General features: G+C 35.6%; 62 protein-coding genes (2 of these 62 cut by a window edge). 50 read left to right on the top strand and 12 right to left on the bottom strand.

Features of this window, described 5'->3' with window-relative positions; translation table 11 throughout:
- The 3 genes from NYQ66_RS20420 to NYQ66_RS20410 form a co-directional block, all read left to right on the top strand.
- Positions 1-549, top strand: the final stretch of a protein-coding gene (locus tag NYQ66_RS20420; protein WP_259872220.1) for a dihydrolipoamide acetyltransferase family protein. The gene continues 741 nt to the left of window position 1, outside the view; only the last 549 of its 1,290 coding nucleotides appear in the window; its start codon lies off the left edge, out of view; the stop codon is at positions 547-549.
- A gap of 3 nt (positions 550-552) precedes the next feature.
- Positions 553-1,962, top strand: a complete 1,410-nt coding sequence (gene lpdA, locus NYQ66_RS20415; RefSeq protein WP_259872219.1) for a dihydrolipoyl dehydrogenase — start codon at positions 553-555, stop codon at positions 1,960-1,962.
- A gap of 563 nt (positions 1,963-2,525) precedes the next feature.
- A complete protein-coding gene (locus NYQ66_RS20410; protein ID WP_259872216.1) occupies positions 2,526-3,458 on the top strand; it encodes a polysaccharide deacetylase family protein in 933 nt (310 codons plus the stop codon).
- Between the two features lie 35 nt (positions 3,459-3,493).
- On the opposite strand, the gene NYQ66_RS20405 is transcribed toward NYQ66_RS20410, so the two are convergent.
- On the bottom strand, positions 3,494-4,966 hold the full coding sequence (locus NYQ66_RS20405; RefSeq protein WP_259872214.1) for an aminotransferase class I/II-fold pyridoxal phosphate-dependent enzyme: 1,473 nt from the start codon (positions 4,964-4,966) through the stop codon (positions 3,494-3,496).
- Between the two features lie 211 nt (positions 4,967-5,177).
- Here NYQ66_RS20405 and NYQ66_RS20400 point away from each other — a divergent pair, with 211 nt between their 5' ends.
- Positions 5,178-5,447, top strand: a complete 270-nt coding sequence (locus NYQ66_RS20400; RefSeq protein WP_259872212.1) for a UPF0223 family protein — start codon at positions 5,178-5,180, stop codon at positions 5,445-5,447.
- Positions 5,448-5,489: 42 nt separating this feature from the next.
- Here the strand turns inward: NYQ66_RS20400 and NYQ66_RS20395 are convergent, their stop codons facing one another.
- Complete coding sequence (locus NYQ66_RS20395) at positions 5,490-6,110, bottom strand: YktB family protein (RefSeq protein WP_259872210.1); 621 nt, start codon at positions 6,108-6,110, stop codon at positions 5,490-5,492.
- Positions 6,111-6,275: 165 nt separating this feature from the next.
- Here NYQ66_RS20395 and NYQ66_RS20390 point away from each other — a divergent pair, with 165 nt between their 5' ends.
- Complete coding sequence (locus NYQ66_RS20390) at positions 6,276-7,073, top strand: inositol monophosphatase family protein (protein ID WP_259872207.1); 798 nt, start codon at positions 6,276-6,278, stop codon at positions 7,071-7,073.
- A 34-nt stretch (positions 7,074-7,107) separates the two neighbouring features.
- Here the strand turns inward: NYQ66_RS20390 and NYQ66_RS20385 are convergent, their stop codons facing one another.
- Entirely contained in the window at positions 7,108-7,305 is a 198-nt protein-coding gene (locus NYQ66_RS20385; RefSeq protein ID WP_259872206.1) for a YlaF family protein, read from the bottom strand.
- Between the two features lie 183 nt (positions 7,306-7,488).
- On the opposite strand from NYQ66_RS20385, the gene NYQ66_RS20380 reads away from it, so the two are divergent.
- A complete protein-coding gene (locus NYQ66_RS20380) occupies positions 7,489-7,866 on the top strand; it encodes a YlaH-like family protein (protein WP_259872205.1) in 378 nt (125 codons plus the stop codon).
- A 38-nt stretch (positions 7,867-7,904) separates the two neighbouring features.
- Here NYQ66_RS20380 and NYQ66_RS20375 read toward each other — a convergent pair whose 3' ends face one another.
- A complete protein-coding gene (locus tag NYQ66_RS20375) occupies positions 7,905-8,108 on the bottom strand; it encodes a YlaI family protein (RefSeq protein WP_259872204.1) in 204 nt (67 codons plus the stop codon).
- A gap of 136 nt (positions 8,109-8,244) precedes the next feature.
- Here NYQ66_RS20375 and NYQ66_RS20370 point away from each other — a divergent pair, with 136 nt between their 5' ends.
- Positions 8,245-8,493, top strand: coding sequence for a hypothetical protein (locus NYQ66_RS20370; RefSeq protein ID WP_259872203.1), 249 nt, complete (start codon positions 8,245-8,247; stop codon positions 8,491-8,493).
- A gap of 35 nt (positions 8,494-8,528) precedes the next feature.
- On the opposite strand, the gene NYQ66_RS20365 is transcribed toward NYQ66_RS20370, so the two are convergent.
- Together NYQ66_RS20365 and NYQ66_RS20360 are read right to left on the bottom strand one after the other, a co-directional pair.
- Complete coding sequence (locus NYQ66_RS20365) at positions 8,529-9,131, bottom strand: YhcN/YlaJ family sporulation lipoprotein (RefSeq protein ID WP_259872202.1); 603 nt, start codon at positions 9,129-9,131, stop codon at positions 8,529-8,531.
- Between the two features lie 118 nt (positions 9,132-9,249).
- A complete protein-coding gene (locus tag NYQ66_RS20360; protein ID WP_259872200.1) occupies positions 9,250-9,741 on the bottom strand; it encodes a hypothetical protein in 492 nt (163 codons plus the stop codon).
- Positions 9,742-9,966: 225 nt separating this feature from the next.
- Here NYQ66_RS20360 and NYQ66_RS20355 point away from each other — a divergent pair, with 225 nt between their 5' ends.
- Positions 9,967-10,248: a YlaN family protein gene (locus tag NYQ66_RS20355; protein WP_259872198.1), complete on the top strand. Its 282-nt coding sequence runs from the start codon at positions 9,967-9,969 to the stop codon at positions 10,246-10,248.
- Positions 10,249-10,402: 154 nt separating this feature from the next.
- Positions 10,403-11,584, top strand: coding sequence for a putative lipid II flippase FtsW (gene ftsW, locus NYQ66_RS20350; protein ID WP_259872196.1), 1,182 nt, complete (start codon positions 10,403-10,405; stop codon positions 11,582-11,584).
- Between the two features lie 60 nt (positions 11,585-11,644).
- Here ftsW and NYQ66_RS20345 read toward each other — a convergent pair whose 3' ends face one another.
- The gene (locus NYQ66_RS20345) at positions 11,645-12,583 is read right to left on the bottom strand and encodes a COX15/CtaA family protein (protein ID WP_272479970.1); all 939 of its coding nucleotides are present in this window, start codon (positions 12,581-12,583) and stop codon (positions 11,645-11,647) included.
- Between the two features lie 588 nt (positions 12,584-13,171).
- On the opposite strand from NYQ66_RS20345, the gene cyoE reads away from it, so the two are divergent.
- From cyoE to NYQ66_RS20305, 8 genes are all read left to right on the top strand, one after another.
- Entirely contained in the window at positions 13,172-14,107 is a 936-nt protein-coding gene (gene cyoE, locus NYQ66_RS20340; RefSeq protein ID WP_259872193.1) for a heme o synthase, read from the top strand.
- Between the two features lie 66 nt (positions 14,108-14,173).
- Positions 14,174-15,223 carry a cytochrome c oxidase subunit II gene (gene coxB / locus NYQ66_RS20335; RefSeq protein ID WP_259872192.1) on the top strand — a complete coding sequence of 350 codons (1,050 nt, stop codon included), beginning with the start codon at positions 14,174-14,176 and terminating at the stop codon, positions 15,221-15,223.
- Positions 15,224-15,269: 46 nt separating this feature from the next.
- The gene (gene ctaD, locus NYQ66_RS20330) at positions 15,270-17,126 is read left to right on the top strand and encodes a cytochrome c oxidase subunit I (RefSeq protein WP_259872191.1); all 1,857 of its coding nucleotides are present in this window, start codon (positions 15,270-15,272) and stop codon (positions 17,124-17,126) included.
- Positions 17,126-17,749 (top strand): cytochrome (ubi)quinol oxidase subunit III, encoded by a 624-nt coding sequence (locus tag NYQ66_RS20325; protein WP_259872190.1) that lies wholly within the window; start codon positions 17,126-17,128, stop codon positions 17,747-17,749. The genes ctaD and NYQ66_RS20325 overlap by 1 nt, the downstream gene beginning before the upstream one ends.
- Positions 17,750-17,752: 3 nt before the next feature.
- Positions 17,753-18,076 carry a cytochrome c oxidase subunit IVB gene (gene ctaF / locus NYQ66_RS20320; protein WP_259872189.1) on the top strand — a complete coding sequence of 108 codons (324 nt, stop codon included), beginning with the start codon at positions 17,753-17,755 and terminating at the stop codon, positions 18,074-18,076.
- 138 nt (positions 18,077-18,214) lie between these two features.
- Positions 18,215-19,102 (top strand): cytochrome c oxidase assembly factor CtaG, encoded by an 888-nt coding sequence (ctaG, locus tag NYQ66_RS20315; protein WP_259872188.1) that lies wholly within the window; start codon positions 18,215-18,217, stop codon positions 19,100-19,102.
- A 45-nt stretch (positions 19,103-19,147) separates the two neighbouring features.
- Complete coding sequence (locus tag NYQ66_RS20310; RefSeq protein ID WP_259872187.1) at positions 19,148-19,609, top strand: DUF420 domain-containing protein; 462 nt, start codon at positions 19,148-19,150, stop codon at positions 19,607-19,609.
- A gap of 140 nt (positions 19,610-19,749) precedes the next feature.
- On the top strand, positions 19,750-20,262 hold the full coding sequence (locus NYQ66_RS20305) for a GNAT family N-acetyltransferase (RefSeq protein WP_259872184.1): 513 nt from the start codon (positions 19,750-19,752) through the stop codon (positions 20,260-20,262).
- A gap of 30 nt (positions 20,263-20,292) precedes the next feature.
- On the opposite strand, the gene ytvI is transcribed toward NYQ66_RS20305, so the two are convergent.
- Both ytvI and NYQ66_RS20295 read right to left on the bottom strand, forming a co-directional pair.
- Complete coding sequence (ytvI, locus tag NYQ66_RS20300; RefSeq protein ID WP_259872182.1) at positions 20,293-21,351, bottom strand: sporulation integral membrane protein YtvI; 1,059 nt, start codon at positions 21,349-21,351, stop codon at positions 20,293-20,295.
- 308 nt (positions 21,352-21,659) lie between these two features.
- Positions 21,660-22,025 carry a YugN-like family protein gene (locus NYQ66_RS20295; RefSeq protein WP_259872180.1) on the bottom strand — a complete coding sequence of 122 codons (366 nt, stop codon included), beginning with the start codon at positions 22,023-22,025 and terminating at the stop codon, positions 21,660-21,662.
- 217 nt (positions 22,026-22,242) lie between these two features.
- Here NYQ66_RS20295 and NYQ66_RS20290 point away from each other — a divergent pair, with 217 nt between their 5' ends.
- The 6 genes from NYQ66_RS20290 to NYQ66_RS20265 all read left to right on the top strand — a co-directional run bounded on the left by NYQ66_RS20290 (position 22,243) and on the right by NYQ66_RS20265 (position 25,786).
- Positions 22,243-22,671 (top strand): CBS domain-containing protein, encoded by a 429-nt coding sequence (locus tag NYQ66_RS20290; RefSeq protein ID WP_259872177.1) that lies wholly within the window; start codon positions 22,243-22,245, stop codon positions 22,669-22,671.
- Between the two features lie 333 nt (positions 22,672-23,004).
- Positions 23,005-24,069 (top strand): CAP domain-containing protein, encoded by a 1,065-nt coding sequence (locus NYQ66_RS20285; RefSeq protein WP_259872174.1) that lies wholly within the window; start codon positions 23,005-23,007, stop codon positions 24,067-24,069.
- Between the two features lie 110 nt (positions 24,070-24,179).
- Positions 24,180-24,608 carry a YlbD family protein gene (gene ylbD, locus NYQ66_RS20280; RefSeq protein WP_259872173.1) on the top strand — a complete coding sequence of 143 codons (429 nt, stop codon included), beginning with the start codon at positions 24,180-24,182 and terminating at the stop codon, positions 24,606-24,608.
- Between the two features lie 12 nt (positions 24,609-24,620).
- Entirely contained in the window at positions 24,621-24,854 is a 234-nt protein-coding gene (locus NYQ66_RS20275) for a YlbE-like family protein (protein ID WP_259872172.1), read from the top strand.
- 60 nt (positions 24,855-24,914) lie between these two features.
- Positions 24,915-25,355, top strand: a complete 441-nt coding sequence (locus NYQ66_RS20270) for a YlbF family regulator (RefSeq protein WP_259872171.1) — start codon at positions 24,915-24,917, stop codon at positions 25,353-25,355.
- A 155-nt stretch (positions 25,356-25,510) separates the two neighbouring features.
- A complete protein-coding gene (locus NYQ66_RS20265) occupies positions 25,511-25,786 on the top strand; it encodes a YlbG family protein (protein ID WP_259872170.1) in 276 nt (91 codons plus the stop codon).
- Positions 25,787-25,817: 31 nt separating this feature from the next.
- On the opposite strand, the gene NYQ66_RS20260 is transcribed toward NYQ66_RS20265, so the two are convergent.
- Positions 25,818-26,207: a DUF7147 family protein gene (locus tag NYQ66_RS20260; RefSeq protein ID WP_259872168.1), complete on the bottom strand. Its 390-nt coding sequence runs from the start codon at positions 26,205-26,207 to the stop codon at positions 25,818-25,820.
- An 833-nt stretch (positions 26,208-27,040) separates the two neighbouring features.
- Between NYQ66_RS20260 and rsmD the strand changes: the two genes are divergently transcribed.
- Together rsmD and coaD are read left to right on the top strand one after the other, a co-directional pair.
- Positions 27,041-27,601 (top strand): 16S rRNA (guanine(966)-N(2))-methyltransferase RsmD, encoded by a 561-nt coding sequence (gene rsmD, locus NYQ66_RS20255; protein ID WP_259872167.1) that lies wholly within the window; start codon positions 27,041-27,043, stop codon positions 27,599-27,601.
- On the top strand, positions 27,601-28,092 hold the full coding sequence (gene coaD / locus NYQ66_RS20250) for a pantetheine-phosphate adenylyltransferase (protein WP_259872165.1): 492 nt from the start codon (positions 27,601-27,603) through the stop codon (positions 28,090-28,092). The genes rsmD and coaD overlap by 1 nt, the downstream gene beginning before the upstream one ends.
- A gap of 121 nt (positions 28,093-28,213) precedes the next feature.
- On the opposite strand, the gene ylbJ is transcribed toward coaD, so the two are convergent.
- Positions 28,214-29,431 (bottom strand): sporulation integral membrane protein YlbJ, encoded by a 1,218-nt coding sequence (ylbJ, locus tag NYQ66_RS20245; protein WP_259872163.1) that lies wholly within the window; start codon positions 29,429-29,431, stop codon positions 28,214-28,216.
- Positions 29,432-29,700: 269 nt separating this feature from the next.
- Here ylbJ and NYQ66_RS20240 point away from each other — a divergent pair, with 269 nt between their 5' ends.
- Positions 29,701-30,495 carry a patatin-like phospholipase family protein gene (locus NYQ66_RS20240; RefSeq protein ID WP_259872162.1) on the top strand — a complete coding sequence of 265 codons (795 nt, stop codon included), beginning with the start codon at positions 29,701-29,703 and terminating at the stop codon, positions 30,493-30,495.
- A complete protein-coding gene (locus tag NYQ66_RS20235; RefSeq protein ID WP_259872161.1) occupies positions 30,485-31,507 on the top strand; it encodes a SepM family pheromone-processing serine protease in 1,023 nt (340 codons plus the stop codon). The genes NYQ66_RS20240 and NYQ66_RS20235 overlap by 11 nt, the downstream gene beginning before the upstream one ends.
- Before the next feature lie 44 nt (positions 31,508-31,551).
- Here the strand turns inward: NYQ66_RS20235 and NYQ66_RS20230 are convergent, their stop codons facing one another.
- On the bottom strand, positions 31,552-32,766 hold the full coding sequence (locus NYQ66_RS20230; RefSeq protein ID WP_259872160.1) for a nucleotidyltransferase: 1,215 nt from the start codon (positions 32,764-32,766) through the stop codon (positions 31,552-31,554).
- Positions 32,767-33,295: 529 nt separating this feature from the next.
- Here NYQ66_RS20230 and NYQ66_RS20225 point away from each other — a divergent pair.
- From NYQ66_RS20225 to spoIIGA, 23 genes are all read left to right on the top strand, one after another.
- Complete coding sequence (locus NYQ66_RS20225) at positions 33,296-33,826, top strand: YceD family protein (protein WP_259872159.1); 531 nt, start codon at positions 33,296-33,298, stop codon at positions 33,824-33,826.
- 132 nt (positions 33,827-33,958) lie between these two features.
- Entirely contained in the window at positions 33,959-34,132 is a 174-nt protein-coding gene (gene rpmF / locus NYQ66_RS20220) for a 50S ribosomal protein L32 (protein ID WP_259872157.1), read from the top strand.
- Positions 34,133-34,388: 256 nt separating this feature from the next.
- Positions 34,389-34,880 (top strand): RsfA family transcriptional regulator, encoded by a 492-nt coding sequence (locus NYQ66_RS20215; RefSeq protein ID WP_259872156.1) that lies wholly within the window; start codon positions 34,389-34,391, stop codon positions 34,878-34,880.
- 188 nt (positions 34,881-35,068) lie between these two features.
- Positions 35,069-35,947, top strand: coding sequence for a 2-dehydropantoate 2-reductase (locus NYQ66_RS20210; protein ID WP_259872155.1), 879 nt, complete (start codon positions 35,069-35,071; stop codon positions 35,945-35,947).
- Between the two features lie 2 nt (positions 35,948-35,949).
- A complete protein-coding gene (locus NYQ66_RS20205; RefSeq protein ID WP_259872154.1) occupies positions 35,950-36,333 on the top strand; it encodes a DUF3397 domain-containing protein in 384 nt (127 codons plus the stop codon).
- A gap of 137 nt (positions 36,334-36,470) precedes the next feature.
- Positions 36,471-38,096: a bacillithiol biosynthesis cysteine-adding enzyme BshC gene (gene bshC, locus NYQ66_RS20200; RefSeq protein ID WP_259872153.1), complete on the top strand. Its 1,626-nt coding sequence runs from the start codon at positions 36,471-36,473 to the stop codon at positions 38,094-38,096.
- A gap of 226 nt (positions 38,097-38,322) precedes the next feature.
- The gene (gene mraZ / locus NYQ66_RS20195) at positions 38,323-38,754 is read left to right on the top strand and encodes a division/cell wall cluster transcriptional repressor MraZ (protein WP_259872152.1); all 432 of its coding nucleotides are present in this window, start codon (positions 38,323-38,325) and stop codon (positions 38,752-38,754) included.
- Positions 38,755-38,791: 37 nt separating this feature from the next.
- Complete coding sequence (gene rsmH / locus NYQ66_RS20190; RefSeq protein WP_259872151.1) at positions 38,792-39,772, top strand: 16S rRNA (cytosine(1402)-N(4))-methyltransferase RsmH; 981 nt, start codon at positions 38,792-38,794, stop codon at positions 39,770-39,772.
- Entirely contained in the window at positions 39,769-40,155 is a 387-nt protein-coding gene (gene ftsL, locus NYQ66_RS20185) for a cell division protein FtsL (RefSeq protein WP_259872150.1), read from the top strand. The genes rsmH and ftsL overlap by 4 nt, the downstream gene beginning before the upstream one ends.
- 16 nt (positions 40,156-40,171) lie before the next feature.
- The gene (locus NYQ66_RS20180; protein WP_311202042.1) at positions 40,172-42,442 is read left to right on the top strand and encodes a penicillin-binding transpeptidase domain-containing protein; all 2,271 of its coding nucleotides are present in this window, start codon (positions 40,172-40,174) and stop codon (positions 42,440-42,442) included.
- A gap of 87 nt (positions 42,443-42,529) precedes the next feature.
- Complete coding sequence (locus NYQ66_RS20175) at positions 42,530-44,497, top strand: stage V sporulation protein D (RefSeq protein WP_259872149.1); 1,968 nt, start codon at positions 42,530-42,532, stop codon at positions 44,495-44,497.
- Positions 44,498-44,621: 124 nt separating this feature from the next.
- A complete protein-coding gene (locus tag NYQ66_RS20170) occupies positions 44,622-46,091 on the top strand; it encodes a UDP-N-acetylmuramoyl-L-alanyl-D-glutamate--2,6-diaminopimelate ligase (RefSeq protein WP_259872148.1) in 1,470 nt (489 codons plus the stop codon).
- Positions 46,092-46,157: 66 nt separating this feature from the next.
- Positions 46,158-47,516 carry a UDP-N-acetylmuramoyl-tripeptide--D-alanyl-D-alanine ligase gene (locus tag NYQ66_RS20165; RefSeq protein WP_259872147.1) on the top strand — a complete coding sequence of 453 codons (1,359 nt, stop codon included), beginning with the start codon at positions 46,158-46,160 and terminating at the stop codon, positions 47,514-47,516.
- A 74-nt stretch (positions 47,517-47,590) separates the two neighbouring features.
- On the top strand, positions 47,591-48,550 hold the full coding sequence (gene mraY / locus NYQ66_RS20160; RefSeq protein ID WP_259872245.1) for a phospho-N-acetylmuramoyl-pentapeptide-transferase: 960 nt from the start codon (positions 47,591-47,593) through the stop codon (positions 48,548-48,550).
- Positions 48,547-49,896, top strand: a complete 1,350-nt coding sequence (murD, locus tag NYQ66_RS20155) for a UDP-N-acetylmuramoyl-L-alanine--D-glutamate ligase (protein WP_259872146.1) — start codon at positions 48,547-48,549, stop codon at positions 49,894-49,896. The genes mraY and murD overlap by 4 nt, the downstream gene beginning before the upstream one ends.
- A 256-nt stretch (positions 49,897-50,152) precedes the next feature.
- Entirely contained in the window at positions 50,153-51,247 is a 1,095-nt protein-coding gene (gene spoVE, locus NYQ66_RS20150) for a stage V sporulation protein E (RefSeq protein WP_259872244.1), read from the top strand.
- Between the two features lie 499 nt (positions 51,248-51,746).
- Positions 51,747-52,547 carry a cell division protein FtsQ/DivIB gene (locus NYQ66_RS20145; protein ID WP_259872145.1) on the top strand — a complete coding sequence of 267 codons (801 nt, stop codon included), beginning with the start codon at positions 51,747-51,749 and terminating at the stop codon, positions 52,545-52,547.
- Positions 52,531-53,223, top strand: a complete 693-nt coding sequence (locus tag NYQ66_RS20140; RefSeq protein ID WP_259872143.1) for a DUF881 domain-containing protein — start codon at positions 52,531-52,533, stop codon at positions 53,221-53,223. The genes NYQ66_RS20145 and NYQ66_RS20140 overlap by 17 nt, the downstream gene beginning before the upstream one ends.
- Positions 53,224-53,241: 18 nt before the next feature.
- Complete coding sequence (locus tag NYQ66_RS20135; RefSeq protein WP_259872140.1) at positions 53,242-53,961, top strand: DUF881 domain-containing protein; 720 nt, start codon at positions 53,242-53,244, stop codon at positions 53,959-53,961.
- Positions 53,961-54,317 carry a small basic family protein gene (locus NYQ66_RS20130; protein ID WP_259872138.1) on the top strand — a complete coding sequence of 119 codons (357 nt, stop codon included), beginning with the start codon at positions 53,961-53,963 and terminating at the stop codon, positions 54,315-54,317. Before NYQ66_RS20135 ends, NYQ66_RS20130 begins: the two co-directional genes overlap by 1 nt.
- A gap of 201 nt (positions 54,318-54,518) precedes the next feature.
- Positions 54,519-55,805: a cell division protein FtsA gene (ftsA, locus tag NYQ66_RS20125; RefSeq protein ID WP_259872136.1), complete on the top strand. Its 1,287-nt coding sequence runs from the start codon at positions 54,519-54,521 to the stop codon at positions 55,803-55,805.
- Between the two features lie 214 nt (positions 55,806-56,019).
- A complete protein-coding gene (ftsZ, locus tag NYQ66_RS20120; RefSeq protein WP_259872134.1) occupies positions 56,020-57,147 on the top strand; it encodes a cell division protein FtsZ in 1,128 nt (375 codons plus the stop codon).
- 432 nt (positions 57,148-57,579) lie between these two features.
- Positions 57,580-57,671: the 5' portion of a sigma-E processing peptidase SpoIIGA gene (spoIIGA, locus tag NYQ66_RS20115; RefSeq protein ID WP_259872132.1), read on the top strand. It continues 829 nt past the right edge of the window; 92 of the gene's 921 nt are visible here — the first part of the coding sequence; the start codon lies at positions 57,580-57,582; its stop codon lies beyond the right edge, outside the window.

Genomic DNA, 57,671 nt, shown 5'->3' with positions numbered 1-57,671 from the left:
GCTGAACAAGATATTAAATTAACGTATTTACCATACGTTGTTAAAGCATTAGTTTCTGCTTTAAGAAACTATCCAATCCTAAATGCATCTATTGATGACAATACGGATGAAATTGTTCAAAAACATTATTACAACATTGGTATAGCTGCAGATACAGAAAAAGGATTACTCGTACCAGTTGTGAAAAACGCTGATGCGAAATCTATCTTTGCTATATCTCAAGAAATTAACGAATTAGCTGGTAAAGCAAGAGAAGGAAAACTTGCTCCTGATGAAATGAAAGGTGCTTCAAGCACAATTTCAAACATCGGTTCAGCAGGTGGTCAATGGTTTACTCCAGTATTAAACTACCCAGAAGCCGCAATCTTAGGAATTGGACGTATTGGTGAGAAACCTGTTGTCCGTGACGGTGAAATTGTCATAGCGCCAGTATTATCATTATCTTTAAGCTTTGACCACCGTATCGTTGATGGTGCAACTGCACAGTTAGCTTTAAATCAAATAAAGAGATTGTTGAACGATCCACAATTAATTATGATGGAGGCGTAAAGTATGGTAGTAGGAGATTTTCCAATTGAGTTAGATACGCTAGTCGTTGGGGCTGGACCTGGAGGATATGTTGCAGCTATTCGTGCTGCGCAAACAGGCCAAAAAGTAACGATTGTTGATAAAGGTACACTAGGTGGTGTATGTCTTAATGTCGGATGTATTCCATCTAAGGCCTTAATTCAAGCTGGTCACCGTTACGAACACGCGCACGGCTCTGACATAATGGGGATAAAAGCTGAAGGTGTAACAGTAGATTTCTCTAAAGTTCAAGAGTGGAAAGCTAGTGTTGTAAATAAGTTGACTAGTGGAGTTGAAGGGCTTCTTAAAGGTAATAAAGTGGAAATTGTAAAAGGTGAAGTTTATTTTGTTGACAAAAACACAGCAAAAGTAATGGATGAGAAGAGCTCTCAGACATATACGTTTAAAAATGCTATTATTGCAACTGGTTCTACACCGATTGAAATCCCAACATTCAAATACTCTGATCGTGTATTAGATTCGACTGGTGCTTTAAACCTTAAAGAAATTCCTAAAAAGCTAGTTGTAATTGGTGGCGGTTATGTTGGTACAGAGCTTGGTAGTGCTTATGCTAGCTTCGGAACAGAAGTTACAATTCTGGAAGGTGCAAAAGATATCCTTGGTGGCTTCGAGAAGCAAATGTCCAACCTTGTGAAGAAGAAGCTTAAGAAGAAAAATGCCACAATTGTAACAGAAGCAATGGCTAAAGGTGTGGAAGAGTCAAAAGATGGCGTGAAAGTAACATATGAAGCAAAAGGGAAAGAGGAAACAGTTGAAGCTGATTATGTACTTGTAACTGTTGGTCGCCGTCCTAACACATCTGAAATAGGGCTTGAGCAAGTTGGAATTGAGTTAGACGATAAAGGCCTTGTGAAAATTGATAAGCAATGTCGTACGACTGTAGACAATATTTATGCTATTGGTGATATTGTTCAAGGTCCACCACTTGCACACAAAGCTTCTTATGAAGGTAAGATTGCTGCAGAAGCAATCGCTGGAGAAAAATCTGAAATTGATTATCATGCGATTCCTGCTGTAGTATTCTCCGATCCTGAACTTGCTTCTGTTGGATATACAGAGCAAGAAGCTAAAGATGAGGGTTATGACATCGTTGCGTCTAAATTCCCATTTGCGGCAAATGGTCGTGCGCTTTCTCTTAACGAAAGTGAAGGCTTTGTAAAATTAATAACACGTAAAGAAGACGGTTTACTGATTGGTGCTCAAATCGCAGGCCCGAATGCTAGTGATATGGTTGCGGAGCTTGGTTTAGCTATTGAATCAGGTATGACTGCAGAAGACCTAGCACTTACAATTCATGCTCATCCAACATTAGGTGAGATTACAATGGAAGCAGCTGAAGTTGCTATGGGGACGCCAATTCATATTGTAAAATAATCCAATAAAAACCTATATTTGCTTTTGGGCAAATATAGGTTTTTTTCATTTTTTTCAGTTTTTTCATTTAGTGACGCAGTTGATATAAAATGCGACACAATTATTGCTTATTCTAATGGAGCTATCGCGTTCGAACGCGTCAGAGGATGAACCTTGATTTAATGCGTTCGTAAGAGGTGTATTCGAACGCGTCAGAGAGTGAACCCTGAACTAACGCGTTAGAAAGCAGTGCCTTCCGTAATAGCTAAGTTAACTACGTCGCATTCTATTTAAATAGCGTACTGTATAGCAGCTTAAAATTGTATTCCTAAATTATCTCTTTGGTGCTTCGCATTCCATGAAAACTGTGACATAGCTTAAATGCGGAAGAAAATGAATATTTATGGACTTTGTTCATACCTGCGGTGTTTTGTATTACAATAGTCGTGTTTTCAATAGATGCTATCTAAAAATAGTATAAATGCATTTTCAAAAAATATAATGAAATATAAAATAACTAGTACAACCTCTAGAACAATCGATTATAATAGAGATAACTTAAGAACATCAGGAGGGAATCGAGTTTGAAAAAAATATGGAGTATTTTATTTGTGCTTATGATAGTACTTTTAGCGGGCTGTACGAACGAAGAAGAAAATCAAGGTGAAACGGACCAAGAAGAACAAGAAATGGAGCAGACAGAAGAACCTGAGGTAGATAATACGGAAGAGCAAGAAGAAACGAATAACGATGCAGATGATCAAACAGAATCAGAGGATAGTACGGATGAAAATAAAGAAGCTACAGATGAAGAACAACCTGAACAAGAAGTAGTGCAAGAAGAAGAGACTGTAGAGCCTCAATATGAGTTGAATACAACAAATTGGAGCCTAGAACCAATTGGTGATGCTCCTGAAAATGTAGTATTACTTACAATAGATGATGTTCCGGATAAATATGCATTAGAAATGGCAAAAACATTGGAATCATTAGATGCACCTGCAATCTTTTTTGTGAACGGCCATTTTTTAGAGACAGATGAGCAAAAAGAGATGCTTAAAGAAATACACGAAATGGGATTTCCAATTGGAAATCATACGTACACACATCAAAAGCTTGATGATGTATCAGAAGATAAGCAAAAAGAAGAAATATTATCATTGAGTGAGAAAATTGAGGAAATAATAGGGGAAAAGCCTGTCTTTTTCAGAGCACCTCACGGGGTTAATACAGATTTTGCTAGACAATTGGTCCAAGATGAGGGCATGTTATTAATGAATTGGACCTATGGTTATGATTACTTCACTCCTTATATGGACGCAGAAAAGCTTACAGAAGCTATGGTAACAGGAGAAGGACCAGAAGTAGATGTTCCTTATTCATTATTAAAGCCTGGGGCAAATTTATTAATGCACGATAGGGAATGGACGAATGAAGCATTAGAGGACATCGTTAAGGGACTTCGAGAAAATGGTTACGAAATGCTAGACCCAGCGTTAATAAAAACAACAAAATAAAATAACGGTTGTCCCAACAGGGGCAACCGTTTCTTTTACCTAATTGCTTTAACTTCTTTAATAACATGGATTGTTTGTAGAGATTCATCCTCCAAACCTTGCACTGGTAATCCAGCCTCCATGTTTTGATCTATATAAGCGATATTTTCTTCTGAGATAATCTCACCTGGTATAAAGATAGGGATCCCAGGAGGGTAAATCATGATCGATTCCGCACTAATTCTACCCGCAGCATCACTTAATTGCACTACTTCAGTCTCTGCATAGAAAGCATCTCGCGGTGATAGAGCAAGTAATGGGATGTCTGGAATGGAAACTTGTACTTTCTTCTCTGTAGCCGTTATTCGTGTGTCATTTGCTAACTGTTTAAGTGCATGTACAAGCATTCCTGTTTCTTCCTCTGTGTCACCAGGCGTGACGATACAGAGAATATTATACATATCTGATAGTTCGACTTCAATATTGTAGTTTTCTCTTAACCATACCTCTACATCATAACCAGTCATACCCAATTTTTTAACTGAAATGATCATCTTTGTTGGATCATAATTAAATGTCGCATCACTACCAAGGATTTCAGATCCTACACAATATAAATTTGGTATGTCGTTTATGGCATTTCTCGTTTTTTGAGCTAGTTCGATAGTCCGATTTATAAGTTCTTCGCCTTTTACGGCTAATTGTTTACGTGCAACGTCAAGGGACGCAAGTAAAATATAGGAGGTAGATGTAGTTGTCAACATAGAAAGTACACTTTGGACTCGCTCATGTGATACTAAACCTTCTCTTAAGTTAAGGATAGAACTTTGTGTCATAGATCCACCGAGTTTATGGACACTGGTTGCAGCTAAATCAGCACCAGCTTGCATTGCTGAAATAGGGAGCTGATCATGAAAATGAATGTGAACACCGTGTGCCTCATCAACTAAGACTGGTACATGATAAGCGTGTGCAATTTCAACAATCTTTTTTAAATCGGCAGCCACTCCGAAGTATGTTGGGTTAATAACTAATACGGCTTTTGCATCAGGATGCGCTTGCAATGCTTTTTCAACCACAACAGGTGTAATTCCATGTGAAATTCCTAGATTTTTATCTACTTCCGGATGAATAAATATGGGTGTTGCACCAGAAAAAATGATGGCTGTTGTAACGGATTTATGAATGTTACGTGGCACAATAATTTTGTCTCCTGGCCCACAAACACTTAATACCATTGTCATAATTGCACCACTAGTTCCTTGAACGGAGAAGAAAGTATAGTCTGCACCAAAGGCTTCGGCAGCTAAATCCTGCGCTTCTTTTATCATACCGGTAGGATGATGTAGATCATCTAAAGGTTGTATATTAATTAAGTCAATGGATAGAGCATTATCTCCAATAAAGTTTCTAAAAACGGGATCCATGCCAACACCCTTTTTATGACCAGGGATGTGAAATTGGATCGGCTTTTTCATTGTATGTTGTAATAATCCTGAAAACAATGGTGTTTCGTTTTGTTGTGACATAAATAGGTACACCTCTTAGTAAAAATTGTAGAAAACAAATGAATTATAGCAAAATTAGTTAGATATAGCTAGTTTTAGCCTAAATTGTATCATTCATGTTAAGCTAATAAAAGTTGTTTTAATTTATATTCAGTATTTACAATATCCTTTTGTAAATACTGTTGAAGAAATACAAGATTGATGGTCAAGGAATAGAAAGGAGAATGATACGATGAATTATAGTTACCCGATTGACGAAGCATGGTCAAAGCAAGAGGTGATCGATGTAGTTAATTTTTTTTCAATGGTAGAAAAAGCATATGAAAATGGTGTAAAACAAGGGGATCTTTTAATTGCCTACACTAGGTTTAAACAAATTGTCCCTTCAAAAAGTGAAGAAAAACAGTTATGTAGCAAATTTGAAAAAGGGTCAGGATATTCTTGTTATCATACAGTTAAGAAAGCAAAAGGATTGAGTCAAGGGGATAAAGTTAAAATGTAAAAAAACGAACTAATCGTGTATCAATTAGTCCGTTGCAACTACTTATGCATTCGATGATAATGCTAAATGATACAAAGGTATTAATGTATCAATCGTATTTTTAATGTATTTTAAAAATGCATCTCCATCATGAAGCAAATGATTGTCCCTTTCTAGGTGTCGTCCCACTAGAAACTCTGCTTTCTTTACATCTCTAAACCGCTCTAGATTTGCTACTGATAAATCAGAAATAGGAAGAGACTCTTTTTTTGTATGATCAAGGGATACAACAAAATCACCTGGTAGTTGTTTAATCTCATCAAAGTGCTCCAAGTATTGTTTTGCGATAGTTGTTTTGTTTGGTAGCTCATAAATCAGTGCCAACCATATAAACACATGGTCATCAAATAAACCAACTTGAAAGTGTGGATGTTTCTTATATCCACGTTTATTATTTGCTACTGCTAGCCATGTGTCTTTGGGTGGATTAACGGATCTTCTTGCATGCTTTGCGATATGCAAAAACATTTCGTTACCAAGAGAACCTGAAAGGTGTGTTGTTATTTCTTCACCTATAACTTGAAATTTTGGTTGAATTCTATTTCTTATTGCTTCCATTCTTTCGTCTAAACCGTCAATATTAAATGTGTTGAAGTCCTCGGGCTGAAATCCATCAAATTGCATTAAATCAAACCTCTCTCTATATCAAGTAGTTTATTTGAAAATATTTTATCATAATTGAGAGATGATAGAAAAGAATGGGACTTAGGTTTCACAAGCCAGTCTGGATGCAACGCGCGCTATTTTTTGATAACATGAATAGAAGTCAAGATGATGGAGGAGCTCATTATGGATGAAAAAATAAGGCAAGACATATTTAAGCGTGCAAAGCAATGGATTCATGAAGCAGGTAAACATATTCGTGACGTCATTGATGAACCCTTATACATAGATACAAAATCAAATCCAAATGATTTAGTTACAGATATGGATCGAAATACAGAAAAGTACTTCTTAGAAAAAATTCAACAAACATACCCTGATCACCGAGTGCTTGGTGAAGAAGGTTATGGCGATGATATTCAGTCTTTGGAAGGTACGGTATGGATTATCGATCCGATTGATGGAACGATGAATTTTGTCCATCAGAAAAGAAATTTTGCTATATCCATTGGTATCTTCCATGAAGGGATAGGGGAGATAGGCCTCATCTATAATGTAATGGAAGACCAGCTTTATACTGCGATACGTGGTCAAGGGGCTTTTAAGAATGAAAAGAAGTTACCCCAACTTGCCAATAAAGTATTAGGAGAGTCCATTTTAGTTATTAATAGTGTGTGGGCGTGTCCAAACAAAAAAATTAATCATGAAGGAGTTCAAACATTAATTAAACGTGTAAGAGGGACAAGGTCATACGGATCTGCAGCCCTGGAATTTGCATTTATAGCCGAAGGTATTGTTGATGGTTATCTTACATTACAATTATCACCATGGGATTTCGCTGCAGGTATCGTTTTAATTGAAGAGGTTGGAGGAATAATAACGCAAGCAAATGGAGAGAAGTTAAATCTCCTTTCTAATAATACGGTTCTATGTTCTAATCGTGAAATTAATGACCTAATAAAAGACAACATAGAGCTATTATAAATAAAACAACCAGGACGTAAAGTCCTGGTTGTGTCTACTCCATGTGAAGCTTTCCATTGGCTTGGGCCGATTTTCTTTTCATAGCCAGTCCGTACCCCATTACGATAAACCCAAGAACGAACGAGGCAAATGCTAACCAAAAGCTTCTATAAGCAATGGCGACGCCGACTGCAGCAAAACAGGCGATGACTAGAGTAGCTAACAATAGTTTAGAAAATTGAACTGATTTCATCATGTCACCTCTTACTACTAGTATTTCTGATTTAGAATAAAAAGTAAAGTTTTTTATAACTAGAAACAGAGCAAAATTCTTTCAATAGGAAAGAATCATAGAAGTTTGCACTAGCATAGATAATATACTTTTAGTATGATTGATAAAGAATTGTCTGTTTTTTGAGGAAAAGGGGGAAACGCGTTGGGGAGTCAAATGATTATGGATGTGCCTGATAACTTGTGGCCAGTAGCAAAATTCTTTCTACAAGATTTAGGTAATGAAGTGAACTTTAATGACGAAAATGATGTGACAATTTTAGTAAGAGGTTTTTTCTTCTTATATATTACAATCGTAATTCTAACGATATTGGCTTATAAGTTTGGATTTGCTAAAAAGCTACCGCCGCTAAAGTCAGTCGTTGTGTACATCATTTTAATTATAGGTACATTTTTTATTACACTAATATTCGGCTTAAACTTGCCAGTTGCAGAAAGTTTGGCTGTTATTGCATTTGTTTTAGGAATATACCGGTTTAGATTATATGGAGAGAGAAAGTCGCGAAATATAACAGAAGATTAATCAAAAAAAACTACCCAGTTAAATGGGTAGTTTTTTAATTATATAAGATGATCCTCTTTTTGTTTCTCTTTATACAGTTTAAAATTTCCTGTTTCATGTCTTTGTTTTGTTTTTTCTCCAATTCTTTCATCACAGGTAGTGCATAAATACACATGTATGCGTCTATTGCGTAATCGCTTAGCTTGTGGAGAATTGCTGTCAATATTATCTACAATGTCACATATTGCACACTTAACTCGCATTTCTTTATTTCACCTCTTTGGAAAGCTATGTCTATATTCTATCATATGAAGGAATAAAATACATATAGTTCAAAAAAAGTTTTAATCTAGACTAGTAGGGTATTGTATTATAACAATAAGGAGAAAGGATGATAAAGTGCAAAAAAGAAAAGTTCTTTACACAGTAAGCGCTATTGGAGCAGGAACGATGAGTTTTCTATTATTAAATAAGGACAAACGAAAAAATATAAAAAATAAATATGATCAAATTGTTCATAAGAAAACTAGTATGCCAATTAGAACAGCAGGTGTGCCGGAAGAGGATAATGCGGAAAATGCCAAAATGGTAGCAGAAGGTTCACAGTTTGGTGTACAGTATTACAACCACCATATGAAAAACAGGTAAAACCCCTACACGAGTAGGGGTTTTACTTATTTGTATTAATTATTGTCTTTATGATGATTGGATTGTTCCTCACGAATATCTTCTAGTTGTTGTTCTTCGTCCTCTGGAACGACTTGTTTATTTTGGTCTGGATCAGTAGGTTGGTCTTGATTAATTGGAAATTCAGGCATGTAACGACCAACAATAGCAGCAAGCTCGTCTACAATACCTTGAACTGGATGTCCTTGTTGTACTTTGTTTGCCATGTCTTTTATTCTTTCTGTTCCATCCGCATCCGCAACCACAATGGCAGTTTTACCATAAGGATCATGTTGTAATGCCTCTGTTACGGCATATTTTATTGTGCCTACTCTAGAACGGTCTAAGTCCTTATCTACGTCTATGGCTACAGCGGCATAAGGACCTGCCACAACAGCGTTTGCTTGATTAACATTAGGTACTTCGCTAGCCAAATTAGCTAGATGCTTCGCGATTTCTTGGTTAGATAATTCTTCGTACTCAACAGGATCTGAATTCTTTACATGTATATATTGATTTTCGGTCTCACCCTGATTGGCTAGCTTTTCATCCTCTTGTTGCTGACAACCGAATAGGAAAAGCGTAGATACAAAAAATAAAGCGAGAAATTGCTTACTCATGTAACTCCTCCTTTTTATGTTGTTATTTTTTGTTGTTTGGAGAAGTTTATACACGGAGAAACATTTTTTTGTCATAATAAAAGGACTAATACAAAATTGTTATATTAGTCCAGTGTATTCATTCGATTATTATTTTATTGAAACCTTTAATAGGTGAATCAAAATTTGTACCATCTCTAAAATATAAATGAACTGGCCCAGTTTCTTTTAAAGGCTTACCATCTTTTGCAAAAAGTAACAAGCTATTTTGTAGTTGATCAATCGTTATTGTTACATCCCCCTCGTTTGTTTCGAGGCGAGCGTTTTTTGCATCTGCTGCAATTTCTGCCGTGTTGAGAAAATCTTCAAATGGTATAACATATGTGCTTTTTAAGAGAGTTTCTTTGTCTATTCTAGAAATGCTTTTGTTGACTGGTGGCTTTACACTTTGACGATATACTTCTCGTTGAAAACGGTCAGCAGCTTTCTTCAATTCATCTACTTCTGTTTCTTCTTTTTTAGTAGTGGAAAGAAATGCTTCTTCAAATGGTATTTTTCGGTCATCAAATATCCATACAGTTGGATCAATGGTAAGTGGATATGCTACTTTTCCTTTTAATTGAATGATCACGGTTACATCCCCCTATATTAAATGCTATAAATAAGAATAGCAGACATAGAATTATTTTTCATTAAAGATGAATCACTAGGAAATAATAGCGGGAAAACTAATGGGAATTTATACCAATGATTTTTTAATAAATTATATTGGTTAAATCACTTTCAAATCTTGCTTTTTTATACTATTAACGCTAATATAAATAAAAGAAGTTAGTTTTTGACGGAGGGGATTTTTTTGATACCTGAAGTGGCTGTAAGTAATTCTGAAAGAGCCTACGCCCTTCTAAAGGCTGATGCAGATAAAATACTTCAACTAATTAAAGTGCAGATGGAAAACTTAACAATGCCTCAGTGTCCATTGTATGAAGAAGTTCTTGATACACAAATGTTTGGCTTATCAAGGGAGATCGATTTTGCAGTACGGTTGAATCTTGTCAGCGAAGAAGATGGAAAAAAGCTGCTTGAAAATCTAGAAAGACAACTGAATGTGTTACATGAAGCTGCTCAGAATTCATAGTATTTGTGTGTAAGGAACCTGCAAATAACCCAAAGCCTTTGCCAACTTAGTGGCAAGGTTTTTTTATTACTAAGATTGGAATTTAGAAGGTATGTATCCATATCGAAGAAGATAGATATGGATTAATTAAACTAAACTTATGGGAAGTAATAATATGAAAACAAAACTCAAATTTTTTGATTTTACACTTTTAATTACTCCATTACTCCTTGCTGCATTTGGGGTTGTAATGATTTATAGTGCTAGTATGGTGATCGCCGTCATCGACGAGAAAGAACCAACACACTATCTATTTAAACAAATGCAATGGTTTACGTTAGGGTTTATGTTATTTATCTTTTGTAGTTTTTTTAATTATCGGTTCTACCAAAAGTTAATGAAACTAATTATTATGGGTTTAGTGATCATGTTGGTGCTTGTACTTTTCATTGGAGTAGAGCTAAATGGTGCTCGTTCCTGGTTATACATAGGTCCGTTTTCCTTGCAACCTGCTGAGTTTGTGAAGTTAGGTTTAATTATGTACCTTGCATCTATTTATTCTAAAAAACAAACGTATATTAATGATTTTACGAAAGCCGTTCTTCCTCCATTAATCATGACAGGTGGACTACTCGGGCTCGTAGTCATGCAACCTGATATAGGTACTGCAGCCATTATTTTTTTAATTGCTTGCTCGGTTATTTTTAGTTCAGGAATTAAATTTCGCCATTTGTTTTCGTTAGTAGCTGTTGGAATTGGTATCATTGGATTAGCTGCAACCAAAATGTTAAATGCTGAAAGGTTATCTCGGTTTACAGGAGCTTATCAGCCTTTCAGTGCACCAGAATCAGATGGTTACCAATTAATTCAATCTTATATTGCGATTGGAACAGGTGGATTGATGGGAAATGGTTTGGGACAGGGTGTGCAAAAACTAGGATACTTAACGGAGGCATATACTGACTTTATCATGGCTGTTGTTGCTGAAGAATTAGGTTTCATAGGTGTGATGGTAGTTATTGGATTGCTTGCTACCATTGTATTAAGAGGTATTTATATCTCCAGATTATGTCAAGATAGTTTTGGGTCTTTACTAGCATTGGGTATCTCTTCTATGGTTGGAATTCAAACATTTATAAACTTAGGGGCTATTACAGGTCTACTTCCTATTACTGGTGTACCATTACCTTTTATAAGCTATGGTGGTTCATCTCTACTTGTACTAATGATCTCAATGGGAATACTAAATAATATTGCGTATCATACAAAAAAACAGGGACAAGTCGTATCTGCTAATAATCCAAGTTCTAACGTTGAGTACAAAGATCTAAATCAAGGTAGAACATGGCAAAGATAGTGTGCTTACTTTCGAAATTACTTTTATAGGCAAAAAAATATAATAAAAAAAGACCCCGGCTTAAAGTTTTAAGTGGGGGTCTATTTCTTGTGTATTTTTCTTTTCAAATTGGAAACTTCTATTTGATAAGAGTATAAAGTAACAAAGTAATCCAAAATAGAGCGTAATAAATAATGCGTGTAACAATGCGACTAGTAGGTTTCCTACAGTAAAGATAATAAATGCACCAAGAAGTACTTGGCAGCTAATTAATAAACTAGCAATAAGCCATCCATAGAACATTACTCTGCTATTTTTGTGTGTTTTTCTCACTTTATTAAATAATAGTATTGTCCAAATAAATGCAATTCCAGCGAGAAACCTATGTCCCATTTGTACCCATTGTCCAAAGTGAAGTTGAGTAGAAAATGGTTGGGAGTTATCGCATAATGGCCAACCACTGCAAGCTAAACTAGAATCAATATGTCTAACTAAAGCGCCGGTATAGACTACAATTAAAATGTACAGGGTTAATCCGTAAATATGTAATCTAATCTTTTTATTAATCACAAGGGACCTAGCATCGTATTTTTGATCTACTTCAAATATTAGTAAAGTTAGTAAAAATACAGCTGCGAAAGAAATTAGTGATATACCAAAGTGTAGTGCTAGTACAAAATCAGACTGTGACCAAAGCACAGCTGCAGCTCCAATTAGAGCCTGAAGGACCAGAAAAAATATAGAGATAAAAGCAAGTAATTTTGCTTCCCTAATATGGCCGATAAACTTCCAAGACAAAATGGATAGAAAAAATACAATAATAGCTGCTAATCCCGATATTAATCGGTGACTTAATTCTATTATAAGTTGAGCAGATATTTCACCTTCACAGAATGGCCAATTAGCACCACATCCCATTCCAGAATCGGTTTTTGTAACTAAAGCCCCTCCTATTAATACGAGAATCATTGAGAATGTTGCTAAGATAGAAAGTCGTTTAAGTAATTTTATCAATGTCATTCACCTCAAAATCAAATGAATCAACAAAAGTATTAGTTAGAATCGATTGCTGATGCATATTGAATTGTTCTATTCCTATATTTTTACTGCAAAAACTTTGTCAGTGAGATACCATTTAGTAATACTATCATGTTTTTTAACTATTTTCATCAAAAAGTATAAAAAGGCTTGCAATGTGTAGATTAGTTTGCTAGAAATAAATAAGGGGATTTGTCTTATCCATCAAATGTGATTAATCATGACAAACCTACTTGTTACTTTACATCTATTGTCTTAGCTAAACTACATTACTTTGTGTTTCTTCATGTTAGAAGTATGTTCTTATTTTAAAAATAGCTGGAAAATAGAATAAAGTATTTAATACCATAATAAAGGCTTACAAGCCTTTTATTTTACTTTTAAGCACTGTTTTCACAAAATTGTCACATTTTGCGGAATATGTGTGACAAAATAGATTGAAATGATAATCCATGATACAATACTTCTGATAAGCGAAACATTTTGATTGTTTAGGTTATATATAATGAGAAGTGGAAAGTATGAATAGTGAGAAGTTTGGAGGAAATAGAAGGGGGGGAATTAATTGAAATGAACAAGGTGGAAACTACATCATCAAAGATGATCAACAAAACTGATAGTAGTGGCCGTGCGACCTTTTGGCATGATATAAAAGCCTTAATCAAAGTTGGAATAATTAATTCGAATGTTATGACTGCTTTTGCTGGGTTTTGGCTTGCTTTATATTTCACCAATACATCATTCTCTGCGCATTGGGATACATTCTTTATTACAATGGCAGGAACGGCTTTAGTTATAGCAGGTGCCTGCGTCCTTAATAATTATTACGATCGCGATATCGATCCTTTAATGGCTAGAACTAAAACGAGGGCAACTGTTACGGGCAGTATCCCACTGTCTTTTATTCTAGTGTTGGGAATAGCACTATCCATATCAGGTATTATATTGTTATTGTTGACAACCGTACAAGCAGCAATCTTTGGAGCAATAGGATGGTTCGCTTATTTTGTTTTGTACACCGTATGGTCGAAGAGAAGGTACACGATAAACACTGCTATTGGAAGTTTATCAGGAGCAGTTCCACCTTTAATAGGATGGGCAGCCGTAGATCCAAACCTCCATATCGTTGCAATTATAATGTTTTTAACCATTTTCATATGGCAAACCCCACACTTTCTTGCACTAGCAATGAAAAAGTGTGATGACTATAAAGCAGCTGGCATCCCAATGTTACCTGTTGTACATGGATTTCCAATAACAAAGAGACAAATGGTCGTTTATATCACGTGCTTGTTACCGTTACCGTTTCTATTATTTTCACTTGGTAATGTCTTTATTATTATAGCGACCATATTGAATGTTGGTTGGTTAACAATTGGAATTAAGGGGTTCTTTGTTAAGGATGATTTGAAATGGGCAAATATAATGTTTATCTATTCATTATTTTATTTGACTGTTTATTTCCTAACAATGATTATTGTTACCATACCGTCTGTTGTTAGTTAAATTAGAATATTAACCTATTCTAATTATAATATAATGATGATTTACAATAGAAAGAGAGGTATTTTCATGAAAGGTTGGATGGGAAAAGTCCGTGCTCTGTTTTTGTTAAGCATACTTTCATTAATTCTTTCTGGTTGTGGTGTGGAAAACTTATCTGCATTTCTTCCAAAAGGATACGGGGCTGAGGTATCATTAGACATTATTTTCATTTCTTTGGCGGTAATGATTTTTGTATTTATAATCGTAATGGTTATTTATACAATTGTACTTGTTAAGTATCGCCAGAAAAAAGGTCAAGAAGACTTTGTGCCGAAACAAACAGAGGGGAATCACATTTTAGAAATTGTTTGGACAGTTATACCGATTATTCTTTTAATCGTTATTGCAGTTCCAACCATAGCAGCAACATATGATCTTGCTGATGAAACTGATAAAGGTGACTCACTGAATATTAATGTTACGGGTAATCAATATTGGTGGCATTTTAATTACAGCGAGGAAGAAATTCAAACAAGCCAAGACATGTACATTCCTGTAGGACAAAAAGTATATCTAAATATGATGTCCTCAGATGTTCTTCACTCATTCTGGGTACCAGCAATAAGTGGTAAAATGGATACAAATCCAGAAAACGAGAACACCATGTATATTGAAGCTTATGAAGAAGGAGTTTACTGGGGTAAATGTGCTGAGTTATGTGGGCCTTCACACTCCTTAATGGACTTCAAAATCGTAGTAGTTAGTCAAGAAGAGTTTGACCAATGGGTTTCAGACATGCAAAATCTAGATGCAGAAGCAACACCAGAAACTGCAAGTGCTCAAGAAGGTCAAGCACTGTTTGAACAAAGTTGTTTACAATGTCATGCGATTGGTTCAAACCCAGTTGCAATTGGTCCTAACTTAACAAACTTTGGTGATCGTTCAAAACTAGCTGGTGTAGAAGATTTAACACATGACATGTTGGTAGAATGGATCTTAGACCCTGAGTCTATAAAACCAGGTAATAAAATGACTGGAAATTATGATGTTCCTAGTAAAGATGAGGCAGAAAAAATTGCAGATTACTTATTGCAGTTAAAGCCTTCGGAAATTACACCAGAAAGTGCAAGTGAATAAAGATGAACAAAATTGGGATGGAAGAGGTTAAGGGAGGTTTTTTAGCGTGAGCAATACAATTGCGCAAAAAAAAGGCTTCGGTGCCACTTTATGGGATTATTTAACTACTGTTGATCACAAAAAAATAGCAATTATGTATTTAATCGGCGGTGGATTTTTCTTTATCCTTGGTGGTCTTGAAGCATTAGCAATACGATGGCAACTTATAGTACCAGAAAATGATTTTGTAAGTGCAGGTTTCTATAATGAAATCTTAACGATGCATGGAACAACAATGATCTTTTTAGCGGCAATGCCACTGATCTTTGCCCTTATGAATGCCGTACTACCTTTACAAATAGGGGCTCGAGATGTTGCATTTCCATTTTTAAACTCGTTAGGCTTTTGGTTATTCCTATTCGGTGGGATACTACTTAACTGTAGTTGGTTCCTTGGAGGAGCACCAGATGCTGGTTGGACAGCGTATGCACCATTATCCACCACATCACCCGGGCATGGGGTTGACTTTTATATACTAGGACTCCAAATTTCAGGTGCAGGTACATTAATGGGTGGTATTAACTTCCTTGTAACAGTTATTAATATGCGCGCACCAGGTATGACCTATATGCGTATGCCATTATTTACTTGGGCATCATTTGTAACAAGCGCACTTATTTTATTTGCGTTTCCAGCATTAACTGTTGGATTATTCTTGTTAATGTTTGATCGACTATTTGGATCTGTTTTCTTTGATGCAAATTATGGAGGTAACTCTGTCATTTGGGAACATCTATTCTGGATCTTTGGTCACCCAGAAGTTTACATACTAATACTACCTGCATTTGGGGTATTCAGTGATGTATTTTCAACTTTCGCCAAAAAGCGTTTGTTTGGTTATACAGCCATGGTATTTGCTACCGTATTAATCGGTTTCTTAGGATTCATGGTATGGGCGCACCACATGTTTACCGTTGGTTTAGGTCCTGCAGCAAACTCGATATTTGCTGTTGCTACGATGGCAATTGCTGTCCCAACAGGTATAAAGATTTTCAACTGGTTATTTACCCTGTGGGGTGGAAGCATACGAATAAATTCGGCAATGTTGTGGGCGCTAGGATTCATTCCATCATTTACAATTGGTGGTATGACAGGTGTTATGCTAGCTGCGGCAGCTGCCGATTATCAATTCCATGACACATACTTTGTTGTCGCACACTTCCACTACGTTATCGTTGGTGGTGTAGTATTTGGTATTTTCTCTGGTCTTCATTATTGGTGGCCAAAAATGTTTGGAAAGATCTTAGATGAAAAGCTAGGGAAAATTACATTCTGGACATTCTTTGTCGGATTCCATCTAACCTTCTTTATTCAACACTTCCTTGGATTAATGGGTATGCCACGAAGATATTGGGTGTACTTGGAAGACCAAGGATTAGATCTTGGGAACTCAATCAGTACAGTTGGTGCGTTCTTTATGGGTGTAGGTGCACTTGTATTCTTATATAATGTAATCTATACTTCTGTGAAAGGTGAAAAAGTAGGTGGAGATCCTTGGGATGGACGTACACTTGAATGGTCAATTCCGTCACCTCCACCACATTACAACTTTGCGCAGGCACCGTTAGTACGTGGTTTGGATCCTTTATGGATTGAAAAAACAGAAGGGCGTAAAGGTATGACACCTGCGGAACCTTTAGACGATATCCATATGCCAAATAACACGATCTTACCATTTGTAATGTCTGTGGGCTTGTTTATAGCAGGGTTTGGTTTTATTTACCAAGCTGAATATACAGGTGGGTTCATTGCTATGTTTGTTGGAATGGGTATTACATTAGGTGCCATGTTTACACGATCTGTAAAAGATGATCTTGGTCATCATATCCATAAAGAAGATTTAGATAAGGGGGCTGGGATGTAATGAGTAGTCATGAAGATGTTTTAAATCCCAAAGTAATGCCAGAAGAGCCCGAGAAAGCCACCCTTGAAGGTAAAAATAAATTTTTAGGTTTTTGGTTCTTCCTTGGTGGAGAAACAGTATTATTTGCAAGTTTGTTTGGAACGTATTTAGCACTAAAAGGTTCCACAATGGATGATAATACATCACAGAACTTATTCGAATTACCACTTGTTTTTATTATGACAATGTTGTTATTAACAAGTTCATTAACAAGTGTGTATGCGATGTACCACATGAAAAATAACGACTTTGGTAAGATGCAACTATGGTTAGGTATCACAGTAGTCTTAGGTTTGGCTTTTCTTGGATGTGAATTATATGAGTTTTATCATTACATCCATCACTATGAATTTACATTCCGTTCATCAGCATTTGGATCAGCCTTCTATACATTGGTTGGATTCCATGGTGGTCACGTCTTGTTTGGTTTATTATGGATTGTAACCTTGATGGTGCGTAACGCTAAACGAGGATTAAACCTTTATAACGCACCAAAGTTCTATATTGCTAGCCTTTATTGGCACTTTATCGATGTTGTATGGGTATTTATCTTTACGGTTGTATATCTGATGGGGGTGATTTAAGCAATGGCTGAAAACACCAATTCTGTGAACAACGAATTAGATTACCATAAAAAGAAGAAAAAAGAAGAAATGAAACAACAAGTTATTACGTTTGCTTTAATGATTGTCTTTACAATTATTGCTTTTACAATGGTTGAGGCTGACTTGGATAAGTTATTCGTTATTCCAATATTATTTATTCTTGCGATTGTTCAAGTAGCATTCCAACTATACTACTTCATGCATATGAGTCATAAAGGACACGAAATGCCTTCACTTATGATGTATGGAGGAGCTGCGGTTGCGTTTTTAACTGTTCTAACATTACTTGTACTAGTTTGGTGGTAATAATTGAGGTCAGGGATTTCTCCCGGCCTCTTTTGTTTAAAGAGAACATTTTTAGAAAATTGACACAATACTGTTGCATGTTTTTTTAGAAAGTTGCGATATAATAAGGCTATAAAGCCATTATTGGAGTGAGGAAAGATGTGGCTTGAATTACAAATCTTTGGATTTAGGGCATTATGGAGCCCATATTATTTGTTATTTGTGGTAGGGTTAGGAATATTATACTTCTTAATTACCGTAACGTTTCGTCATAAATTCACGGACGAAAAAGCACCGACAACAAATCAGTTTTTGTTTTTTTATGCAGGACTAGCATTACTTTATATCGTTAAAGGCTCTCCTATTGATTTATTATCACACATCATGTTTACATCACACATGGTGCAGATGGCTTTATATTATTTGGTTTTCCCTATTTTTATTATTAAAGGATTACCAGAATGGCTTTGGAGAAAGGTCTTTTATGCCCCTTTGCTAAAGCATATATTAGCTATTTTGACAAAGCCTTTAATTGCTTTGGTAGTGTTTAATGGATTATTTTCCATCTATCACATTCCTACCGTTTTTGATTATGCAAAGGAAAATGGACTTGCTCATGCAGTCATTACAACAGTTATTCTTGTTACAGCATTTCTTATGTGGTGGCCAATCTTTACACCAATAAAAGAAATGGAGAGGCTATCACCACTTTTGAAAATAGGCTACATTTTTGCGAATGGGGTTTTAATAACTCCAGCATGTGGTTTGATTATTTTTTCCATGGATCCAATCTATGCGACCTATAGTGAAACAGGTGGATGGATTCAAGCTCTTGCGCTTTGTGTACCTGGTAACGTGCTCAGTGGATTAACATTAACTGGACCACAAATGTTTTCACCATTGCCTATTGTGGAAGATCAACAGTTAGGTGGAATAATGATGAAAATTACACAGGAAATTGTGTATGGCATTGTGTTAGCCCGTATATTCTTTGGATGGTTCAATAAAGAAAGTCATAAGGTTGATCCAATTCCAACAGAATCATAAGTTTATCAAACAATATAATTGTAGTATAGAAAGGATACAACGCATATGTCTTTACCACTTTTACCAACGATTAGTACATTCTTTATCGTTTTAAGTGCTATATTAGTAGCAATTGGATGGCGACTTGTTGCTAAGAAAAAATATAAAGATCATAAAAAAGCGATGATTAGTGCGGCAATAAGCGCTTTGATTTTCTTTATTTTTTATGCTTCACGAACCATATTTGTAGGAAATACTAGTTTTGGTGGGCCGGAAGATATAAAGATTTATTATACGGTCTTCTTGATCTTTCATATCATATTAGCTACTACTGGAGCAGTGTTTGGTATTGTTACACTAACTCTTGCTTTCAAACGTAAAATTAAAAAACACAGAAAAGTTGGACCAATTACAAGTATTATTTGGTTCTTTACAGCAATTACAGGTGTACTTGTTTATTTACTTTTATATGTTTTCTATCATGGTGGAGAAACGACTAGTTTGATTAAAGCAATCTTAGGATTTTAGACAATAAGACTATCTCATTATTAAAGAGATGGTCTTTTTTTTATGTAAACTTATCACTAGTAGAATAGTTAGTGAATTTTAAGTGGTTACTCTATAATGAATATATACATACTAAATCGCATTGGGAGAGAGGGGACCGAATGTATATATTAAAAGGTTCAAAGGTCTTTATGGAGTCAATCGATTTACAAAGTGCAAGTCAATTGCTATTAGAGAAGGAAGCGTTTTTTGTTCAGCGTCAAATACCTATTGAACTTAATTGGCCTAGTGTGGCTTTTCAAGCATTCTTACCCATATATATGGAACAACTAGAGATAGGTAGTCACTTAGAGGGTTATGGCCCGTGGATTATTAGAAAACACAAAACGGAGCAAATAGTAGGTGAAATGTATATTAAAAAAGTAAGGGAAAATGGTTGGGATGAATTTGATCTTGGTTATCATATAATAGAGACATATAGGAATAACGGATATGCAACAGAAGCAGTGAGTTTAGTAACGGAATGGGCATTTCAGCACCAAATTAAAAAAATCACCGCGTATTGTGAAAGACTAAATGTTGCTTCACAACATGTTTTAATTAAAAATAATTTTTATGAGATAGGTGTTGACGAAGAATTTATTTACTTTGAGAAATTACTAGAGAAAAAATAGGCATGGACATGTGCCAATGCCTATTTTTTGCTAAATTTTAATATTCCATTTAATAATGCCAGCTTCTTTTGCTGAGTTAAATGCAATAACGAGAAGTGGTCCTAAAATAAAACCTAGAATTCCTATTAGCTGCAGTCCTAAATACATCGCTATTAATGTTGCAAGTGGAGATAGACCAATATGTCTCCCCATCACTTTAGGTTCCACAGTTCTTCTTATGGCAAGAAGTACAATAGCTAATACCGCTAACTCAGTTCCCATTACTACATCCCCAGTAATAAACATGTATAAGGACCAGGGACCTAATATTACAATGGAGCCTATAATTGGTATAAAGTCAATTAACCAAATAATTAATGCCATTATAATGGCATATTCTGGTGCGATATACAGTAATCCGAGTAAACTTACGATAAAAATAAAAATACTTACTAAGAATTGTGCTTTTAAGAAGCCTAATACGACATAGGATAACCTTGCATTCATAAATCTTACTTTTTCAGCGGTTTCCTCTGTCAAATAGTTATATACTTTAGTCTTGAGTCGAGGTAACTCTAGCATAAACATAAACAATGCAATTAAATATACGAGTAAACTAACTAATAGTTGTGGAACTTTTCCAACAAAACTTGCGATTTTTTCTAGTTCTAGACGATCTTTTAAACTTTCACTAAAACTACCTAAATTATCTTCTATACCATCAGTTACTTGTTTGACAAATTCATCTGGAAGATCCTCCGTAAGATGGTCCAGGTCAGATTCCCACTCTATCAATTTTTCGTTAATCTGATTTACATAGGAGGGTGCTTTTTCAGTGAAATTAACTACATGTGTAACTGCTGATGTAATGACATAAGTTCCGAGAATGCCGATTAGAATTAAAAATAAGATAAAGGTAATAATAACAGATATCTTTCGATTTAACTTAAATCGGAATTGTAACCACCGTATAGCGGGATTTAGAAATAGAGCAGTAATTAAAGCCAACAGTAACGGAATGGATACTGGTAATATAAAATATGCAGCAATAATTAGAAAGATTGTTAGGATTATTAATATCCATTGTTTTTTTGAAAGATAACGGAACAATTTATTTATGGATCTCCCTTCTAAGGAACAACTATAATCAAAATATAGCATGAAGTTGTGTTTTTGAATAGCAAAAATTTTTGTGATTTTAAATATCCTATAACACGCATATTTAACCGGAAAAAAACGTTAAGTTACTCTGCTTTTTATACCTTTTAAATCTGCTATATTTATTTTAGACGTTATTCATTGTTTATATTATAGTAACACGTAATAAGGGGATAAGGAATTTTTTGACGTGATTTTTACAAAAAAATCGTAAAAAAGTGAACGAAATAAAAAGGCTGTTGTAGTCAACAGCCTTGCCTTTATTTTTTGTATTTATCTAATTCGTCTTTTACACTTTTAAACAAGTTAGTAGCACGATCTACTACAGATTGAGGAAAGTTTTCCTGTTCTCCATACTCGATTCCGTGGGGGTAATAATGCTTACCTAATAGAGGAGTCATTACTTTCATAACTGCATCACCTTTATCTACGTCACCCTCAAGTGCATAACCCTGTAATCTTATATAGTAAGTAATGTTTTTTTCTGCTGAACCTATCTTATAATCATAGGTTACTCTTTCGTAGTCCCATTGACCAGCTCTTACAAAGCTAGCCTGACTCATTACATGGTCAAGTGGTTTTAAATCAACGATTGCGCCTTCAATACCTGTATTCTCTATTTTCATACTTCCACCTCACTGATAATTATGTATCTAAACTTATCATAGTATTAATTATAATAACTTGCAATTGATATAAATAAAATCATTAACAATTTATTAAAATTAATTTATTTCAAAATACTTTTTTAGACATGTTTGCTTTGAATGATGCAAGTTCTGATGATTTTCGGGAAAAGCTAAATGATGTATGGATAATTCATTTTAGGGAGGAAATGTATATATGAAAAGTGTCAAAGAAGTAATGTCATCAAATCTTGTGCATTGTACTGCAGATGATACGATAGTAGAAGCTGCAACGAAAATGAAGAACAATAATATTGGAGTAATCCCTGTTTGTGGTTCTAATCAAGATATTTTAGGGATGGTTACTGACCGTGATCTTGTAATAAGAGGATACGCTAATAAAAAAGATGGCTCTAGTAAGGTGCAAGAAGTGATGAGTGATCAACTCGTATCTGTTTCATCAGACACAACAGTGCAGGAAGCTAGTGACTTGATGGCAGAGCACCAAATAAGAAGGTTACCAGTTGTTGATAGTGGAAAACTTGTTGGTATAATCGCACTTGGAGACCTAGCGTTAGAGGATCAGTCAAATCGTGCTGCGGGACATGCGCTAGAAGAAATTTCTGAACGCCCAGAAGTCCATTAAACACGAAAGGCCCTTGTTAACAACAAGGGCCTTTCATTTGGCAAATTTTTATAGGAATATTTAGAGTATCCATACACTGTGATGTAACGCAAATAGGGGCTTCTGGTGACCATAAAACCATAAATCTTAGGCAAATAAGGGATCTCATAGCCGCTAAAATCATCCATTGAATTCTTAGTACGTGAGTTACGACGGAGTATGTATCTAATATGTAGTTTAAAGTATGCAAATAGACCTTACACGAAAATAAATGGCCGAAATATGCATTCTTTTCATATTCTTTTCCTTTTGCTACTATAATTTAGTTAGAGCACATGTAAAGGGGCAAAGGTAATGAAAGGAATAAAGGGAATTCTACTATTCTTATTGATATGCGGAGGAATATTTTATGTAATAGAAGGGGAATCAGGCTCGAAAGAAGTAATAAGTAACTTCGAACGCGTATTAGATAAAAAAATGCCAGAATTAGAATCAAAAACAACTCCATTATATGAATACCCTGTTTTAACGCATGATAATTCATTATTAAATTGGGTTGGTAGAGATGTTAAGGATTTAATAGAAACATTTGGACATCCAAATCGAAAAGATAAAAGCTCGTATGGCTACATATGGTGGGTGTACACCAATCAGAATAATCAACATATGCAGTTTGGTGTTAATGACGATAAAATACAAACCATTTTTGCTACGGGTGACCAAATATCTATCGAACCGGTTGAAATCGGACAGACATATGAAGAAGTAAAAGAGTATTTTGAATTTAATAAAGAAGTAATCTATTCAACGTATCGATTCTCATTAAAAGAAAAAGAAATAAAACTGATGCCTTTAGTTAAATTAGATGAGGATACATTCGTACAATTTTACTTTGATTCTTTTACAGATCAGTTATCTTCTATTCGAATACTAACTTCAGATCTCCTATTATTACAGAGACCATATGAAGTATTCTATCGAGGTAAGCTTCCTAGCACACCATTATTTACAGATGATGAATGGCACGAAATAGAGCTAGGTATGGAAAGGCAAATATTTGATATATCGAATGTCATCCGGTCGAGATTTAATAAACCTTCTTTAGCTTGGCATAAGCCATTGTCAGAAGTTGCATTCTCCCATAGTAAAGATATGGCGGACAACAATTATTTCTCTCATTATTCACAAAACGGGAAAAGTCTAAAAGACAGATTAGATGCTAGACAGATTAACTATTACATTGCAGGGGAGAATATTGCAGCACAATATGTTGATGGTCCTGCAGCTGTAGAAGGATGGTTAAACAGTGAAGGACATAGAGATGCTCTGTTAAAAGATGAATACACCCATTTAGGTGTAGGGGTATATCAGTATTATTACACTCAAAACTTTCTTCATCGCTTAGATGAGGAATATTAATTTTTTTGATAACTAGCCTAAATGTTCTAGAAAGATAATCCTGTCACATTGCCTAAGTGATGTACATAAAATAATCATAGATAAGTCTAGAGCATTGGGGTGACAGAATAATGTCTGAAAAAGAACTACATCCATCGATCAAAGAGTTTAAACAATTTGTGAAAAATCATCCAGGCTTAATAAAAGATGTTAGAAGTGGAAATAATGATTGGCAATCTCATTATGAAAAGTGGGTCTTGTTAGGAGAAGATGACCCTTCCTGGGCGAAATATCAGAGTGTTTCTAGCTCAGATAGTGAAAAGGAAGAAAAAAAAGGAAAGGAAACAAAAGAGAAAAAGGAAAAGCAAGAAATCATGGGCCAGCTTATGAGAATGGTTGAAAACATGGATTTAAATAAAGTAGAAGGTCACATGAATCAATTAAATGGTGCAATTACTAATATTCAAACGCTTATTGGTCAGTTTCAAGACGTGAAAAAGCAAATTCCGAAAAAATCCAATTCAAGCGGCAGACCACCGTTTCAAATAAATAAAGATTAGGGAGGTAATGATATGCAGCCTAGTCTTTACAAGTATTTACAGGGAAGAAATGATCTATTACATTTTATTCGACAAAATCCACAATGGTATCGACGTTTGACAAGAAACCCAGATCAACTTGAAGCATTAGAAAGAGAAGCAAAGGTATTCTATGGGAAAACAGTACCACAACGAATTGAAAAGGTTTCAAGCCAAATTCAAATGGTATCTATGTTAATGCAAATGGCAGGCGCAATGAAAGATTAATGCCTGTCCTCTTTTATTTGTATGAATTTCTTGGTATGATGGAAGCTGGAGGTGGGCAATTTGTTAGCAACTATTGAAATTGTTGATCTAATTGATAAATCAGAACACATAGGTCAGATGATTTTACAGTCTGACGTTATGGATGAATATATAAAAAGAAAGACTGCTTTATTAGATGACCAGGAAGCACAACGTCTAATAACAGATTTTCAAAAAGTAAAGGATCAATATGAAGAGGTCCAACGTTTTGGAAGATACCATCCAGATTTTAGCACCATAATGAAAGAAGTACGTTCAACTAAACGAGACGTAGATATGAACGAGACGGTTGCTGCTTTTAAGGTTGCAGAAAGAAACTTGCAAGGCCTACTGGATGATATTAGTGAAATTGTAGCTCACAGTGTTAGTCAACAAGTTAAAGTACCACGAGAGGGTGCATTAATGAAAGACAGTGGATGTGGTTGTGGCTCTGGTGGGGGTTGCGGCTGTCAGGCCTCATAGCTATTTATTTAATGATAAAGGTCTGCTTATACGAGCAGACCTTTATCATTATAAACTTGTTATCTAATAATATGAGGCTTTGCATTGCTCCATACACAATATTCTGATAAAATGAAAATAATAATGATCAAAGTATGAACTAGTGAGGACTTATTATGCGTACAAAACGTCAAGGGTTAATTGTTTGGTTTCAACACATGAAGAATATCAAACAAATTAAAAGATACGGCCATCTCATATATGTTTCAAAAGACTTGCGGTATGCTGTCCTATATGTAAACCAAGATGAAATAGAGCATAAGCAAGAAAAGTTGAATAAATTACCTTTTGTATCGAAGGTTGACTTATCTTATAAGCCATTTATAAGAACAGAGTATGAGAATGCAAAGATTGATAAAGCAAAAGAATATGATTATAAAATGGGCATTTAAAAAAATCCTCTTACAGTGTAAGAGGATTTTTTTATGCATTGGAATACACCAAATGATTCATTTGAAGAATACCAATTAAATGTTGGTAATAAAGGGACCTTTCATGAAATATATTGGAAGGTTTTACAGTTAAGGACTTAATCTGTTTACTATATTCTTGCGCAACATTTTCAAATAAATCGTATCTTTTTGATTTTTTACTATCAGGTGTAGGAATCCCTTCCAGACATATATAAATCGGTTGAAAGTTTCCCTCTCTTGTTGGCTTCATTACTAAAGCCAAAGAAGTTACTTGTTTCTTTTCTTTGGTTGTATGTATAGCAACGAAATGTTCTATTCTTTCAGGCATTCGTTTTGCTAACTCAATCAACTCATAAATATCTGCATAGCCTTCACCTAACTCGATACATTTTTGAATCATAATTTTCTCCACCTTATTTATTTGCTATATATCACTGTACTAGAAAAATAGACAAAATGCCATAAAGGGTGTATCTATTTACTGTATAAGACATAATTTCTATAAACTCTGTCTTATTGGAATTAGCATCATAACGCCGTTCCGGCAGAATACTTCGCTTTCCGAGGAGGAATCACGAAAAATCCCAAAACCCGGATTTTTCTAAGTTCAGATTCCTCTTGCGGGCACGGCCTCAGCCTCCTCGTGGAAGGGCACCACTGCGGGGTCTTCACCTCGCGCTATTCCCGCAGGAGTCTTCGTATTCTACTGTTTTGTGCTTTCTACTCATTGAATCTATTGGAAAATGATACAAAAATAATACAACTAGGAATTACATTTTTAAATGAACGCCATTACTAGGTCAATGTATGTATCCTTATTTTGAAGCAGTTATTAGCGGAGCGGGTTGAGATAGTTACGACGCATTTTATATCAAATGTGACACTCTTGTAAGCATCCTGTTTTACAAAAAGAGTCAAAAAAAAGCCTGCAGATTATCATAATCTGCAGGCCCTTTTTGTTTTCTAATTTAGAAAACAAAAAGGCAAAGGGAGAGGAGAAACCGGAGGAGGACTTATGGGGAAACGTAAGTCTTCTCCGTGTTCAGAAGCAACTAATAGGATTGTTAGCTGCCTCATTAAGTTATTATGGACGCATTACAAAATTATATACATAGTCTAAATAGAAATTTTTCACATCAAAGGCATTAGTAATTACTATTTACTTTTCCATTTCCTGATTATTAACTTTTATGGTAGGATTAATGTCGAACAATAGATAAGGGTGTGAGCCACATGAGGGTAATTTCTGGAGAATTTAAAGGGCATCCGCTGAAACCAGTGCCAAACCGCTTAACAAGGCCAACTACGGACAAAGTGAAAGAAGCATTATTCCAAATGATTGGTCCTTATTTTAATGGGGGAAGCTGCTTTGACCTGTTTGCTGGTAGCGGAGGGTTAGGAATTGAAGCGCTAAGCAGGGGCATGGATCGAGCAGTTTTTGTTGATAACCATCCAAAAGCGATCCAAACGATACATAGTAATCTTCAATCACTTAAAATAGAAAATCGATCGGAGGTATTTCGTACAGATGCTTTTCGGGCTATTAAAGCTGCTGGAAAAAGAGGCCTCATCTTTTCTTTCATATTTCTTGATCCACCTTACGAAAAAGTATCTTATGAAAAGTTATTAAATTTGATCTATACGAATCAACTATTAGAAAAAGATGGTACTATCGTTTGTGAGCATGAAGCAAACCAAACACTTTCATCTGATGTAATGGGATTTAGCAAAATCCGAACAGAAATGTATGGGAGTACAACAGCAATTACACTGTATAAATTGGAGGAGAAATGATGAGTAGGCTTGCCATATGTCCTGGTAGTTTTGACCCTGTCACATTTGGTCATTTGGACATTATTCAAAGAAGTGCCAAAGTATTTGATAATGTTATTGTCGCTGTATTTAATAATCAATCGAAATCACCCCTCTTTACGGTAGATGAGAGGGTGGCTATGCTACAAGAAGCTACAAAACATATAAATAATGTATCGGTGGATGCATGTAGTGGTCTACTAGTAGAATATGCGAAGAAAAAAGAGGCGCAAGCCATTGTTCGAGGGTTGCGGGCGGTTAGTGATTTTGAATATGAAATGCAAATAACTTCTATGAATAGAAAGCTAAATGAAGAAATTGAAACCTTTTTTATCATGACGAATAATCAGTATTCGTTTTTAAGTTCTAGTATGGTCAAAGAAGTGGCGAAATATCAAGCTGATGTATCGGATCTCGTTCCGACAGTTGTTCAAAAAGCCTTAATTGATAAGTTTAATAATTATATAGATTAATCAATTTCACAATACCAATTTATTGACATTCTAAATGTCTATTTAAGGTGGTTGTCAAATTGACTCAGATGAATAACTAAAAGCTACACCTATATGATGGACAGGTGTAGCTTTTATGTATTTATTTAGCTTTAGCATTATTTGTTCGCGTGAGTAAAATACAAATACTTAGCGCTAACGTACATAAAGTAACCAATGGACCAATCGTTTGTAATAAGTGAACTGCGTCAGCCCATGGTTGTGCATGGATCTGCGACCAAACCGGCATGTGCTTTTCACTGCCTGCCTGCTGATTGGTGTACAAGGGCTTATATAACAAAATCACTAGAATACTTGCAAATATCCCATGTAATATTCTAGAGAAAAAATAAGGAGCAAATCGAATATCCGTTTCTGCTATGATGCTTGCAACTTGGGCTTGAACGGAAAAACCATTGAAAGCTAAGATGAAACTAAGGGCAATCGCTTGAAAGAAGAGACTATTAACTTCAGCATCCGATATTAATTTTGCTCCAAGTGTTATCTCGAATAAACCAGAAAACATCGGTAGTGCTAATTGCTCAGGAATTCCTAAAATATTTAAGCCTATTGCAAGAAAACTTGCAAAAATGGTGGCTATGCCTATGATAGAAATTAACTTTGTAAAAACGGAGAAAATAATGATAAACCCACCGATCATCAATAGTGTTTGAACAGAGTTAATAACTGCATCCCCTAAAATTTTGCCGAAGGGTCGCTTTTCTTTTAATCTTGTTCGGTGTAGTTCCTGTAATGCCTTATAAATAGAAAGCCTTCCTGAGCTTCTCTCGGGAATCTCCTGTGAATTTTTTCCGTAAAATCGCATGCATATGCCTACAATTGCATTCCCTAAATAGTGACACACAGCCAACAATACTCCGAGTTGTTCATCGTGAAAAAAACCTACAGATATTGCACCTATAATAAACAAGGGGTTAGAAGCATTTGTAAATGAAACAAGTCTTTCAGCCTCAATTTTAGTGATTTGGTTTTCTTGCCTTAATCTTGATGTTAGTTTAGCGCCTGAAGGATACCCACTTGCCATACCCATTGCCCATACAAAACCTCCTACACCTGGAACATTAAAAAGAGGGCGCATAATTGGTTCGAATAATACACCAATAAATCGAACGACACCAAATCCAATAAGTAATTCTGCGGTAATAAAAAAAGGTAAGAGAGATGGGAATACAGTTCCCCACCACATATCAAGTCCACGTTCACTTGCATTAAGTACCTCGCCAGGAAAATTAATTAACGTAATAGCGGTAAAGATAGCTATTCCTGCTAAACTGAGTGATTTAAATTTATCTTTCAACATGGAGCCTCCTAGAACATATAAGTAACTTCGATTTGATGCATAATTTAATGAAATAACCAATAAAGTCTGTACCGTGAATTTGAGTTTTATCTGTACGATTATGATAGGGAAAGTGGTTAAGAAACTTCAATCTCTGTACTTATTATTTTTATAATAGTAGAATATGGATAGTTCTTTTGTACAAGCGGTCCTATTTCAATATACGCTCATAGATGCTTTATTTATGCCATATTATGATAAAAACACTTTGAAATAAGGAGCGTATTCTTTTGTCTAACCCCAAAATAGGCTTGGCTTTAGGTTCAGGTGGAGCTAGAGGTTTTTCGCATCTCGGTGTAATAAAAGTACTTAAAGACTATAATATTCCAATTGATTACATTGCTGGAAGTAGCATGGGTGCTTTGGTAGGCGCTTTATATGGAGCGGGTCAAGAAATTCAAGATCTATATACATTAGCTAGAACCTTTAAGAGAAAGTTTTTTTTAGATTTCACATTGCCAAAAATGGGATTTATTCAAGGTAATAGAATTAAGGAGTATTTAAAATTAACGACGTACAATAAACGATTAGAAGATTTCCATATTCCTGTTGGCATCGTAACAACTAATTTATATACAGGTGAGAAGAAAGTTTTTTTTGAAGGAAGTGCAGCTGATGCCGTAAGGGCTAGTATTTCCATGCCTGGAATATTAGTCCCTGAGAGGATTGGAGGTCAATTGTTCATCGATGGTGGAGTTGTTGACCGTGTTCCAGTCTCAGTAGTTAAAGACATGGGAGCTGATATAGTCATTGGTGTTGATTGTTCACGTTTTACTATAAATACGAATATTTACTCTATTTATGATGTCATGCTCCAAAGTATTGAAATAATGCAAAATAAAATGGTTAGCTTTGCAGGAATCGATGCTAATATCATGTTGGCTCCAGATGTAGTAGAATATAATTCTCGTTCATTCACTAATACTTTAGAGATTATTTCACAGGGAGAAAAAGAAGCAGAAAAGAATATCGATCATATATTTCGTATCATCAAGTCGTGGAAGGAGAACGAAGATGAGGTATAACCGTCGCAATCTTATTTTATCTATAATTGTTATTTTATTTTTAGCTTTTTTGGTAGGCTATCAACTACCATTTTACATTTACAAGCCAGGAGGTGCTGATGCGCTTAACCCAGTAGTCCAAGTGGATGGGGGCCATGAGAGTGCAGGTGATATGCACCTTGTGACCGTTAGAGGAGGTCAAGCAACGCCTTTACAATACCTTTGGGCCTCATTTATGCCGCATCAGGATATTCATCCACTTAGCGAGATATTTCCTGAGGGGATTACGCAAGAAGAATACTTTCAGGCTCAATTACAAATGATGGAAAGTTCACAAGAGGCTTCCATCGTCGTTGCCTATGAAGCTGCAAATAAACAAATTGAAATAGAATATGAAGGGGTTTATGTTGTAGCTGTGATTGAAGGAATGCCAGCAGAGGGAATTCTTCAATCCGGTGATAAAATTCTCTCTGTTGATCATCTTTCAATTCAACAAACAGATGAACTTATTGATTATGTAGGTGAAAAAAAAGCTGGAACTACAATATCCATAACGATAGAAAGAGAAGGAGATCAAATAACAGAAGATATTACATTAGAAGCATTCCCTGAACTTGAAAATAAAGTTGGAATGGGAGTTCAACTAGTTACCGACCGAACAGTTACAGAAAATCCCAACGTAGAGTTCAAAAGTGGTAATATCGGCGGTCCAAGTGCAGGCCTTATGTTTTCTTTAGAAATCTATGATCAGTTAACGGAAAGAGATATTACGAACGGTCTTCAAATAGCTGGTACAGGGGAAGTTGATTACGAAGGTAATGTAGGCAGAATTGGGGGAATTGATAAAAAAGTAATAGCAGCTGACGAAGAAGGTTGTGATGTGTTTTTTGCTCCAAATGAGAATGGTTCTGAGAATTCTAACTTCCGAGTAGCTACAGAAACTGCCAAAGAAATTGGTTCAGAAATGACAATAGTACCTGTAGACACGTTCGAAGATGCTTTAGAGTATTTAGAAGGCATAGAAGGAAAGTAACAAAAAATAAATGTAAAGAGGGTCCAGATGGGCCCTCTTTACATTTATGATAAGATTATCGGAGGTTCTAACTCTTGTTTTCTTAATTTAAGTTTCTGTTTCGATGGAAGGATACTGTAATAAGCATCTGTTGCACGTTCTTCCGCTTGTAACACAGGTCCGGGATCTTTCTTAAATCCGGTAATAATTGGCTGTTCTATTTGTTTTTTCTTTTCTTTTAAGTAGGCCCGTCCTTTTTGTGTCATCCCAAGTAACCGAACGTAAGGAGCCTCATCAGCATGCAATAACGATTGAATGAGATCCTTTTTTGTATTGGTTAGTATATGGACAAATACTCGTTGTAATCGCGTCCAGGTATATCGTTTCGTTTTTAAAGTTTCCATCCAATTTTTAAAGCTATCTACCTGAGAAGCTGTTCTTTTTAGACGATGCTCTATTCCTTCATTAACACCATGAATAGTTCGTAGCTCTTCATGAGACATCGTTAATACACGGTATTGAAGTAGGGGAAAATATTTTTCCCACTCATGCCAAATTCCGTTACTTAATAAGTATTGATCTAATGCCTTCTGCGTCATATCCGGAAGTGTTGAAACAGCTTTTGAGGTTAACTTACCATAAGCTAATAATTCTTTTCGTATACTAGTTGCACTTGCAATGGAATGGGCTATATCTTGGTCATGAAAGTCATTTTTATAGCGCTTAATTGTCACGGGCGTTATAGGTGTATTCGTCTGAAAGATTCCTTTCACATAACCAAATCCTAGAATATTGTTAGGTTGTGACAGATCTACTTTTCCTTTTGTTAAACCAATGGTTGAATAGGCGTTTTTACTAGCTTCAGGGAAGGATTTTCCAGTAGTTAACTCTTCTTTTAAATCTTTATGAAATTGGTCTTTATGGAGCTCAAGAATATGATATGCTTCGATGAAATCATTCACTTCACCATGTTCACTTCCAAAGCAAACGGTCGAAGTTTTAAGCGCATCTAATGTCATTATAGCACCTCTTGCAAATAGATCGCTATGTTGAACAGCATATACAAATGGCAATTCTATAACAATATCTACCCCTTGCTGTAAAGCGATTTTTGTGCGAGCATACTTATCAATAATAGCTGGTTCACCACGTTGTAAGAAGTTTCCGCTCATTACTGCGATCATGCAATCAGCGTTCGTGACTTTCTTTGCTTGGTCTAAATGATATTGATGTCCATTATGGAACGGATTATATTCGACAATAAGTCCACAGGCTTTCATTGAAACACTCCTATTATATTATCCAGTGCTGGTGTTAAGTAAGTTTAGTTTATTTTAACACAATTGTACTATTGCAGAATAATACGGTTGATAAAAAGTTTTTTTCACTGTTATACGAGGTGTTTTTACGTATTGAAGTTAGTTTTTGACGAAATGAATGACTCAAGCCGTTCTACCTTTAATCACTTTATTTTCCTAGTACGTATCGTAAATGACTCTAGAGCCTTATTTGTACAAATAATACTGATTTTATAGTAATATTATAAAATAACGAACCGGATGGCTACTCACTTTTCCGTACATTGGAATCTTTCTTTTGTTGGAACAAAGTCAGATAGAGTTACGATCGTTTTAAATTCTACTGTGATGGTTAAGATAACTATGTTACCTGACAAAAATAAGCATAAATAGGTCTATTCGTTATGTTTCAAGTAAACAATGATGGATAATTATCTATGTGTAAAGAAAAAATATTGACAAAAAGGTATTTTCCTTTTAAAATAACCTTTGTTGCCTTGAGGTGGTAAAAATGAAATTTTCACTTAAAAAATTGAAAATCTCTGGTTCGGAACCGTATCGATTTGATGATTATGTCGATGTATCTGAATTAGAAGATATGAACAATGATATTAGGAAAATTGAGCCTGTGTTAGTAAAGGGCTATGCTACAATGCAAGGTGATCAAATTACCTTTCATTTCTCAATCGAAGGAACAATGATTTTGCCTTGTGCAAGAACACTTGTAGACGTACCATATCCTTTTAAGGTTGATGCAATGGAAGTATTTTCTGCATCGCCGTATTACCAGGAAGAAGATGAGTCTGAAATTCATCCTATAGATGGAGAAATGCTTGACTTAACTCCTTATATCAAGGAAAATGTTTTATTGGAAGTTCCTTTTCGGGTGTTTTCTCAGGATAAAGAAGTACAAGAAAATGCCTTAACAGAGGGAGAGGGATGGGAAGTTGTATCTGAGAAAAAATCAGATAATAAAATTGACCCACGCCTAAAAAAATTACAATCATTATTAGAAGATAACGATGAAGAGGAAAATCAATGACGTCTAGTGGAGTAATTCTCCACACCTGATGTTTGTTCGAATAAGAACAGCTGAGCTTTTTACGTCAAACCGACCTACTAATTTGTAGGATAAGGATAGATTTTCGTTTCGTGTGTGAAGGAGGTGTAAGACATGGCAGTACCTAAAAGAAGAACTTCTAAAAAAGTGAAAAACCAACGTCGTACGCATAAAAAGTTACACGTGCCTGGTATGATTGAGTGTTCAAATTGTGGTGAATATACAAAGCCACACCATGTTTGCAAATCTTGTGGACAATACGATGGTAAACAAGTAGTTGAGCAATAAGTCTAAAATAGATTTGTAAATGTAACAGATCTCACATTTACATGTGAAATATTTGTTGCAACCATAAATACGTTCAAAAAAAGATGACTGATATCAGTCATCTTTTTTTGATAGAGCATAATAGAAAATTTACTAAAAGTAGTACACCAACTAGTAAATGAGTGTATAAAAAATTCGGAAATAATAAAAAGATTTATTCTATCACTCCTATTTTTTGCATACATTGATAGCAAACGATGTATATAGGAGGGGTGTAATGAATAATTCGAGGCAAGATGCGTGGAGTCAAGATGAAGATGTATTGCTTGCTGAAATAGTATTGCGATATATCCGTGAAGGCAAGACGCAATTAGAGGCTTTTAAAGAAGTGGGGAAAAGATTGTCTAGAACACCTGCAGCTTGTGGGTTTAGGTGGAATGCTTCCATCCGAAAACAATACCAAAAAGCCATTGAATTAGCTAAGAAAGATAGAAAACAACAAACAGAACCAATGATAGACAAGACGTACGTTGAGGAAGATGTGCGCGAAGAAGGAACATTAGATGCCGCTATCTCACTATTAAAACAAATGAAAGTTAGTTATTCTAATGACAGAGACCAAGTTGATCAATCCCAGGTGCAACTATTACACGATGAGATAAGAGAGTTGAAGCAACAATTAAAACGCTATGAAGAAGCATGGAAGGAAATGGGTCAATTATGGCGTTGGGTAGATCACGAGGATGAACGTAAATCGTTAACAAAATAGATATTGAGTTGGATGACCCTTGATGACAGAAAAGAAGTCAACAAGGGTTGTTTTAATGTTAAATAGACCATGTCTAAGATTTTGTCGTTTTAAGACTAGACTTACTTCTCCTGAATGCTTTATGATTTATTAGGATAATCCAAAACGTAATAGAAGCAGAATAGTGACATACAAAGAGGTGTTATCTAATGAAAATTGGAGTTATCGGTGGAGGAGCAATAGGTTTGTTAGTTTCTACATATCTATCCCGACTTGGACATGATATTACAATTTATGTACGAAATAAAGAGCAAAAGGATGAAATAAATAATCAGGGAGTACACTTGGTTGGTGAAAGGCCAACCAAGGTTACCGCTCTTTTTTTTCATGAATATAAGGAACAGGACTATGTTTTTGTGTGTGTTAAAAGTTATCAATTAGCAAGTGTAATTCATGCCATTAAGGCAATTGAAGCACCAACTATTTTTTTGCAAAATGGAATGGGACATGTGGATGACCTACAATCATATCAACTAGAACAAGATATAATTGTTGGTACATGTGAACATGGGGCCATGAAAAAGAATCATTGTTCCGTTCACCACACTGGGTTTGGGAAGATAAATTTGGCTAGTCTAAACGGTGAGAGGGATAGCTTAATTAGGTTAGTACGAGTGATAGATCATCCTGCATTTCCATTTAAAGAGCAAAATAATTGGTACAAGATGCTCGGTGAAAAATTAGTAGTAAACGCAGTGATAAATACAATTACTAGTATATTTCAAGTCAAAAATGGCGAGATTTTAACTAATCCTTATTTAGAAAGTTTGGCACAATCAATATGTAATGAGGTTTGTGTGGTTTTAGGTTTTGATCAGAAAAGAGAATGGCGCAATGTGAAAACGATAATTGATTTAACTAAAGAAAACAATTCCTCTATGAAAGAAGATATTTTCTATAACAGACAAACAGAAATTGAAAGTATCATCGGATACTTGTTAAAGCATGCAAAGTCTTCCCTTCCGAATTTATCCTTTGTATATAATGCAGTAAATGCGTTGCAGTATATCCAAGAGGAGGGAAGTTAAAGGTGATAACTATCATTAGTAATGTTATTGGGGCCGTAGTTACCTTCCCATTTATAACTACGGTTCTCCTGTATTTTATAGCTATAAAAATGTTTAAGAATAAATGGAGAGCTATCCATTTTGCTGTAAATTATACAACGATTTTATATATATTTGCTGTTGGAATAATCCTACATACAATATTTGGTGATCATTATTTAGGAATTATAGTAATTTTTATTTTGTTATTTTTAAGTATCGCGATTGTTATTCAGTGGAAACGAAGTGGAGAAGTTATCTTTCGAAAGGTATTTAAGGTGTACTGGCGATTTTTATTTATTGTGTTTTTTATAGGAAGTTTCGTGTTAATGATAGTAGGGTTGAGTGTGAGTATCATGGGTGTGTAAACATAATATGTGAATTTTTGCTTAGAATTATGTAAAATAAGCGATGTACCATATTATTTGCTATCCCCATTGTAGAATGTAATGACTCTCTTTCACGGTTCATTGCCTATCTATGATTAGAAAAGGAGAAGTAGTCCATGTGGATCGACCCGATCAAATTACATAAAAAGAATAAGTTGCTTACCGATTATTATTTAAGTAAACCAGATATAATCAATAAATTTGATTATTTACCATATAACGCTGATACATACAAACAAAGGGTAGATGACTTGAATCAAAGGTCGTTTAATAGGAGTGAACTTACAAGGCTTTTATTTCAATTAAATCAAAAATGGAATGCTCCTGATTCTACCTTTGAGAATATTGAGAGGTTGAAAGATGATAGTAGTGTTGTTGTAATAGGTGGTCAGCAAGCAGGTTTATTAACAGGACCCTTATATACAATACATAAAATTGTTTCTATTATCCACTTTGCAAGGGAGAAAGAAAAGGAGTTAAACATACCGGTTATACCTGTTTTTTGGATCGCTGGCGAAGATCATGACTTTGCTGAAATAAATCATATTATGACGGGTCGTCATGATGGTATGAGGAAGTTGAAGATAAATCACCAAGTAAATGAGAAAAAGTCAGTCTCTATGTTGCAATTAGATAAGGTCGTTACTAGCAACTGGTTAAAAGATGTTTTTAAAGATTTGGATGAAACAGTACATACCAATGATCTACATGAACTGTTGCAGGGCATTTTACAAAACGCAACTACATATGTAGACTTCTTTGCTTCGTTTATTTATCATCTTTTTCAAAAGGAAGGGCTTGTATTAATAGATTCAGGGGATCATCTAGTTAGACAAGCGGAGAGTTCTTTCTTTAAGGTAATGATTGAGAAACAACCAGAGATTAGTAAAGGTGCTTATCAAATGCAGCATCAAGTCCGGAACTCAGGTTACTCGATATCTGTTGAAGTGGAAGAACATGATGCGCATTTGTTTTATCATAAGGATGGTGAAAGAATTCTTCTTACGAGGTCAGTTGATGGGAATTGGGTTGGGAAGCATCGTGAGTGTGAATTTACAACGGATCAAATGATTGAAATCGCAACCCAAACTCCAGAATTATTGAGTAATAATGTGATAACTCGACCTTTAATGCAAGAAATGTTATTTCCAAGCTTAGCTTTTCTTGGGGGACCTGGTGAAGTAGGGTATTGGTCAGTATTAAAGCCTGTATTCCATGCAATGGGTTTGAAAATGCCACCAGTTCTTCCGCGAATTTCAATGACATTCGTGGATCATTCGATTGAAAAGAAAGTCAAAAAACGATCGTTAGAAGTGGAATCGGTAATCAATAATGGCGTCGATTTAGAAAAAGGAAATTGGTTGCGTTCGCAAACGTACCCCTCTATTGATGGCATTGCGGATCAGGTTGCAGATTCGATTGAAAGAGCCCATCGTCCCTTAAGAGAGCTTGCTAAATCCCTTAGTCCAGACCTAGGTCAATTAGCGGAAAAAAATCTACTTTATCTTATGAATGATGTTCGTTTCTTGCAAGACGAGTTATTAAAATCAATCAAAGATAAACACGAGCATACAATTCGTGATTTTGAGCGAATTCAACTAGCTCTAAATCCAGATGGGGGCTTACAAGAGCGTTGTTGGAATATCGTACCCTACTTAAACCGTTATGGTTTTAGAGTGATACAAGAGCTATTAGAGCAACCATATACGATGACTGAAGAGCATTATGTGGTATATCTATAAATCGGATTGATTGTCCACCACTTTGTCCCACAATTTTATATATATAGAATGTTTTGGGAGGAAAACCCCTTGTTGAAGGCATTTCAACAAGGGGTTTTTGTGTGTGAAGATCATAGTTATTGCTAGTATGCATTGGGAATTATCAAAATAATGGAAAATATTTAAAAATGAGTGGTGAAAGGTGGGGGATTGTGGTAAGATAGAAAAAGAAAGTGGGGCGGTCTCTATGTTCATGGGTGAATTTCAACATAATATTGACACAAAAGGTCGCATTATTGTCCCTGCAAAATTTCGAGAGGGCCTTGGCGACATGTTTGTCCTCACAAGAGGATTAGATCAATGTTTGTTTGCGTACCCCATGAATGAATGGCGCCTTTTAGAAGAGAAGCTAAAAAAACTTCCTTTGACAAAAAAAGATGCACGTGCTTTTACAAGATTTTTCTTCTCTGGAGCTGTTGAATGTGAAGTTGATAAACAGGGTAGAATAAACATTCCAGCACCACTCAGAAAATATGCCTTCCTTGAAAAGGAATGTGTAGTAATAGGTGTTTCCAACAGAATTGAATTTTGGGCTAATAGCGAATGGGAAAATTACTTCGATGCTTCTGAAGAATCATTTGCTGAAATCGCTGAAAATATGCTGGACTTTGATATTTAAGTAACAACTAAGAAAATTGCAGGTGGTAGGTGAAAAAATGTTTGAACACTTTACAGTTTTAAAACAAGAAACGGTTGAAGGATTAAATGTAAAACCGGATGGTACATATGTTGACTGTACGCTTGGTGGCGGCGGCCATTCTGAAATGATAGCGAAACATCTAGGTGAGGGTGGTCTACTAATTGCATTTGATCAAGATGAGCATGCAATAAAAGCTGCGCAAGACAGACTCTCTGATTACAAAGAAAAAATTATTTATATCCATTCGAACTTTCGTTATTTGAAAGAAAAATTAGAAGAATATGAAATTGATCAAATTGATGGAATTGTTTTTGATTTAGGCGTTTCGTCTCCTCAGTTAGATCAAGCAGAAAGAGGCTTTAGTTATCAACATGATGCTCCATTAGATATGAGGATGGATCAATCACAATCTTTGACTGCTTATGATGTTATTAATAGCTGGTCTTATGAGGATTTGGTTCGAATATTTTTCCGTTATGGAGAAGAAAACTTCTCTAAACAGATCGCTCGAAAAATTGAACAAGCAAGAGCGACCAAGGAAATTAAAACAACCTATGATCTTGTCGATATTATTAAAGAAGCGATTCCAGCTCCCGCCAGACGGAAAGGTGGGCATCCAGGAAAACGAATTTTTCAAGCGGTGCGAATAGCAGTAAATGATGAGTTGCAAGCTTTTTATGATGTGTTACATCAAGCTGCAGAAGTTGTGGATGTGGGTGGTCGAATAGCGGTCATTACTTTCCACTCTCTAGAAGATCGGTTATGTAAGCAAGCTTTTAAAAAGTGGAGTACAACACCTCCGTTACCAAGAAACATACCGATAATTCCTGAAGAAAGTAAAGCTCCTTTTAAAATGATTAATAGAAAACCAATTATACCAACGGAAGAGGAATTAGAGTTGAATCGACGTTCGAGATCAGCCAAGTTGCGTATTGTCGAGAAATTAAAACCTTGGGATCCTAAATTTTTGTATCAGGAAGGGTGGAATAAAGTATGAATACCAGTGAAGCAAGAAGTTGGCAACAATCATGGCAAGAACAACATACAAACCCTACTAGAAGAACCGAGCAAGAAAAGGTAAAGGTTAAAGTACATAAACGTTGGATTACACCTGGTGAGAAATTTATTTATTTTCTTTTTGGTGTTATTTCGATAGCTGTTTTAATGTTTACTGTTTCGTTCAGTTCTTCGACAGATGCATTAAATAGACAGGTGCAACAATTAGAAAGTCAAGTACAACAACAACAGACCAATAATGAAAATCTAGAACACAAGGTGAAGGAATATAGTAATCCTGATCGAATTCTTCGAATAGCGAAAGAAAATGGTCTGAAAGTTCAAAATACACAAGTGAAACAAGCAACTGAATTGGCAAACTAAAGGACGGCGATAAGAGGTGAAAAAAAACAAAGCTACACATGTGATGTCTGCAGTGATAATGCTTCTTTTTGTGGTCATGTTTTTAACCGTATCTGGTCGTTTTTTATACATACAGGGTACTGGCGAAGTAGAAGGTGTGTTTTTGCAAGATTGGGCAGATAAGAGACGTACGAATACATATGAGATCGAAGCACAAAGAGGTACCATTTATGATAGAAATGGTATGGTTTTAGCGCAAGATCGAGCTACGTACAGGGTACAAGCAATTCTAAGGGATGTCTATTACGCGTCTTCTGAGTCAGAAGATCTTGAATTAGCTGATCCTCGTGATACAGCGGATACTCTAGCGCCCTTGATTGGCATGGAGTCGAATGAGGTGCTAGAAAGAATTGAATTTGGTATAGAGAACGAGCGATTCCAAGTTGAGTTCGGAAAAAATGGACAAGCTTTAAGCCAAGAAATGAAAGAAGAGATTGACGCTAAAAATATACCGGGAATACAGTTGATGAAAGAATCGAAACGTTTTTATCCTAATGGTATGTTCGCCTCCCATATCATAGGGTTTGCTCAACAGAAAGTGATTGAGAACGAAGACGGAGAAACGAAAACTTTTGTTGAGGGAATTACAGGTATAGAGAATCAGTTTAATGAACAACTAGTAGGTAAAAATGGCTCGATCTCCTATCAACGTGATAAGTATAATGTTAAATTGCTAGATTCTAAGGAAATGGTTCAACAAGCGGAAGATGGTAAAGATATTTATTTAACCATTGATCAAAAAATACAGACGATACTTGAAGACTCTATGACACAAGTGGAAGATCAATATGCTCCAGAAAGAATGACTGCCGTTGTAATGGACGCAAAGACTGGAGAAGTATTAGCAATGAGTAACCGACCAAGTTATAATCCAAATCAAATAGGTGAGGTTGCAAATTGGTATAATGATGTTATATCAACACCGTTTGAACCTGGCTCTACGATGAAGGTCTTTACTTTAGCAGCTGCGATTGAAGAAGGGGTTTATGATCCGAACGAACGATATAAATCGGGCTCTTATAAGATAGATGAAATAACATACCCACTTCATGATTGGAAGACAACATGGGGAGAGATTTCCTATGAAGAAGGAATTCAACGTTCCTCGAATGTTGCTGTATCAAAACTAGTTTGGGAAAAGATGGGGACAGAGACGTTTCTTGATTATCTTAACGCGTTTGATTTTGATCAAGAATCAGGAATTGATTTACCAGGAGAGCAGGCAGGTAGGATTTTATACGACTGGCCGATTGAAAAGCTAACGACCTCTTACGGACAAGGAACAACTACTACTCCAATTCAACTAGTAAAGGCTGCATCAGCGATTACGAATAAGGGTGATATGGTTCAGCCTTTCGTCGTTTCTAAGGTAGTAGACTCTAAGACGGGTAAAGTGATTGAGGAACATTCGCCAGAGGTGGTTGGAAATCCTATATCAGAACAAACTTCTAAGAAAGTATTAGATACTTTAGAAACAGTTATTACTTCAGAAAATGGAACAGGTCATAATGTCTATAATTTAAGTGATTATTCGGTAGCGGGGAAAACTGGTACAGCCCAAATACCTGATACAGAAAACCTATACCCTGGAAGCGCATATTTGAAAGGCGATGAAAACTATATCTTTTCATTTCTGGGAATGGCTCCAAAAGATGACCCACAATTAATCATGTATGTATCTGTGAAACAACCAGACTTAGATTTAGAAAACTATGAATCAGGATCGGCACCTGTTTCTTTTATTTTTAAAAATGTCATGGAAAACAGTTTGCACTATTTGAATATTGATCCTGATAAAGATTCACATGAACCGATTCATACAATAACTGCCCCTAAATTAGTGGGAGGTAGTGTACAAGATGCAAAAATGCAATTGGAAGAAAAGGGTATAGTCGTAACGGTTATTGGAGATGGGAACGAAGTAGTGAAAACAAGTGTAGCCGAAGATCAAAAAATATTACCGAATGAGCGTGTGTTAATCATTACCGATGCACCAAAAATGCCGGATATTATTGGTTGGTCTTTGAGAGATGTATTAAAGCTTAGTGACCTTCTTGAGTTAGATTTAGAGGTGATAGGGAGCGGATTTGCAAATGCGCAAAGCATTGATGCTGGTACAGAAGTGATGGCTAATGATTACTTAATGGCTGAGTTCTCTTCACCAAATACGTCTATTTCAAGTAGTGTTGATGAAGAGATAGAAGACAATAAGGAAACAGATTCAACTTCCGTAGAGGATGTGCCATAAAAAACTAGGTTAAACTATACAGTGTTCTAATCGTTTATTTTTCACATATATTGGATACAAGCATACCTGTGAGTAAGGAGATGTACTATGAAGCGTGTATCCAATGTAACAATGAGAAAACGGTTAGTCACTGTATTTTTTTTGGGGATTTTTATTTTTGCAACGATATCAGTTCGTTTAGGTTATGTCCAATTTGTAATTGGGGATGAATTGTTAGAGCGAGCAAAAGCGTCATGGAGTCGTGACATTACATTCGAGCCAGAACGCGGAAAAATTTTGGACAAGAATGGAGAAGTGCTCGCAGAAAACGTATCAGCGCCAACTGTCATGGTCGTTCCTCGTCAAATAAAGGAACCACAAAAAGTTGCGGAATCATTAGCGGAAATCTTAGATATGCCGGTGGATGAAGCGTATAAAAAAATTACGCAACAGGAAATAAATGTACGGCTTAAGGAAGGTAGAAAAATTTCAGAGGAAAAAGCAGAGCTAATCCAAACATTAGGTATGGATGGTGTATATATAGCCGAGGATTCTAAACGACATTATCCTAATGGTGATTATTTATCTCATGTACTAGGTTTTAGTGGCATTGATAACCAGGGGCTAATGGGATTAGAGCTGTATTATGATGAAAAACTTAAAGGTGAAAAAGGTAGCTTGTCTTATTTTTCAGATGCAAAGGGGAAACGGATGCCAGATATGGCTGATGTATATGACCCACCAGTAGATGGCAATAATTTAAAATTGACCATAGACTCTAGGGTGCAGACTATAATTGAACGAGAATTAGATCTGGCAGAATCTAAATATAATCCGGATGGTGCTTTAGCTATTGCTGTGGACCCAGACACTGGTGGCGTATTAGCGATGTCATCTCGGCCAAACTTTGATCCGGAAGATTATCAAAGTGTAGATCCAGATGTTTACAATCGAAATTTACCAATATGGAAAACGTATGAGCCGGGTTCGACATTTAAGATAATTACACTAGCTGCAGCTTTAGAGGAAAGCATTGTAGATTTACACGAGGATGAATTTACGGACAATGGAGCGATTGAAGTTGGAGGAGCAACGTTACATTGTTGGAAAAGTGGCGGTCACGGTCATCAAACATTCTTAGAAGTTGTGCAAAACTCTTGTAACCCCGGATTTGTTTCTTTAGGTCAAGAGTTAGGAAAAGAAAAGTTATTTTCCTATATTGACAACTTTGGTTTCGGTAATAAGACAGGGATTGACTTACAAGGAGAAGCAAATGGTATTCTGTTTAATCTGGATCAGGTTGGCCCGGTAGAATTAGCAACTACTTCTTTCGGTCAAGGGGTATCAGTTACACCAATCCAACAAGTTATGGCGGTGTCTGCAGCTGTAAATGGTGGATATTTGTATGAACCTTATGTAGCGGACGAGTGGGTTAATCCTATTACAAATGAAGTGTTAGAAAAGGCGGAACCTAAAGTTAAAGATCGGGTTATCTCAGAGGACACTTCAGCAGAAATAAGAGAAGCATTGGAAAGTGTGGTTGCCAAAGGTACCGGTAGAGGGGCCTATGTAGAAGGATACCGAGTTGGTGGTAAGACAGGTACTGCCCAAAAGGTGGGGGAAGACGGGAAGTACATGAGTAATAATCATATCGTTTCATTCATTGGCTTTGCACCAGCGGATGATCCTGAGATCGTCGTATATCTAGCAATAGACAATCCGAAAAATACGATTCAGTTTGGTGGTGTGGTTGCAGCCCCAATCGTAGGGAATATTATAGGAGATAGTTTGCGGGCCCTTGGTGTAGAGCCACGTGAAGATGGATTGGAAAAAGACTATAAGTGGCCTGATCAACCATTAGTAGAGGTTCCAGATTTAATTGGACTTTCTAAAAACGATTTACAAAAGTATCTAATTAATTTATCAATTGAGTCAAATGGCACTGGAGATTATATCGTAGATCAGATGCCAAAAGCAGGAGTAAAGATCGAACAGGGAGAAGAAGTAAGGATATATCTTGGCGATAAAAACAATAAAGACAAAAGAGAAGAAGAAAATGGTGCAGAAAACGAATAATTAAATGCTGACACAAACAAGTTCTGTTATAATAGGAAAGGTATGTGAAAAAATATATGGCTATAGATTAGTCAATATGGTAATATGTCACATGCTATTGACTTAGAGTTAGGATGTGTGTGTAATGAAGCTTTCTGAAATCTCTTCCATTTTCTATCATAAATCAAATTCATCAATGGATGACCTAGACATTTCTGGCATTGCTATTGATCACAGAAAAGTGGAGCCAGGAAATATATTTGTTTGCCTCAAAGGCTTTACCGTGGATGGGCATAATTACGCGGATCAAGCGATTAATAATGGGGCAGTTGCAGTATTAGCTGAAAAAGATCTGGATGTACATGTACCGTTAATTGTTGTGAGTGATACAAAAAGAGCATTGGCGATGGTTGCTAATCACTTTTATCAATATCCAACAAGAGACTTGCGACTGATTGGCATCACAGGAACGAATGGTAAAACGTCCGTCACATACTTATTAGATGATATATTTAAAAAACATAAACACAAAACGGCATTAATTGGTACAATCCAAATGAAGATTGGTGAAGAGACCTTTGATGTTAAAAATACAACACCAGAGTCTTTATTTTTACAAAGCAATTTTAGCCATATGGTAAATGAAAAGGTGGAGACTGTATTTATGGAGGTCTCCTCCCATGCACTGGATTTAGGGAGAGTGTACGGATGCGATTACGATATTGCTATCTTTACGAATCTTAGTCAAGATCATCTAGATTACCATGATAGTATGGAATCTTATTTGCACGCAAAAAGCCTACTATTTTCACAATTAGGAAATAGTTACCATGGGTCGAAATCTAAATTTGCGGTTGTGAATAAAGACGATGTGCATAGCGATTTTATTATAAAAAGTACAGCACAAGCCGTAGTTACCTTTGCCATTGATTCGAGAGCTGACATTACTGCTTCTAATATAACCTTAGATGCCAATGGATCAAAGTTTACGTTAAATACACCTGATGGCAAAATAACGATTAAGAGTAAATTAATGGGCCGATTTAGTATATATAATATGCTTGCATCTGCCACAGCTGCTATTTGTTCAGGCGTTCCGCTATCAACGATTAAAGACGCCTTGGAAGAAACTACAGGTGTAAATGGACGATTTGAACCGGTTAGTGAAGGTCAGTCATATGGTGTTATAGTGGATTATGCTCATACTCCCGATTCGTTGGAGAATGTTCTTACTACGATTCGCTCGTTTGCTAAAGGAAATGTTTATGTAGTAGTTGGGTGTGGTGGTGACCGCGATAAAACGAAACGTCCACTGATGGCTAAGATCGCAGCTAAATATGCAGACATGGCTATTTTTACATCTGATAATCCTAGATCAGAAGACCCTGAAGAAATCATAAATGATATGATAAACGGTATGAACCAGGAAAACTTTAAGGTAATTCTGAATAGAAAAGATGCGATCAATCATAGTATAGAAATAGCCAGAGAAAACGATATTGTGTTAATAGCGGGAAAAGGACATGAAACATACCAAATAATTGGTGATGAAGTCCTTTCATTTGATGATAGAAAAGAAGCAAAGCATGCGATTTTAAAACGTAACCCTCAATAATAAAGGATTAACTTCGAATCCTATGGTGTATTTTTCAGGTTCGAAAGGGTATGAGGAGATTAATATATGTTATTTACTACAAACTTTTTAACACAAGTATTCCCAAATACAAAAGGTGTTGTGAACGATTCCTTACCGATCAAGGAAGTGACGACTGACAGTAGAAAAAAGGGGGATAAGTCATTATTTATTCCTTTAAAAGGTGAGAACTTCGACGGTCATGATTTTATTAAAGATGCGTTTAATAATGGTGCAGTAGCTACCATTTGGGAACGAAATAAGGAATTACCAGCTTTTTTGCCAACAGATTTTCCTGTTTATTATGTTGAGGATTCTTTGCAAGCTTTACAAGCTTTAGCACATGAATATCGCAAGGTGGTAAATCCGATCGTAATTGGCGTAACAGGATCCAATGGTAAAACAACGACAAAAGACTTAATAGGTACTGTCATGCAAACAACATATAAGACATTCCGAACAAAAGGTAATTTTAATAATCATATCGGACTTCCTTTAACAATTTTGTCAATGGAAGCTGATACCGAAGTACTTGTATTGGAAATGGGAATGAATCATTTTGGTGAGATAGAATTATTGTCCAATATCGCGAAACCGGATTATGCGGTGATTACAAATATTGGTGAATCTCACATCGAATACTTAGGATCTAGACAAGGTATTGCTCAAGCAAAATTAGAAATAATGGCGGGCTTAAAAAAAGGTGGTCTTTTATTTATAGATGGGGATGAACCACTTTTAGATAATTTACATGATAAAGAAAATATTAAAACAATCGGATTTAAAGATGGAAATGACCATGTTATTAAAGATTTCGACATGACTGTCTCGTCATCTTTGTTTACATTAAATGATACGCCATTTCGACTTCAGATGTTAGGGAAACATAATGTCAAGAATGCCTCAATGGCAATCGAAATAGCTATAAGATTACAGGTGCCTATAGAGAAAATTAAACGTTCGCTTGTAAATTTAGAGCTCACTGGTATGCGATTTGAAATCATTCAAGGAATAAATGGTGTCACGATAATAAATGACGCTTATAACGCTTCTCCGACCTCCATGAAGGCATCCATTGAAATAGTTAAACAAATGCAATCCTATCAAAGAAAAGTGTTGATCTTAGGGGATATGTTTGAGATGGGTGAACATTCCAAACGATTGCATCGAACAGTTGCAGAAGCTATAACGGATGAGGTTGATTATGTGTTCACGATTGGTCAAGATTCAAAGGAAATTACGGATGAACTAGCAAAACAACAACTTCAGGTGCATGGACAACATTTTACATCTAAGGAAGCATTAGTTAATGAAATACAAGCTTTTCTAGACAAAGGAACAGTCATTTTATTAAAAGCATCAAGAGGCATGAAGTTCGAATCCTTGATCGAACAGTTAGTTGATTAATTAAATTTGAAACGGACGGGTTTATCGTAGTAAAGGAGGAAACAATAGTGAGCGATTACGTATTACTAATAACAATGGCAATTGCATTCTTAATTACCGTCCTTTTGTCGCCTATTTTTATCCCGTTTTTAAGAAGGCTAAAGTTTGGACAAAGTATTAGAGAAGAAGGTCCAAAGTCACATATGAAAAAAATGGGTACTCCAACAATGGGTGGAGTAATGATCTTATTAAGTGTAACCATTACTACATTGATTATGACATCAAAATTATCTACGGGTTCTTTAAACTTTGAAGTAGTAGTGTTATTACTCGTACTTTTAGGTTATGGGTTATTAGGATTTCTTGATGATTTTATAAAAGTAGTGCTTAAACGTAATTTAGGATTAACTTCTAGACAAAAAATGCTTGGGCAAATTGTAATTGCAATTATATTTTATATTATCTTACGTCAACATGATTTTTCTACCGTTATTCATATTCCGGGAACAGATCTTAGTTGGGATTTAGGTTGGGGATATGCAATATTAATTATATTTATGTTAGTCGGTGCGTCTAACGCAGTGAATTTAACTGACGGTTTAGATGGTCTATTGGCAGGAACTGCAGCAATTGCTTTTGGTGCTTTTGGCATTCTTGCATGGTATGGGATTCCGCAGTTTGAGATCACGATTTTTTCATTAGCAGTGGTTGGGTCTCTTTTAGGTTTTCTCGTCTTTAATGCGCATCCTGCTAAAGTGTTTATGGGCGATACAGGTTCCCTTGCATTAGGTGGAGCCATTGCAGCAGTTGCTATTTTAACGAAGTTGGAAGTTTTGCTTATTATTATCGGTGGTGTTTTTGTTTTAGAAACACTTTCTGTTATTATTCAAGTAATTTCATTTAAAACTACTGGGAAGCGCGTGTTTAAAATGAGCCCCCTTCATCATCACTATGAATTGATGGGATGGTCAGAGTGGAGAGTCGTTAGTACTTTTTGGCTTGTAGGACTTATCTTTGCAGCGCTCGGTATTTATATAGAGGTGTGGATACTTTGAATCAATTAATTGATTTTCCTTACCAACATGTGTTGGTTTTGGGATTAGCAAAAAGTGGAACTGCCGCTACCAAAGTTTTAGTTAAGAGTGGCAAACGAGTAAGGGTAAATGATTTAAAAACAGAACTAAATGATCCAATAGTAGAGGAATTACAACAATTAGGCGTAGAAGTCATTACTGGTGGACATCCATTACATGTTTTAGATGGAATTGATGTGTTAGTGAAAAATCCTGGAATTCCGTATAGCAATATTATAGTTCAAGAAGCAGAAAGAAGAAAAATACCGATCTTAACCGAAGTGGAGCTCGCTGGACAACTCGCTTCTAATTCCCTTGTTGGAATTACTGGCTCTAACGGGAAAACAACCACTACTACTTTAATCTATGAAATGCTGAATCATAGTAAACAACAAGTGAAGATTGCGGGTAATATTGGAACAGTCGCCATTGAAGTAGCTGAGCAATTACAACAAAATGAAACGATGGTTATTGAATTGTCCTCGTTTCAATTGTTAGGCGTTCAGAAGTTTAAACCAACTACAGCTGTAGTATTAAACTTATTTGAAGCACATTTGGATTACCATGAAACCTTTGATAATTATAAAAATGCGAAAGCTAACATTTTTATGAATCAAACGTCAGAAGATTTTCTTGTGTACAATCTGGATGATAAGAAAGTAGTGGATATGTGTCAACCAGCAAAAGCGACAAAAGTACCATTTAGTACAAAAGAAAAGGTGGGAAATGGTGCTTGGTGTGATCAGACTCATCTATATTTTCGCGATGAACAAATAATTTTGCTAGAAGAAATAGCTCTTGTGGGTCAACATAACTTAGAAAATATTTTAGCTGCAGTAAGTGCTGCTATGTTAAATGGTGCAACGAAGGAAGCAATCCATCAAGTGCTTACAACATTCACAGGTGTTAGACATCGTTTACAGTTTGTTGAAAATATAAAAGGTAGATTATTCTATAATGATTCTAAAGCAACAAACGTATTAGCAACATCCAAAGCACTATCATCATTTGATCAACCGACTATTTTATTAGCTGGTGGATTAGATCGTGGTAATGATTTCGACGACTTAATCCCTTACTTAAAACAAGTAAAGGCAATGGTTGTTTTTGGGGAAACTGCAGAAAAGTTAATGGAGTTAGCAGAACAAATAGGAATAGAAAAGGCTGAATTAGTCGATAATGTAAAACATGCCGTTCAAAGAGCATATCAGCTTTCTAACGAAAATGATGTTATCCTTTTATCACCTGCTTGTGCGAGTTGGGATCAATATCGCACATTTGAAGAAAGAGGAGACATGTTTATAGAAGCGGTGCATACATTAAAGTAGGGGCTTGTTTTACTATGCTAGATGTACAATCTCTTTTAAACATTGTTCAATTGCTTAGATAGCAAACGCTGCATTGGCTTTGTGAATTTTGCAGTTTCAACTATTTAAGTGATCAAGAGCACCGTTTAAAAGAAACTAGATGATAGGTGTAGTAAACATGTCGTCATTCTTCCTTTGTTGATGAATGGCCGATAAATAAAAGCCCCACGTTCCAATGTTTGGGAAATGGGGTGTTTTTTTGTTTAGATCGAAAGCAATGTTGAAGAATAAGCCGGACATGCTATTAACCATAGCGATCTTTTCACTACTAATTATAGGAGTTGTAATGGTTTATAGTGCTTCCGCAATCTGGGCTGATTACAAATTTAATGACACGTTTTATTTTGCAAAAAGACAGTTGCTTTTTGCAACGTTAGGTATAATCGCGATGATTGTTGTAATGAATATACCTTACTTAACGTGGAAGACGTATGCCAAGCCTATCCTTCTTATTTGTTTTATATTATTGATAGGAGTTTTAATTCCTGGAATTGGTATGGTAAGAGGTGGTGCCAGAAGCTGGATTGGCGTAGGGGCTTTTAGTATTCAACCAGCAGAGTTTATGAAACTAGGTTTGATTATCTTTTTGTCTACATATCTAGCTTCAAATCAAAAGTATATTACGTCATTTAAAAAAGGGTTTCTTCCATCACTTCTACTTGTATTTGTTGCTTTTGGTTTAATCATGTTACAACCTGACCTTGGTACAGGGGTAGTGCTTGTATTAACATGTTTAATCATGATTTTTGTAGCTGGTGCAAAAATATCTCATTTTGTTGGTCTAGGTATCTTAGGCTTGATTGGTTTTTTGGGGTTAATTATTTCAGCTCCATACCGGATTAATCGAATTACTGCCTTTCTTAATCCTTGGGAAGATCCTCTAGGGAATGGGTTTCAGATCATCCAGTCTCTGTATGCAATTGGGCCAGGAGGATTAATGGGCTTGGGATTAGGACAAAGCTTGCAAAAATTTTTCTATTTACCTGAACCACATAATGACTTTATCTTTGCAATCCTAGCAGAAGAACTAGGTTTTATTGGTGGCACGTTCGTCTTATTACTTTTTCTTTTATTGCTTTGGAGAGGTATACGTGTCGCGCTTGGTGCGCCAGATACATTTGGAAGTCTATTAGGACTAGGTATTGTTGGGATGATCTCACTTCAAGTAATGATTAATATTAGTGTTGTTATTGGCTTAATACCAGTCACAGGCATAACCTTACCATTTTTAAGCTATGGTGGCTCATCACTAACGTTGACATTACTTTCAATTGGGATTTTATTGAATATCAGTAGGTATGCTAGGCTATAAATTGAGTTTCAAAGGGATTTACTTATATGCTTAGTCTAATGATTACTTCAATATACTTTATTGTTTTTCTAATTACGTTATTTTTTAGACGATCAAACATGCTACATTCATTTTTATGTGAATGTAGCTTTCTCTTTTTTATAACTACCTTGTGCACTTACGATATCTTTTTAATTTGATAGAAACAATTTAGGATTAATTTATTCACTTTTACAAGTGTGAATTGTGCGTATTGACACGCTTAAAAAAATATTCATGTAATAGACAAATAAAGCACGATAAGTGTAAAAATATGATATAATCTATATTAATAGAACAAACGGCATTTTTGATGCCGTTTGCTTATTTTTATACATGTAGAGTTTAATTTTTTGCTGCGATATGTAATTACAAGTGATAAATAATTCATGTGCTTGTAAATAGGTGTTGTTGAAATACACTTCTCATTTTTAAAGATAATGCAGAAGGTATATTATAATAAAAAGGGAAGAATTAGGAGATGGGTCAGAAAAAAGTCGTATCTATTGAAGATAGAATTCCTAAATTAAAACAAGCAAGAAAGAAAAAAGCGAATAGAAGGTTAATATTTTATTTATCGATTTTTTTTATTCTAATCTCAATTGTCGTCTATTTACAATCTCCCCTTAGTAATGTCCAACATATTAATGTTACGGGTTACAAATACATAGAGGAAGAAGAAATTAAAGGATTAAGCGGAATTACACATGACGAGAATATTTGGAGTGTAAATCTTGGAGAAATAGAACAAACTATACAGCAACATCCTCAAATAAAAAATGTTACTGTCTCAAGGTCATTCCCTACAACTATCAATATTGACGTTTTAGAATATGAAATGGTCGGTTATATTGAGCAACAAGGAGAGTATTTTCCATTGTTAGAAAATGGTGAAAGGCTAGCATCTCATCCGATGGGTTCGGTGAAAGCTGATGCTCCATTTTTAACAGGTTTTTCTACATCAACTTATTTGCAAGAGTTGGCAGAAGAGCTTATTTTGTTACCTAATCCAATTAGTAACCTTATTTCTGAAATCATATGGCAACCAACCGAGGGTAATCCATATAAAGTATTAGTATTTATGAATGATGGATATGAAGTAGAGGCATCGATTCGAAACTTTTCAAAGTCAATGAAGGTCTATCCCTCCATTACTTCTCAGTTAGAACAAGGAAGTAAAGGGATTATACGTATTGGAGTAGGTGGAGCAGTCTTTGATCCATATACAAATGAATCAAGTTCCGATATAGAAGAGGAGAACAAGGATGAAACTGAAGGGTAGACATGTTATTTGGTCGTTGGTCTTTCTTGTTTTTGGTTTCTTACTTACTTATAGCTATCAGCAAACGAAAAATGAATCCCAAATTATTCAATTATCTGATTCAGAATGGGAGAAGGATTATTTTTATCGTCAACAGTTGATAAACCTTGAGGAAAAAAACCGAGAGTTACGAATGGAACTTAGTAGTAACAGACAAGAAATTCAACTTCTTGAAGAAGAGCTAGGTAAACAGGAGGAAACACTGGGTGATTATGTAGAATTAAAAAAACAATTGCAGATGCTAACTGGAGAATTACCGATAAAAGGTAAAGGAATGCAAGTAACTTTGCGAGATTCTGATTATATACCTACTGAGGAAAATGCAAACCAGTATATTGTGCATGATAGACATATGCATCTAGTAATTAACGAATTATTTAGTGCAGGAGCAAAAGCTATTTCCATTAATGGACAACGGATCTACAAAGATTCCTTCATTTCTTGTGTAGGCCCAGTTGTGTCAGTGGATGGTGTTCCACATCCTGCTCCTTTTACAATCGCTGCTATTGGTGATCCCGAGGTATTAGATGTAAGTTTGAATTTAACCAATGGTGTGGTGGACATACTTCTTAGTGATAATATTGAGGTAGAGATTGAGAAGAAAAAGGATATAGAAATGAGAGCAAGGGTTAGCTAGTTAAGAAAGGTGATAGTAGTGCGGGTCAAAAAGAAAGTTACGATATCAATTATTTGTGCATTTGTTGGTTTCTTAGTTGCTATTCAGTTTCAATCAACGAAAGAACCAACAGAAAGAGATACAAGAGACCTGTGGGAAATACGATCACAATTGCAGGTGGAGCAAAAGCAACAGCAGGAGCTATATAAAAAAATAGCGGAAACAGTAGAAATGAAGGAACAATATGAAGCAATGTCTGAACAAGAACAAATAGAAGCTCTAACGACTTCAATTGAAGAATTAGAAGAAAAAGCTGGATTAAAAAGCCGCTCAGGAAAAGGTGTTCGAATCAGGGTAGAACCAATTATCTATGATATGCAGACAGAGCAACAATTCCCTGAATTATCACCAGAGCTTCTTAATCGACTCGTTAATGAACTAAACAATTATGGAGCTACCGATATTGCTGTTGGAAATGAACGAATTATAAATATATCACCTATTCGTTATGTCAATGGAAAAACATACGTGAATAATCGTGCAATACCAAGCCTGCCGATTGAAATAAAAGTATTGGCTAATAATCCAGAGAGGTTACTTAATCATTTAGAAGTAAGCCAATCAAGAGATGAGTTTGCTATTGAAGATTTAGAATTAAAATTAGAAATAGATAATCAATTAGATTTACCTAAATTTGAAGGTAATATCAACCTAGAAGGAATAGAAGTGTACGAGCTAGAAGAAGTGGGTGAAGAATAATGTGGCTACCGGCTTTATTTTTGGTAGTTGGACTTGCATTAGGATTATTAACTAATATAACGGTCCCAGATCAATACTCGAATTATTTATCGATTGCTGTTCTTGCTGCTTTTGATACGCTATTTGGAGGAATTCGTGCCCACTTAGAGAAGAAGTTCGATGAAAAAGTGTTTATCTCGGGTTTTTTCTTCAATATTGGTTTAGCTGCTTTACTAGCGTTTTTAGGAGTTCAATTAGGAATTGACCTTTATCTTGCAGCAGTATTTGCCTTTGGGGTTAGACTGTTCCAAAATATAGCAATTATACGTAGAATTGTAATAGATAAATCTACTGAAAAGAAAAATCAAAAAAAGTAAAGAAAATAAGAGGAAAATCGTCGTTTTCTGTAGAATAATGTAAATCAGTTAAAAAATTTTAAAAATATATTAGAAGCAGGTATACTGAGTTTTATGGTAATTAATACAAAATGCAATATATTATTCAAAATTGATTGTAATTAGGTCAATTATCCGATAATATTTGAACTATTCAGATGCCTTAAATTAGGAGGTGCCTCTTTGAACAACAATGAAATATTAGTCAGCCTGGATATAGGTACATCAAAAATTAAAGTGATTATTGGTGAAGTTTTAAACGATTCCTTGAACATTATAGGAGTTGGCACAGCTAAGTCAAATGGAATGAAAAAAGGTGCCATCGTCGATATAGATCAAACAGTTCAATCTATTAAAACAGCAGTTGAACAGGCTGAGAGAATGGTAAACATGCAAATCGATAGAGTGATTGTTGGTGTTAATGGAAACCATGTTCAATTGCAACCATGTCATGGAGTCGTCGCTGTTTCTAGTGACAATAGGGAAATTGGCAATGAAGATGTTAAAAGAGTAATTGACGCAGCCCAAGTTGTCTCGATCCCTCCTGAACGGGAAATTATTGATGTTATTCCAAAACAGTTTATCGTTGATGGATTGGATGAAATTAATGATCCACGCGGAATGATTGGTGTTCGTCTTGAAATGGAAGGAACCATCATTACCAGCTCAAAAACAATGTTACATAATATTCTAAAATGTGTGGAAAGAGCAAACTTGGAAGTGCTAGATATTTGTCTCCAACCATTGGCATCAGGTTCAATCGCGTTGTCAAAGGATGAAAAAAACCTAGGTGTAGCATTAATAGATGTTGGCGGTGGAAGCACCACAATTTCTATTTTTGAAAATGATCACTTAGTTTCCACTAGTATTATTCCATTAGGTGGTGACAATATCACCAAGGACTTATCAATTGGCTTAAGAACTTCATCGGAAGAGGCAGAAGACTTAAAAGTGAATCATGGACATGCATTTTACGATGAAGCTAGGGAAGAAGAGACTTTTGAAGTATCCATTATAGGAAGTAATAAAAAGCAAACATTTAATCAGCTGCAAATTTCTGATATGATTGAAGCAAGACTAGAAGAAATCTTTGCCTATGCGGAACGAGAAATTAGAAAAATGGGATTCAGTGAACTTGCTGGTGGGTACGTGTTAACAGGTGGTTGTGTGAGTATGCCTGGTGCACTTGATCTAGCACAAGACTTATTCCATGCTAATGTCCGTATCGCATTTCCTGATTACATAGGTGTAAGGGAATCACAATTCACATCTGGTGTAGGTATTTTAAAATTCGCGTATAGAAATGCTAAAATCCAAGGAAAACAATTGTCTCAGGCTGTTACTGTTGCTGAGAGTAATGTAGCTGTTAATTCAACAAAACAAAAAAGAAAAGTAAGTGAAAAGCAACCAACTCAAAGTAAGAAAAAAGAATCTGGAATAGCGAATTTGTTCAAGTATTTCTTTGATTGAACAAGCTTTCCTAGAAGTGTGTGTTCAAACTGACTACGTAATAGAAGCTCTATTGGACAATCTATTTTTATCCGATTGGCGTTGCCAAATGGTGTAGAAGTTGGTCGTTCAAGAAACTTTTTGCTTCTTATATGTAACTTTTGGACAACCTCTAACAGATTAAATCATAACTTCAATGAATCTTGTAAACTGGCAAATTAGGAGGAACTAAAAAATGTTAGAGTTTGATACAAATATGGACCAGCTAGCGACGATAAAAGTAATCGGTGTAGGTGGTGGCGGAAGTAACGCAGTGAATCGAATGATTGAGCATGGTGTTCAAGGTGTTGAATTTATTGCAGTAAATACAGATGCACAAGCGCTAAATCTTTCAAAAGCTGAAGTGAAAATGCAAATTGGTACAAAATTAACACGAGGGTTAGGGGCAGGAGCTAATCCTGAGGTTGGTCGCAAAGCTGCTGAAGAAAGTAAAGAACAGTTAGAAGAGGTCTTAAAGGGTGCTGACATGGTATTCGTTACTGCTGGAATGGGCGGTGGAACAGGAACTGGTGCTGCACCAGTGATTGCACAAGTTGCCAAAGAATTAGGAGCGTTAACTGTTGGTGTAGTAACAAGACCTTTTACATTTGAAGGACGTAAGCGTTCAACGCAAGCAGTTTCTGGTATTGATGGATTAAAATCAAGTGTGGATACGCTTATTGTAATCCCAAATGATCGTTTACTAGAGATTGTAGATAAAAATACACCGATGCTTGAAGCTTTCCGTGAAGCTGATAATGTACTTCGTCAAGGTGTACAAGGTATTTCTGATTTAATTGCTGTGCCTGGTCTAATAAACGTCGACTTTGCCGATGTGAAAACAATTATGTCAGATAAAGGTTCAGCATTAATGGGTATAGGTGTAGCAACAGGTGAAAGTAGGGCCACAGAGGCAGCCAAAAAGGCAATCTCTTCTCCTTTACTAGAGACATCTATTGATGGGGCACATGGCGTGTTAATGAACATTACAGGTGGAACAAACTTAAGCTTATATGAAGTACAAGAAGCTGCAGACATTGTTACCTCAGCAGCTGACCAAGAGGTAAACGTTATTTTCGGCTCTGTAATTAATGAAGAATTAAAAGATGAGATCGTTGTTACAGTAATTGCGACTGGCTTTGATGAGTCTCAAGTAAACGCGAAACAACCAAAACAGAGACCGGTAGCAAGCACGAAACAAGCATCTACTGGCAACAGACGTGAAGAGCCTTCAAGAGAAACAACTACGCAACAAACAGTAAAACAAGAAGAAGACACATTGGATATACCAACATTTTTACGAAATAGAAATCGAAGAAGATAAATACAAAATAAGTAAAAAAACAGGTGAAGTCTTCACCTGTTTTTTTATATAGAAAAATGTAATTACTTCGGTACATATTTTAATATATTTTCTTTGATCAGCTCAAAACAATCTTTCTTTTCAATTCTTAATCTCCTGTGAGGTCAAAGTTACCTCACTTTTTATACCTAGTACATGTGAATTGTTTTAATTATTTTACTAATAATCATGCTAGTAGGCTTTTATCGTCACATTAGAATAAAAAACTTGCAATCCCTTGATATGACTTGCTTTGTTAGTGTTTGAGCTTATTCCTTGAAAAAATAAATGACAAATTCACTAATAACTTCTGAAAATTAGTTGTATATAAAGCACAAAATATGACAGACTTCTGAGTTTACTTTCGCTATACTAGCAACAAATCCTATCGTAAGTCGTGAAAGGGAGAAAAAAGTGACAATTTATTTAGATGCTGTTTGGCTATTAAACTTTTTGTTAGACTGGATGATCCTACTTTTAACACAACTAGTGACAAGAGAACCATC

Source organism: Aquibacillus koreensis (genome assembly GCF_025154055.1).
GTDB classification, from domain to species: domain Bacteria; phylum Bacillota; class Bacilli; order Bacillales; family Amphibacillaceae; genus Aquibacillus_C; species Aquibacillus_C koreensis.
The sequence above is the reverse complement of the archived record's forward strand: the minus strand, read 5'-3'. Positions and strand labels throughout refer to the sequence as shown.

Excerpts from the sequence above, each read along its gene's own strand:
- lpdA (WP_259872219.1), top strand. The coding sequence starts at position 553 with ATGGTAGTAGGAGATTTTCCAATTGAGTTAGATACGCTAGTCGTTGGG.
- NYQ66_RS20210 (WP_259872155.1), top strand. The coding sequence starts at position 35,069 with ATGAAAATTGGAGTTATCGGTGGAGGAGCAATAGGTTTGTTAGTTTCT.
- NYQ66_RS20175 (WP_259872149.1), top strand. The coding sequence starts at position 42,530 with ATGAAGCGTGTATCCAATGTAACAATGAGAAAACGGTTAGTCACTGTA.
- mraZ (WP_259872152.1), top strand. The coding sequence starts at position 38,323 with ATGTTCATGGGTGAATTTCAACATAATATTGACACAAAAGGTCGCATT.
- NYQ66_RS20365 (WP_259872202.1), bottom strand. The coding sequence starts at position 9,131 with ATGAGTAAGCAATTTCTCGCTTTATTTTTTGTATCTACGCTTTTCCTA.
- ftsW (WP_259872196.1), top strand. The coding sequence starts at position 10,403 with ATGAAAACAAAACTCAAATTTTTTGATTTTACACTTTTAATTACTCCA.
- NYQ66_RS20260 (WP_259872168.1), bottom strand. The coding sequence starts at position 26,207 with ATGATTCAAAAATGTATCGAGTTAGGTGAAGGCTATGCAGATATTTAT.
- NYQ66_RS20405 (WP_259872214.1), bottom strand. The coding sequence starts at position 4,966 with ATGTCACAACAAAACGAAACACCATTGTTTTCAGGATTATTACAACAT.
- NYQ66_RS20215 (WP_259872156.1), top strand. The coding sequence starts at position 34,389 with ATGAATAATTCGAGGCAAGATGCGTGGAGTCAAGATGAAGATGTATTG.
- spoVE (WP_259872244.1), top strand. The coding sequence starts at position 50,153 with ATGTTGAAGAATAAGCCGGACATGCTATTAACCATAGCGATCTTTTCA.
- coxB (WP_259872192.1), top strand. The coding sequence starts at position 14,174 with ATGAAAGGTTGGATGGGAAAAGTCCGTGCTCTGTTTTTGTTAAGCATA.
- NYQ66_RS20265 (WP_259872170.1), top strand. The coding sequence starts at position 25,511 with ATGCGTACAAAACGTCAAGGGTTAATTGTTTGGTTTCAACACATGAAG.
- NYQ66_RS20165 (WP_259872147.1), top strand. The coding sequence starts at position 46,158 with ATGTTATTTACTACAAACTTTTTAACACAAGTATTCCCAAATACAAAA.
- rsmH (WP_259872151.1), top strand. The coding sequence starts at position 38,792 with ATGTTTGAACACTTTACAGTTTTAAAACAAGAAACGGTTGAAGGATTA.
- cyoE (WP_259872193.1), top strand. The coding sequence starts at position 13,172 with ATGAACAAGGTGGAAACTACATCATCAAAGATGATCAACAAAACTGAT.
- ctaF (WP_259872189.1), top strand. The coding sequence starts at position 17,753 with ATGGCTGAAAACACCAATTCTGTGAACAACGAATTAGATTACCATAAA.
- NYQ66_RS20385 (WP_259872206.1), bottom strand. The coding sequence starts at position 7,305 with ATGAAATCAGTTCAATTTTCTAAACTATTGTTAGCTACTCTAGTCATC.
- NYQ66_RS20325 (WP_259872190.1), top strand. The coding sequence starts at position 17,126 with ATGAGTAGTCATGAAGATGTTTTAAATCCCAAAGTAATGCCAGAAGAG.
- NYQ66_RS20400 (WP_259872212.1), top strand. The coding sequence starts at position 5,178 with ATGAATTATAGTTACCCGATTGACGAAGCATGGTCAAAGCAAGAGGTG.
- NYQ66_RS20225 (WP_259872159.1), top strand. The coding sequence starts at position 33,296 with ATGAAATTTTCACTTAAAAAATTGAAAATCTCTGGTTCGGAACCGTAT.
- coaD (WP_259872165.1), top strand. The coding sequence starts at position 27,601 with ATGAGTAGGCTTGCCATATGTCCTGGTAGTTTTGACCCTGTCACATTT.
- ylbJ (WP_259872163.1), bottom strand. The coding sequence starts at position 29,431 with ATGTTGAAAGATAAATTTAAATCACTCAGTTTAGCAGGAATAGCTATC.
- NYQ66_RS20345 (WP_272479970.1), bottom strand. The coding sequence starts at position 12,583 with ATGACATTGATAAAATTACTTAAACGACTTTCTATCTTAGCAACATTC.
- NYQ66_RS20305 (WP_259872184.1), top strand. The coding sequence starts at position 19,750 with ATGTATATATTAAAAGGTTCAAAGGTCTTTATGGAGTCAATCGATTTA.
- NYQ66_RS20275 (WP_259872172.1), top strand. The coding sequence starts at position 24,621 with ATGCAGCCTAGTCTTTACAAGTATTTACAGGGAAGAAATGATCTATTA.
- NYQ66_RS20390 (WP_259872207.1), top strand. The coding sequence starts at position 6,276 with ATGGATGAAAAAATAAGGCAAGACATATTTAAGCGTGCAAAGCAATGG.
- ylbD (WP_259872173.1), top strand. The coding sequence starts at position 24,180 with ATGTCTGAAAAAGAACTACATCCATCGATCAAAGAGTTTAAACAATTT.
- ftsZ (WP_259872134.1), top strand. The coding sequence starts at position 56,020 with ATGTTAGAGTTTGATACAAATATGGACCAGCTAGCGACGATAAAAGTA.
- NYQ66_RS20145 (WP_259872145.1), top strand. The coding sequence starts at position 51,747 with ATGGGTCAGAAAAAAGTCGTATCTATTGAAGATAGAATTCCTAAATTA.
- ctaG (WP_259872188.1), top strand. The coding sequence starts at position 18,215 with ATGTGGCTTGAATTACAAATCTTTGGATTTAGGGCATTATGGAGCCCA.
- NYQ66_RS20395 (WP_259872210.1), bottom strand. The coding sequence starts at position 6,110 with ATGCAATTTGATGGATTTCAGCCCGAGGACTTCAACACATTTAATATT.
- bshC (WP_259872153.1), top strand. The coding sequence starts at position 36,471 with ATGTGGATCGACCCGATCAAATTACATAAAAAGAATAAGTTGCTTACC.
- NYQ66_RS20170 (WP_259872148.1), top strand. The coding sequence starts at position 44,622 with ATGAAGCTTTCTGAAATCTCTTCCATTTTCTATCATAAATCAAATTCA.
- NYQ66_RS20375 (WP_259872204.1), bottom strand. The coding sequence starts at position 8,108 with ATGCGAGTTAAGTGTGCAATATGTGACATTGTAGATAATATTGACAGC.
- NYQ66_RS20130 (WP_259872138.1), top strand. The coding sequence starts at position 53,961 with ATGTGGCTACCGGCTTTATTTTTGGTAGTTGGACTTGCATTAGGATTA.
- NYQ66_RS20230 (WP_259872160.1), bottom strand. The coding sequence starts at position 32,766 with ATGAAAGCCTGTGGACTTATTGTCGAATATAATCCGTTCCATAATGGA.
- NYQ66_RS20290 (WP_259872177.1), top strand. The coding sequence starts at position 22,243 with ATGAAAAGTGTCAAAGAAGTAATGTCATCAAATCTTGTGCATTGTACT.
- NYQ66_RS20235 (WP_259872161.1), top strand. The coding sequence starts at position 30,485 with ATGAGGTATAACCGTCGCAATCTTATTTTATCTATAATTGTTATTTTA.
- rsmD (WP_259872167.1), top strand. The coding sequence starts at position 27,041 with ATGAGGGTAATTTCTGGAGAATTTAAAGGGCATCCGCTGAAACCAGTG.
- NYQ66_RS20285 (WP_259872174.1), top strand. The coding sequence starts at position 23,005 with ATGAAAGGAATAAAGGGAATTCTACTATTCTTATTGATATGCGGAGGA.
- rpmF (WP_259872157.1), top strand. The coding sequence starts at position 33,959 with ATGGCAGTACCTAAAAGAAGAACTTCTAAAAAAGTGAAAAACCAACGT.
- NYQ66_RS20140 (WP_259872143.1), top strand. The coding sequence starts at position 52,531 with ATGAAACTGAAGGGTAGACATGTTATTTGGTCGTTGGTCTTTCTTGTT.
- NYQ66_RS20295 (WP_259872180.1), bottom strand. The coding sequence starts at position 22,025 with ATGAAAATAGAGAATACAGGTATTGAAGGCGCAATCGTTGATTTAAAA.
- NYQ66_RS20310 (WP_259872187.1), top strand. The coding sequence starts at position 19,148 with ATGTCTTTACCACTTTTACCAACGATTAGTACATTCTTTATCGTTTTA.
- ftsL (WP_259872150.1), top strand. The coding sequence starts at position 39,769 with ATGAATACCAGTGAAGCAAGAAGTTGGCAACAATCATGGCAAGAACAA.
- mraY (WP_259872245.1), top strand. The coding sequence starts at position 47,591 with ATGGCAATTGCATTCTTAATTACCGTCCTTTTGTCGCCTATTTTTATC.